The organism is Xinfangfangia pollutisoli, from assembly GCF_020179405.1.
In the GTDB taxonomy this organism is placed as follows: domain Bacteria; phylum Pseudomonadota; class Alphaproteobacteria; order Rhodobacterales; family Rhodobacteraceae; genus Pseudogemmobacter; species Pseudogemmobacter pollutisoli.
This window is the reverse complement of sequence record NZ_JAICBZ010000002.1, coordinates 1-55,082: the sequence shown is the minus strand read 5'-3', so window position 1 is coordinate 55,082 and position 55,082 is coordinate 1. Positions and strand designations below refer to the sequence as shown.

General features: G+C 66.8%; 55 protein-coding genes and 1 pseudogene (1 of these 56 running past the window's edge). 23 read left to right on the top strand and 33 right to left on the bottom strand.

Annotated features, from left to right (window positions below):
* On the top strand, positions 1-12 hold the 3' end of the coding sequence (gene speB, locus K1Y73_RS01270; protein ID WP_225026100.1) for an agmatinase. 951 nt of this gene lie to the left of the window's left edge; the window shows 12 of its 963 coding nt (coding positions 952-963); the start codon falls outside the window, past its left edge; its stop codon occupies positions 10-12.
* A 42-nt stretch (positions 13-54) separates the two neighbouring features.
* On the opposite strand, the gene K1Y73_RS01265 is transcribed toward speB, so the two are convergent.
* The 5 genes from K1Y73_RS01265 to K1Y73_RS01245 all read right to left on the bottom strand — a co-directional run bounded on the left by K1Y73_RS01265 (position 55) and on the right by K1Y73_RS01245 (position 6,599).
* On the bottom strand, positions 55-1,140 hold the full coding sequence (locus K1Y73_RS01265) for an ABC transporter ATP-binding protein (protein ID WP_225026099.1): 1,086 nt from the start codon (positions 1,138-1,140) through the stop codon (positions 55-57).
* Between the two features lie 16 nt (positions 1,141-1,156).
* The gene (locus K1Y73_RS01260; RefSeq protein ID WP_225026098.1) at positions 1,157-2,773 is read right to left on the bottom strand and encodes an alpha-amylase family glycosyl hydrolase; all 1,617 of its coding nucleotides are present in this window, start codon (positions 2,771-2,773) and stop codon (positions 1,157-1,159) included.
* Positions 2,774-2,780: 7 nt separating this feature from the next.
* Positions 2,781-3,920, bottom strand: a complete 1,140-nt coding sequence (locus tag K1Y73_RS01255) for a carbohydrate ABC transporter permease (protein ID WP_225026097.1) — start codon at positions 3,918-3,920, stop codon at positions 2,781-2,783.
* Between the two features lie 15 nt (positions 3,921-3,935).
* Positions 3,936-5,159 carry a carbohydrate ABC transporter permease gene (locus K1Y73_RS01250; protein ID WP_225026096.1) on the bottom strand — a complete coding sequence of 408 codons (1,224 nt, stop codon included), beginning with the start codon at positions 5,157-5,159 and terminating at the stop codon, positions 3,936-3,938.
* Positions 5,160-5,252: 93 nt separating this feature from the next.
* Complete coding sequence (locus K1Y73_RS01245; protein WP_225026095.1) at positions 5,253-6,599, bottom strand: ABC transporter substrate-binding protein; 1,347 nt, start codon at positions 6,597-6,599, stop codon at positions 5,253-5,255.
* A 270-nt stretch (positions 6,600-6,869) separates the two neighbouring features.
* Here K1Y73_RS01245 and K1Y73_RS01240 point away from each other — a divergent pair, with 270 nt between their 5' ends.
* The 3 genes from K1Y73_RS01240 to K1Y73_RS01230 are packed head-to-tail and all read left to right on the top strand — an operon-like array spanning position 6,870 to position 10,298.
* A complete protein-coding gene (locus K1Y73_RS01240; protein WP_225026205.1) occupies positions 6,870-7,898 on the top strand; it encodes a LacI family DNA-binding transcriptional regulator in 1,029 nt (342 codons plus the stop codon).
* Between the two features lie 59 nt (positions 7,899-7,957).
* A complete protein-coding gene (locus tag K1Y73_RS01235) occupies positions 7,958-9,289 on the top strand; it encodes a GH1 family beta-glucosidase (RefSeq protein WP_225026094.1) in 1,332 nt (443 codons plus the stop codon).
* Between the two features lie 7 nt (positions 9,290-9,296).
* Positions 9,297-10,298, top strand: a complete 1,002-nt coding sequence (locus tag K1Y73_RS01230; protein ID WP_225026093.1) for a glucokinase — start codon at positions 9,297-9,299, stop codon at positions 10,296-10,298.
* Between the two features lie 85 nt (positions 10,299-10,383).
* On the opposite strand, the gene K1Y73_RS01225 is transcribed toward K1Y73_RS01230, so the two are convergent.
* From K1Y73_RS01225 to K1Y73_RS01195, 8 genes and pseudogenes are all read right to left on the bottom strand, one after another.
* On the bottom strand, positions 10,384-11,037 hold the full coding sequence (locus tag K1Y73_RS01225; RefSeq protein ID WP_225026092.1) for an alpha/beta hydrolase: 654 nt from the start codon (positions 11,035-11,037) through the stop codon (positions 10,384-10,386).
* A complete protein-coding gene (locus K1Y73_RS22155; RefSeq protein WP_404819047.1) occupies positions 11,034-11,597 on the bottom strand; it encodes a DNA-3-methyladenine glycosylase family protein in 564 nt (187 codons plus the stop codon). Before K1Y73_RS22155 ends, K1Y73_RS01225 begins: the two co-directional genes overlap by 4 nt.
* A gap of 321 nt (positions 11,598-11,918) precedes the next feature.
* Positions 11,919-12,080: pseudogene (locus K1Y73_RS22085) on the bottom strand (helix-turn-helix domain-containing protein); the annotation flags it as partial.
* A 130-nt stretch (positions 12,081-12,210) separates the two neighbouring features.
* Positions 12,211-13,200 carry an ABC transporter substrate-binding protein gene (locus K1Y73_RS01215; protein ID WP_225026090.1) on the bottom strand — a complete coding sequence of 330 codons (990 nt, stop codon included), beginning with the start codon at positions 13,198-13,200 and terminating at the stop codon, positions 12,211-12,213.
* Between the two features lie 52 nt (positions 13,201-13,252).
* A complete protein-coding gene (locus tag K1Y73_RS01210) occupies positions 13,253-14,107 on the bottom strand; it encodes an ABC transporter permease (protein ID WP_225026089.1) in 855 nt (284 codons plus the stop codon).
* Positions 14,104-14,970 carry an ABC transporter permease gene (locus tag K1Y73_RS01205; RefSeq protein WP_225026088.1) on the bottom strand — a complete coding sequence of 289 codons (867 nt, stop codon included), beginning with the start codon at positions 14,968-14,970 and terminating at the stop codon, positions 14,104-14,106. Before K1Y73_RS01205 ends, K1Y73_RS01210 begins: the two co-directional genes overlap by 4 nt.
* Positions 14,967-15,242 (bottom strand): hypothetical protein, encoded by a 276-nt coding sequence (locus tag K1Y73_RS01200; RefSeq protein WP_225026087.1) that lies wholly within the window; start codon positions 15,240-15,242, stop codon positions 14,967-14,969. The genes K1Y73_RS01205 and K1Y73_RS01200 overlap by 4 nt, the downstream gene beginning before the upstream one ends.
* The gene (locus K1Y73_RS01195) at positions 15,226-16,026 is read right to left on the bottom strand and encodes an ABC transporter ATP-binding protein (protein WP_225026086.1); all 801 of its coding nucleotides are present in this window, start codon (positions 16,024-16,026) and stop codon (positions 15,226-15,228) included. The genes K1Y73_RS01200 and K1Y73_RS01195 overlap by 17 nt, the downstream gene beginning before the upstream one ends.
* Before the next feature lie 132 nt (positions 16,027-16,158).
* On the opposite strand from K1Y73_RS01195, the gene K1Y73_RS01190 reads away from it, so the two are divergent.
* Entirely contained in the window at positions 16,159-16,401 is a 243-nt protein-coding gene (locus K1Y73_RS01190; RefSeq protein ID WP_225026085.1) for a hypothetical protein, read from the top strand.
* 104 nt (positions 16,402-16,505) lie between these two features.
* Here K1Y73_RS01190 and hydA read toward each other — a convergent pair whose 3' ends face one another.
* Positions 16,506-17,957 carry a dihydropyrimidinase gene (gene hydA, locus K1Y73_RS01185; protein WP_225026084.1) on the bottom strand — a complete coding sequence of 484 codons (1,452 nt, stop codon included), beginning with the start codon at positions 17,955-17,957 and terminating at the stop codon, positions 16,506-16,508.
* Positions 17,958-18,041: 84 nt separating this feature from the next.
* Positions 18,042-19,295 (bottom strand): Zn-dependent hydrolase, encoded by a 1,254-nt coding sequence (locus tag K1Y73_RS01180; protein WP_225026083.1) that lies wholly within the window; start codon positions 19,293-19,295, stop codon positions 18,042-18,044.
* Between the two features lie 130 nt (positions 19,296-19,425).
* On the opposite strand from K1Y73_RS01180, the gene K1Y73_RS01175 reads away from it, so the two are divergent.
* From K1Y73_RS01175 to K1Y73_RS01160, 4 genes are all read left to right on the top strand, one after another.
* Positions 19,426-20,073 (top strand): TetR/AcrR family transcriptional regulator, encoded by a 648-nt coding sequence (locus K1Y73_RS01175; RefSeq protein WP_225026082.1) that lies wholly within the window; start codon positions 19,426-19,428, stop codon positions 20,071-20,073.
* Between the two features lie 381 nt (positions 20,074-20,454).
* Positions 20,455-20,910, top strand: coding sequence for a heme-degrading domain-containing protein (locus K1Y73_RS01170; RefSeq protein ID WP_225026081.1), 456 nt, complete (start codon positions 20,455-20,457; stop codon positions 20,908-20,910).
* 82 nt (positions 20,911-20,992) lie between these two features.
* Positions 20,993-21,601, top strand: coding sequence for a TetR family transcriptional regulator C-terminal domain-containing protein (locus K1Y73_RS01165; RefSeq protein WP_225026080.1), 609 nt, complete (start codon positions 20,993-20,995; stop codon positions 21,599-21,601).
* A 168-nt stretch (positions 21,602-21,769) separates the two neighbouring features.
* Positions 21,770-22,036 (top strand): hypothetical protein, encoded by a 267-nt coding sequence (locus K1Y73_RS01160; RefSeq protein ID WP_225026079.1) that lies wholly within the window; start codon positions 21,770-21,772, stop codon positions 22,034-22,036.
* Between the two features lie 353 nt (positions 22,037-22,389).
* Here K1Y73_RS01160 and preA read toward each other — a convergent pair whose 3' ends face one another.
* The 3 genes from preA to K1Y73_RS01145 form a co-directional block, all read right to left on the bottom strand.
* Positions 22,390-23,691, bottom strand: coding sequence for an NAD-dependent dihydropyrimidine dehydrogenase subunit PreA (gene preA, locus K1Y73_RS01155; protein WP_225026078.1), 1,302 nt, complete (start codon positions 23,689-23,691; stop codon positions 22,390-22,392).
* A 111-nt stretch (positions 23,692-23,802) separates the two neighbouring features.
* On the bottom strand, positions 23,803-24,339 hold the full coding sequence (locus K1Y73_RS01150; protein WP_225026077.1) for a DedA family protein: 537 nt from the start codon (positions 24,337-24,339) through the stop codon (positions 23,803-23,805).
* A 66-nt stretch (positions 24,340-24,405) separates the two neighbouring features.
* A complete protein-coding gene (locus K1Y73_RS01145) occupies positions 24,406-25,722 on the bottom strand; it encodes an NAD(P)-dependent oxidoreductase (RefSeq protein WP_225026076.1) in 1,317 nt (438 codons plus the stop codon).
* A gap of 237 nt (positions 25,723-25,959) precedes the next feature.
* Between K1Y73_RS01145 and accB the strand changes: the two genes are divergently transcribed.
* The 3 genes from accB to aat are packed head-to-tail and all read left to right on the top strand — an operon-like array spanning position 25,960 to position 28,502.
* A complete protein-coding gene (accB, locus tag K1Y73_RS01140) occupies positions 25,960-26,451 on the top strand; it encodes an acetyl-CoA carboxylase biotin carboxyl carrier protein (RefSeq protein ID WP_225026075.1) in 492 nt (163 codons plus the stop codon).
* A 10-nt stretch (positions 26,452-26,461) separates the two neighbouring features.
* Positions 26,462-27,808: an acetyl-CoA carboxylase biotin carboxylase subunit gene (gene accC, locus K1Y73_RS01135; RefSeq protein WP_225026074.1), complete on the top strand. Its 1,347-nt coding sequence runs from the start codon at positions 26,462-26,464 to the stop codon at positions 27,806-27,808.
* A gap of 22 nt (positions 27,809-27,830) precedes the next feature.
* On the top strand, positions 27,831-28,502 hold the full coding sequence (aat, locus tag K1Y73_RS01130; RefSeq protein ID WP_225026073.1) for a leucyl/phenylalanyl-tRNA--protein transferase: 672 nt from the start codon (positions 27,831-27,833) through the stop codon (positions 28,500-28,502).
* Here the strand turns inward: aat and K1Y73_RS01125 are convergent.
* The 4 genes from K1Y73_RS01125 to mnmA form a co-directional block, all read right to left on the bottom strand.
* On the bottom strand, positions 28,433-28,864 hold the full coding sequence (locus tag K1Y73_RS01125) for a DUF2155 domain-containing protein (protein ID WP_225026072.1): 432 nt from the start codon (positions 28,862-28,864) through the stop codon (positions 28,433-28,435). The genes aat and K1Y73_RS01125 overlap by 70 nt on opposite strands.
* A complete protein-coding gene (mlaD, locus tag K1Y73_RS01120; RefSeq protein ID WP_225026071.1) occupies positions 28,861-29,349 on the bottom strand; it encodes an outer membrane lipid asymmetry maintenance protein MlaD in 489 nt (162 codons plus the stop codon). Before mlaD ends, K1Y73_RS01125 begins: the two co-directional genes overlap by 4 nt.
* Positions 29,346-29,720 (bottom strand): NADH:ubiquinone oxidoreductase subunit NDUFA12, encoded by a 375-nt coding sequence (locus tag K1Y73_RS01115; protein WP_225026070.1) that lies wholly within the window; start codon positions 29,718-29,720, stop codon positions 29,346-29,348. The genes mlaD and K1Y73_RS01115 overlap by 4 nt, the downstream gene beginning before the upstream one ends.
* A gap of 92 nt (positions 29,721-29,812) precedes the next feature.
* Positions 29,813-30,964 carry a tRNA 2-thiouridine(34) synthase MnmA gene (gene mnmA, locus K1Y73_RS01110; protein WP_225026069.1) on the bottom strand — a complete coding sequence of 384 codons (1,152 nt, stop codon included), beginning with the start codon at positions 30,962-30,964 and terminating at the stop codon, positions 29,813-29,815.
* Between the two features lie 187 nt (positions 30,965-31,151).
* On the opposite strand from mnmA, the gene sciP reads away from it, so the two are divergent.
* The 4 genes from sciP (at position 31,152) to recG (ending at position 36,856) form a co-directional block, all read left to right on the top strand.
* The gene (gene sciP / locus K1Y73_RS01105) at positions 31,152-31,430 is read left to right on the top strand and encodes a CtrA inhibitor SciP (RefSeq protein WP_225026068.1); all 279 of its coding nucleotides are present in this window, start codon (positions 31,152-31,154) and stop codon (positions 31,428-31,430) included.
* Positions 31,431-31,527: 97 nt separating this feature from the next.
* Complete coding sequence (ctrA, locus tag K1Y73_RS01100) at positions 31,528-32,256, top strand: response regulator transcription factor CtrA (RefSeq protein WP_225026067.1); 729 nt, start codon at positions 31,528-31,530, stop codon at positions 32,254-32,256.
* A gap of 116 nt (positions 32,257-32,372) precedes the next feature.
* On the top strand, positions 32,373-34,778 hold the full coding sequence (ligA, locus tag K1Y73_RS01095) for an NAD-dependent DNA ligase LigA (RefSeq protein ID WP_225026066.1): 2,406 nt from the start codon (positions 32,373-32,375) through the stop codon (positions 34,776-34,778).
* Positions 34,775-36,856, top strand: coding sequence for an ATP-dependent DNA helicase RecG (recG, locus tag K1Y73_RS01090; RefSeq protein WP_225026065.1), 2,082 nt, complete (start codon positions 34,775-34,777; stop codon positions 36,854-36,856). Before ligA ends, recG begins: the two co-directional genes overlap by 4 nt.
* Positions 36,857-37,255: 399 nt before the next feature.
* Here recG and K1Y73_RS01085 read toward each other — a convergent pair whose 3' ends face one another.
* Positions 37,256-37,705: an iron-sulfur cluster assembly scaffold protein gene (locus tag K1Y73_RS01085; RefSeq protein WP_225026064.1), complete on the bottom strand. Its 450-nt coding sequence runs from the start codon at positions 37,703-37,705 to the stop codon at positions 37,256-37,258.
* Between the two features lie 61 nt (positions 37,706-37,766).
* Here K1Y73_RS01085 and hisI point away from each other — a divergent pair, with 61 nt between their 5' ends.
* Positions 37,767-38,126 carry a phosphoribosyl-AMP cyclohydrolase gene (gene hisI / locus K1Y73_RS01080; protein WP_225026063.1) on the top strand — a complete coding sequence of 120 codons (360 nt, stop codon included), beginning with the start codon at positions 37,767-37,769 and terminating at the stop codon, positions 38,124-38,126.
* Positions 38,127-38,154: 28 nt separating this feature from the next.
* On the opposite strand, the gene gluQRS is transcribed toward hisI, so the two are convergent.
* From gluQRS to gyrA, 5 genes are all read right to left on the bottom strand, one after another.
* The gene (gene gluQRS, locus K1Y73_RS01075; RefSeq protein WP_225026062.1) at positions 38,155-38,973 is read right to left on the bottom strand and encodes a tRNA glutamyl-Q(34) synthetase GluQRS; all 819 of its coding nucleotides are present in this window, start codon (positions 38,971-38,973) and stop codon (positions 38,155-38,157) included.
* Positions 38,961-40,286 (bottom strand): methylenetetrahydrofolate--tRNA-(uracil(54)-C(5))-methyltransferase (FADH(2)-oxidizing) TrmFO, encoded by a 1,326-nt coding sequence (trmFO, locus tag K1Y73_RS01070; RefSeq protein ID WP_225026061.1) that lies wholly within the window; start codon positions 40,284-40,286, stop codon positions 38,961-38,963. The genes gluQRS and trmFO overlap by 13 nt, the downstream gene beginning before the upstream one ends.
* Before the next feature lie 109 nt (positions 40,287-40,395).
* Entirely contained in the window at positions 40,396-40,746 is a 351-nt protein-coding gene (locus tag K1Y73_RS01065; protein ID WP_225026060.1) for a DUF6614 family protein, read from the bottom strand.
* 38 nt (positions 40,747-40,784) lie between these two features.
* Positions 40,785-41,081 (bottom strand): hypothetical protein, encoded by a 297-nt coding sequence (locus K1Y73_RS01060; protein ID WP_225026059.1) that lies wholly within the window; start codon positions 41,079-41,081, stop codon positions 40,785-40,787.
* Entirely contained in the window at positions 41,068-43,788 is a 2,721-nt protein-coding gene (gene gyrA / locus K1Y73_RS01055) for a DNA gyrase subunit A (RefSeq protein ID WP_225026058.1), read from the bottom strand. The genes K1Y73_RS01060 and gyrA overlap by 14 nt, the downstream gene beginning before the upstream one ends.
* Before the next feature lie 203 nt (positions 43,789-43,991).
* Between gyrA and K1Y73_RS01050 the strand changes: the two genes are divergently transcribed.
* Together K1Y73_RS01050 and K1Y73_RS01045 are read left to right on the top strand one after the other, a co-directional pair.
* Complete coding sequence (locus K1Y73_RS01050) at positions 43,992-44,261, top strand: usg protein (RefSeq protein ID WP_225026057.1); 270 nt, start codon at positions 43,992-43,994, stop codon at positions 44,259-44,261.
* Positions 44,262-44,309: 48 nt separating this feature from the next.
* Complete coding sequence (locus tag K1Y73_RS01045) at positions 44,310-45,353, top strand: lysine-2,3-aminomutase-like protein (protein WP_225026056.1); 1,044 nt, start codon at positions 44,310-44,312, stop codon at positions 45,351-45,353.
* A 68-nt stretch (positions 45,354-45,421) separates the two neighbouring features.
* Here the strand turns inward: K1Y73_RS01045 and rocF are convergent, their stop codons facing one another.
* Positions 45,422-46,345, bottom strand: a complete 924-nt coding sequence (gene rocF, locus K1Y73_RS01040; protein WP_225026055.1) for an arginase — start codon at positions 46,343-46,345, stop codon at positions 45,422-45,424.
* Between the two features lie 111 nt (positions 46,346-46,456).
* Here rocF and K1Y73_RS01035 point away from each other — a divergent pair, with 111 nt between their 5' ends.
* The 4 genes from K1Y73_RS01035 to K1Y73_RS01020 are packed head-to-tail and all read left to right on the top strand — an operon-like array spanning position 46,457 to position 50,173.
* On the top strand, positions 46,457-47,605 hold the full coding sequence (locus tag K1Y73_RS01035; protein WP_225026054.1) for a DNA polymerase III subunit delta': 1,149 nt from the start codon (positions 46,457-46,459) through the stop codon (positions 47,603-47,605).
* Complete coding sequence (locus K1Y73_RS01030; RefSeq protein WP_225026053.1) at positions 47,605-48,435, top strand: TatD family hydrolase; 831 nt, start codon at positions 47,605-47,607, stop codon at positions 48,433-48,435. Before K1Y73_RS01035 ends, K1Y73_RS01030 begins: the two co-directional genes overlap by 1 nt.
* Positions 48,435-49,238, top strand: a complete 804-nt coding sequence (locus K1Y73_RS01025) for an MBL fold metallo-hydrolase (protein WP_225026052.1) — start codon at positions 48,435-48,437, stop codon at positions 49,236-49,238. Before K1Y73_RS01030 ends, K1Y73_RS01025 begins: the two co-directional genes overlap by 1 nt.
* Positions 49,235-50,173, top strand: a complete 939-nt coding sequence (locus tag K1Y73_RS01020; protein WP_225026051.1) for an AEC family transporter — start codon at positions 49,235-49,237, stop codon at positions 50,171-50,173. The genes K1Y73_RS01025 and K1Y73_RS01020 overlap by 4 nt, the downstream gene beginning before the upstream one ends.
* Before the next feature lie 76 nt (positions 50,174-50,249).
* On the opposite strand, the gene K1Y73_RS01015 is transcribed toward K1Y73_RS01020, so the two are convergent.
* The 4 genes from K1Y73_RS01015 to K1Y73_RS01000 all read right to left on the bottom strand — a co-directional run bounded on the left by K1Y73_RS01015 (position 50,250) and on the right by K1Y73_RS01000 (position 54,768).
* Entirely contained in the window at positions 50,250-51,182 is a 933-nt protein-coding gene (locus K1Y73_RS01015) for an ABC transporter permease (protein WP_225026050.1), read from the bottom strand.
* A gap of 6 nt (positions 51,183-51,188) precedes the next feature.
* Positions 51,189-52,442 carry an ABC transporter permease gene (locus K1Y73_RS01010; protein WP_225026049.1) on the bottom strand — a complete coding sequence of 418 codons (1,254 nt, stop codon included), beginning with the start codon at positions 52,440-52,442 and terminating at the stop codon, positions 51,189-51,191.
* A 67-nt stretch (positions 52,443-52,509) separates the two neighbouring features.
* Positions 52,510-53,586 carry an ABC transporter substrate-binding protein gene (locus tag K1Y73_RS01005; protein WP_225026048.1) on the bottom strand — a complete coding sequence of 359 codons (1,077 nt, stop codon included), beginning with the start codon at positions 53,584-53,586 and terminating at the stop codon, positions 52,510-52,512.
* Between the two features lie 81 nt (positions 53,587-53,667).
* Positions 53,668-54,768, bottom strand: a complete 1,101-nt coding sequence (locus K1Y73_RS01000) for an ABC transporter ATP-binding protein (protein ID WP_225026047.1) — start codon at positions 54,766-54,768, stop codon at positions 53,668-53,670.
* Positions 54,769-55,082: the final 314 nt, after the last annotated feature.

Genomic DNA, 55,082 nt, shown 5'->3' with positions numbered 1-55,082 from the left:
GCGGGCGGCTAGGCCCGCAGCAGTGCTGTGGCGCCGGGGGGTCCGCCCCCGGCCCTAGCGATACAGAAGCGACCGGCCTTCGGCGAAGAGATGCACCTTTGCCGGATCGGCGCCCAGCCGCACCTCTTGCCGGCGCAATTCGGGCCGGATGCCGGGCAGTTTGGCGATCACCGGATGGGCGGTGCCGTCGGGCTTCAGATACAGAAGCGTGACTTCGCCCAGGGCTTCGGTGATCTCGACCGGGCCGTGGAAGATCGGAGTACCTTCGGTTTCGTGCAGGTCTTCGGGCCGAACCCCCACATTCACCGTCCGCCCCAGATCGCCGGGTTGCGTCGGCACATGCGACCGCGCCATGCCGCCATTCGCCAGCTTGACCACCGTCTCGGCCCCGGTTTCCACCACCTCGCCCGGGGTCAGGTTCATCGCCGGGCTGCCGATGAACTGCGCCACGAATTCATTCTCGGGCCGCTCGTACAGATCCAGCGGCGTGCCGACCTGGGCGATGCCGCCGCCGGCCAGGACAACGATGCGCGAGGCCAGCGTCATCGCCTCGACCTGATCATGGGTCACATAGATCATCGTCGAGTCGGGCATCTGTTCCTTCAGCTGCGCGATCTCGATCCGCGTCGCCACCCGCAAGGCGGCATCCAGATTCGACAGCGGCTCGTCGAAGAGATAGACCTTCGGCGCCCGCACGATGGCCCGGCCGATGGCAACGCGCTGGCGCTGCCCGCCCGACAGCGCCTTCGGCAGCCGGTCGAGATAGGGCGTCAGCTGCAGCATCTTCGCTGCCTTGTCGACCGCCGCCGCGATCTCGGCCTGGCTTTTGCCGGCCAGTTTCAGCGCGAAGGCCATGTTGTCGCGCACGGTCATATGCGGGTAAAGCGCATAGCTTTGGAACACCATGGCGATGCCGCGCTGGGCCGGCGGCACGTCGTTCATCCGCTGGCCGTCGATGTGGAAATCGCCGCCGGTGATCTGTTCCAGCCCGGCGATCATCCGCAGAAGCGTGGATTTCCCGCACCCCGAGGGGCCGACGAAAACGATCAGCTCGCCCTTCTGGATCTCAAGGTCGATGCCCGACAGAACCTTGACCTCGCCATAGGCCTTCTCGACCCCTTTCAGCACCAGATCCGCCATCGTCCCCTCCCCCTTCTCAGACCTGCCGCGCCAGGACAAAGCCCCAGCCCGGCAGATCGACCGTTCCCGTCGCAGCATCGACCCCGCCCAGGTCTTGCGCAAGGGCCTGCCAGCGGCCCTCGGGCAGGGTCACCCGCGCCGCGGCTTCGCCCAGGTTGAAGGCGCAAAACAGCGTCTCGTCGCCCAGGCGCTGAAACTGCACCACATCGCCCTGCGCGGCGATGCCCGTCATGCCGCCGGTGCGCAGCGCCTGATGGGCGCGGCGGAAGGCCAGAAGACGGCGGTAATGCGCCAGCATCGACCCCGCGCCCCCCTGCGCCGCCACCGCCCGCGGCAGATGCGCCGGGCTGACCGGCAGCCAGGACCTTTCGGCCGTGGTGAACCCACCCTGCCGGTTGTCCTGCTGCCAGACCATCGGCGTGCGGCAACCGTCGCGGCCCTTGAATTCGGGCCAGAATTCGATCCCGTAAGGGTCCTGCAGGTCTTCGAAGGCGATCTCGGCCTCGGGCAGGCCCAGTTCCTCGCCCTGATACAGGCACAAAGAGCCGCGCAAGGTCGCCAGCAGCACCGCATAGCAGCGCGCGCCCTGGTCGCTCAGCCCCCAGCGGGTGATGTGGCGCACCACGTCATGGTTCGAGGCCGACCAGCAGGGCCAGGCATCGGGCGCCTCGGCGGCCAGCTGGTCGAAGACCGAAACCAGATCGGCCGCAGTGACCCGGGCCGGCTGCAACAGCTCGAACGGATAGCACATCTGCACCTTGTCGCCACCACTGGTATATTCGGCCATGATCTGCAGGCCCCGCTCGGCATCGCCGACCTCGCCCACCGCGGCCGCGCCGTAAGGCGCCAGCCGCGCCCTGAATTTTCGCAGAAAATTCAAATTCTCCGGCCGAGATTTGTCGAAGAGATGCATCTGGTGATTGTAGGGGTTCACCTTCGGCGCAGTGCGGTCGTTGCGGTCCTCGACCGGCAGGCCGGGATTGTCGCGCAGATACTTGTCGTGGAAGTAGAAGTTGATCGTGTCCAGCCGGAACCCGTCGACCCCGCGCTTCAGCCAGAATTCGGTCGCATCCAGCACCGCGGCCTGCACCTCGGGGTTGTGGAAGTTCAGGTCGGGCTGCGAGGTCAGGAAATTGTGCAGGTAATACTGCTCGCGCCGCGCATCCCAGGCCCAGGCCGAACCGCCGAAGATCGACAGCCAGTTCGTGGGCGGGGTGCCGTCCAGCTTCGGGTCGGCCCAGACATACCAGTCGGATTTCGGATTGGTGCGGTCGCGGCGGCTTTCGGCGAACCAGGGATGCCGGTCTGAGGTGTGCGAGATCACCAGGTCGATCATCACCCGCACGCCCAGATCATGCGCCCGCGTCACCAGCGCGTCGAAATCCGAAAGCGTGCCGAACATCGGATCGACGTCGCAGTAATCGCTGACATCGTAGCCGAAATCCTTCATCGGGCTTTTGAAGAAGGGCGAAATCCAGATCGCATCGGCCCCCAGGGCCGCGACATGATCCAGCCGCGCGGTGATGCCCGGCAGGTCGCCGATCCCGTCGCCATTCGAATCCTGAAAGCTGCGGGGATAGATCTGGTAGATGACGGCGCCGCGCCACCAGTCGGGGTCTTTTTGCAGTGTCATGTCTTTCTCACTTGACGGAACCGGCCAGAAGCCCGCGCACCAGGAACCGCTGCATCGAGAAGAACACGAGCAGCGGAACCGCGATGGACACGAAGGCCGAGGCCGAAAGGATCTCCCAGTCGCCTCCCCGCGACCCCATGAGGTTGACCAGGTTCCCGGTCAGCACCAGCTTGTCATTGTCGGTGCCCAGAAAGACCATCGCGACCAAAAGGTCGTTCCAGGTCCACAGGAACTGGAAGATGGCGAATGAGGCCAGCGCCGGGAAGGACAGGGGCAGGATGATGCGGATGAAGATCTGGAATTCGGTCGCGCCATCCACCCTGGCATTCTCGATGATGTCCTTGGGCAGGCCGACCATGTAATTGCGCAGCAGATAGATCGCCAAAGGCAGGCCGAAGCCGGTATGGGCCATCCAGATCGACAGATAGCCTTTGCCGATGCCGATCCAGTTGTGGAACTGCAGCAAGGGGATCAGCGCCAGCTGCAGCGGTACGACCAGCAGCCCGACGATGAAGGCAACCAAGAGCGCGCGGCCCGGAAACTCCATCCAGGCCAGCGCATAGGCCGCGAAGGCGGCCACCAGGATCGGGATCACCGTTGCCGGGATCGCCACGGTCAGCGTGTTCAGGAAGGCCTGGCCGATCGACTGGCCGGCCAGGGGCGAGAACAGCACGTTGCGGTAGTTCTGCAGGGTGAATTCCGGCGGGGTCGAGGCGGTGGTGAAGACCCGCGGCAGGCGCTGATCCGCCAGGCTGGCGGGTGAGGTCAGGCTGAAATCGCCGTTCTCCTGCACGGTCAGGCGCAGCCCGTCCGCCAACTCGGCCGTGTCGCCGGGCGCATGGGCCTCGGGCTCGCGCGAGGAGGTGCCCCAGGCGCTGATCGCCCCGCCCTTTCCACCGTAAAGATTGCCCGAGATCGCAAAGACCCCGTCCTGCGCGACTTCGGTTCCCGCAATGCGGATCGCGGGCTGCTGCGCCTCTTGCGCCGACAGCGCCTGCCACCAGCCCGAGGACACGATCTGATCTCCGGTGCGGAAGCTTGACACCAAAAGCCCCACGACCGGCAGAACCCAAAGCAGCACCAAGGCCAGAACCGACAGATGCACGGCCCAAAGCAGCGCGGGTTTCTTGCCGACGATATTGTCCATCTGCCCCGTGCCCCCTCAGCGCATCTCGCGGCGCGCGTTCCAGACGTTCCACACCAGGATCGGCGTCACCAAGGCCATGATCACCATGGCGGCGGCGGCGCCCATGCCCCAGTCGAAGGCGCGGAACAGCTTGTCATACATGTAATTGGCCAGAACCTGCGTCTCCCACTGGCCATTGGTCATCGCATAGACGATGTCGAAGACCTTCAGCACGGTGATGGTGATCGTGGTCCAGACCACGACGATCGTGCCCACGATCTGCGGTACCTTGATGCGGAAGAAGATCTGGAACGGGTTCGCCCCGTCCAGCACCGCCGCCTCGATCGTATCCTCGGGCACGCCGCGCAGCGCGGCCGACAGGATCACCATGGCAAAGCCGGTCTGGATCCAGATCAGCACCGCCATCAGGAAGAAGTTGTTCCAATAGGGGATCTGCAGCCAGGCCTGCGGCTGGCCATAGGGAAGATCGGCCGTGGCGATCCCATAGGCCCAGCTGGCCAGTTCGATGACCAGAAACACCGCCACCGCCGCGCCGATCACCCGACCGACCCGGATCCACGCCGTCTCGTCCCGCCGGCGCCACAGCGGACGCAGCACCAGCCATCCCAGATAGGCGAAACCCGCGATCAGCGAGACCACCAGCGCGAAGGGCAGCAGCTGCAAGATCAGGACCGAGCCGATCCCGCCTTCCGCCTTCAGCCAAAGCGCGTTCAGGATGCCGATCTGCGGCAGGTTCGCCTCGCGCGTGTCATAGATCAGCTTGAAGATCACGCTGGCGCCGACGAAGGAAATCGCCATCGGCATGAAGATCAGCGACTTGGCCAGATTGCCCCAGCGGATGCGATCGGTCAGCTGGGCCGCGAGAAGGCCAAAGCCGGTGGCCGCGGCCGGCACCACGATCAGCCACAGAAGGTTGTTGCCCAGGGCTTCGGTGAATTTCGGCTCATGCGCCATCTTGGCGTAATTCGCCAAGCCCACGAATTGGCCGGCCTGGTTCAGCAGCGACCGCCAGAAGGTCGCGAAGACCGGATAGGCCAGATACAGGGTCAGCGCCGCCAGGGCCGGGGCCAGGAACAGCCAGGGCCGCACCAGATTGGCGCGGTTGATGTTGCGCCCGGCCTGTGGCCCGCGCGCCGGAAACAGGACTTTGTCCAGGATCAGATTCGAGGCGTAGAAATATCCGACGCAGCCGCCGACGCCGCCAAGGATCACCAGGATCGCCTGCAAGGCAGGATGCATTTCGCCCTCCGCATGCGCTGTTTCGCGACGGCCGCGGCCCGGGGGGCATCCTGCACGCCCCGGGCCGCGTCCCGCATCACACCCTGAAAGGGCTTATTTCGGCCAGCTGGCCTGGATCGCGTCGGCCACCTCTTGCGCCGACTTGCCGCCGACGAAATCGACCATGCCGGTCCAGAACGACCCCGCGCCCACCGCGCCCGGCATCAGATCCGAGGCGTCGAAACGGAAAGTCGTGGCATTCAGCAGGATCTCGCCCATCTTCTTCATCGTCGGATCGCCGTAAAGATCGGCATTCACCGTCTTCATCGGGGTCAGGAAGGATTTCTGCGCCATCCAGACCTCATGCGCGATCGGCGTCTTCAGGAATTCGATGAAGGCGCGGCTCGCATCCGAATCCTTGGTGATGAAGGCCAGCGTGCCCGCGCCCAGCACCGGCTTGCCCAGATCCTTGCCGGCATAGGCGGGCATGTAGAAGAAATCCGCATCCGTGCCGACCTGCGTGCCCTCGGGGAAGAACGAGGGGATGAACGAGGCCTGATGGTGCAGGTAGCATTGCGGCGGCGAGGTGAACAGGCCCTTGGGGCTGTCGCGGAAATCGGTCGAGGTCACGGCCGAGGCGCCGCCCGCCACATTGGCATCGGTCTTGGCGAACCAGCCGAATTCCTCGATCGCGCCCACGACTTCGGGGCTGTTGAACGGCAATTCGTTCGACACCCATTGGTCATACAGATCGGCCGGCTGGGTGCGCAGCATCAGGTCTTCGACCCAGTCGGTCGCGGGCCAGCCCGTGGCCCCGCCCGAGCCCAGGCCGATGCACCAGGGCGTGCCGCCATCGGCCACGATCTGCTCGGTCAGCGCCTTCAGATCCTCCATCGTCTCGGGGATCTCGTAGCCCGCATCCTCGAAATTCTCGGGCACGTACCAGACCAGCGATTTCACGTCGATCTTATAGGGAAATGCATACAGCGCCTTGGTCCCGTCGGGGCCGGCAAAAGACCCCAGCCCGACCCAGCTGTCGCCGGCGGCATAGTTCTGCGCCAGCCAGTCCTGGGTTTCCTGGCCAAGCGCCGTGACCTTGCCCTTCTTCACCAGATCGGCGATCAGCCCCGGCTGCGGCAGGATGGCGATGTTCGGCGGGCTGCCGGCTTCGGTGTCGATGACGATCTGCTGCTCGTAGCTTTCGGACGAGGAATAGTTGACCTTCACCCCGGTCGCCGCGGCGAAATAGGCGAAAACCGATTCCGCCAGGACCTGATCCTCGCCGCGCCAGGGCCCGAAGATGGTCAGGGTCTGGCCGTCCAGATTGTTCGCCGCGTCAAACGCCTTGTAGCTGTCCCAGTTGAAGGCGCCCTCGCCCACCGGGAACACCAGATCCTGCGCAAGCGCGGCGCCCGACAGAAGCGCCAGCGTGGCGGCACTGGCGGTCAGCATCCGTTTCATCATCCATCCTCCCCTGCGCCGGACTGTCCGGCGACCTGTCCTGAAATCCGGCGGCGTCACGGTTCTACGGCCCGCCAGGCGGGATTCGAACTCAAACCGCTTTGGGACAAAACCCTTGCTGATCCGCCCCCCCAAGTCAAACCGAAACCGCCTTTGCACCTGCAGAAACACGCCATTCCGCAGCCGCATCGCCGCGGCGCTTTGGCTTTGACTTGCCGACCCAGCCGGGTAATGTCGGACGGATTGAAACCGTTTTGGATGCCGCCCGCGATGAATCTGAAGGAACTCGCCACCAAACTGGGCCTGTCGCCCACCACGGTGTCGCGCGCCCTGAACGGCTACCCCGAGGTGAACGAGGCCACGCGCGAACGCGTCATGGCCGCGGCGAAGCGGCACAATTACCGCCCGAACACCCGCGCGATCCGCCTGGCCACCGGCCGTGCCATGGCGGTGGGCCATGTCATCCCGATCGCCAGCCGGCACGAGATCGTCAACCCGGTCTTCGCCGATTTCATCGCCGGCGCGGGCGAGGTCTACAGCCGCAACGATTATGACATGGTGCTGTCCGTCGTGCCCGACGCGCAAGAGGAACCCACCTATCGGCTGCTGCGCGCCAAGGGCAATGTCGATGGCGTCATCGTGCATGCGCCGAAGATGGACGATCCGCGCATCGCGCTTCTGCATGAAATCGGCCTGCCCTTCGTGGTGCATGGCCGCGCCTCGGGCTGCAGCCTGCCCTACCCTTGGGTCGATGTGAACAACCGCCGCGCCTTCCAGCGCGCGACCGAGTTTCTGCTGGATCTGGGCCATCGCCGCATCGCCCTGCTGAACGGGCTGGAATTCATGGATTTCGCCATGCGCCGCCGCGGCGGCTATGCCGATGCGCTGGCCGCCCGCGGCCTGGCCGAGGACCCTGCGCTGATGGTCTCGGAAGAGATGACCGAGGTTGCGGGCCACCGGGCCGGGCTGCGCATGCTGGCCCTGCCCGATCCGCCCACCGCCTTCCTGGCCTCGTCGATGATCCTTGGCATGGGGCTGCGCCGCGCCTGCGAAGACCGGGGGCTGCGCCTGGGCCGCGATGTCAGCGTGATCATCCATGACGACGATCTGTCCTACATGAAGAACGGCGAGGATGTGCCGATCTACACCGCCACGCGATCCTCGGTGCGCGAGGCCGGGCGGATCGCGGCCGAGATGCTGCTGTCGCTGATCTCGGGCAACCTGACCGAAGTGCCGACCCGGCTTCTGGAGGCCGATTTGATCATCGGCCAGTCCACCGGGCCCGCGCCCGCCCGCTGATCGCCCCTGCCGCCGCCCCTGCCGCCTGCCCTGCCCCTGCTGCCCCGAAAGGTCCACCCATGCTGCCCGCCCGTTCCCAGTTTCCCGAGGGTTTCCTGTTCGGCACCGCCACCTCGGCCTATCAGATCGAGGGCCACGGCTTTGGCGGCGCGGGGCGCACCCATTGGGACGATTTCGCAGCCACCCCGGGCAATGTGGTTCGGGCCGAAACCGGCGCGCGGGCCTGCGACCATTACCACCGCTGGCCCCAGGATCTGGACCTGATCCGCGACGCCAATCTGGACGCCTATCGCTTTTCGGCCTCTTGGGCGCGGGTCCTGCCCGAGGGGCGCGGCACGCCCAATCCCGAGGGCCTGGATTTCTACGACCGGCTGGTCGATGGCATGCTGGAGCGCGGGCTGAAGCCGGCGCTGACGCTGTATCACTGGGAACTGCCCTCGGCGCTGGCCGATCTGGGCGGCTGGCGCAACCGCGACATTGCCGGCTGGTTCGCCGATTATACCGACGTGCTGATGCGCCGGCTGGGCGACCGGACCTGGTCGGTCGCGCCGATCAACGAGCCGTGGTGCGTGGCCTGGCTGTCGCATTTCATGGGCGTGCATGCGCCGGGGGTGCGCGACATCCGCGCCGCCGCGCGGGCGATGCACCATGTCCTTCTGGCGCATGGCCGCGCGATCCAGACCATGCGCGGGCTGGGCGTGCAGAACCTGGGCGCGGTCTGCAATCTGGAATGGGCCGATCCGGTCGATGACACGCCCGAAGCCGCCGCCGCCGCCGCGCGCTATGATGCGATCTACAACCGCTGGTTCCTGGGCGGCATCTTCAACGGAGCCTATCCCGATCTGGCGCTGGAGGGCCTCGCGCCGCATCTGCCCCAGGGCTGGCAGGACGACATGGAAACGATCTCGACCCCGGTCGACTGGTGCGGGTTGAATTATTACACCCGCAAGCTGATCGGGCCCGATCCCGGCCCCTGGCCGCATTTCGCCGAAATCGACGGCCCGCTGCCCAAGACCCAGATGGGCTGGGAGATCTACCCACAGGGGCTGGAGAAGTTCCTGCTGCGCTGCGAGGCCGAATATTCCCGCGGCCTGCCGGTCTATATCACCGAAAACGGCATGGCCTCGGCCGAAGTGCCGGTGGTCGAGGGCACGGTCGACGACCCGGAACGGGTCGATTACCTGGCGCTGCATCTGGCGGCGGCGCAACGCGCGCTGGCGCAGGGGGTGAACCTGAAAGGCTATTTCATCTGGTCGATGCTGGACAATTACGAATGGTCCTTGGGCTATGAAAAGCGCTTCGGCCTGGTGCATGTCGATTTCGACAGCTTGCAGCGCAGCCCCAAGGCCTCGTATCACGCTCTGGCCCGGGCGCTGGCCCGCAACCGCTGAGGGGATGATGGCGCTGAACCTTCTGGCCGATCTTGGCGGCACCAATACCCGCGTGGCGCTGGCCGAGGGCGCCCAGGTGCGCCCCGACACGATCCGCCGCTATCCCAATGCCGAATACAAGGCCCGCGGCCAGGACATCGCGCAGATCCTGCGCGATTACCTGGCGGTGACCGGAGCCGAGGTCGAGGGCGTCTGCGTCGCCGCCGCGGGCCCGGTGGAAGACGGCGTGGCGCGGATGACCAATCTGGATTGGGTGATGGATGGCGACAAGCTGCGCGCGGCCTCGGGCGCGCAGCGGGTGGCGATCCTGAACGATCTGCAGGCGCAGGGCCATGCGCTGGGCCATGTCGCGGCGGCCAATCTGCGGGTGGTGATCGAGGGGCCGCAGAAGCCGGGCGGGTCGATGCTGGTCGTGGGTCTGGGCACCGGGGTCAATGCCGCGCCCGTGCATGGGCATGGCGCGATGCGGATCGTGCCGGCCTCGGAGTGCGGGCATGTGAACCTGCCGGTGCGCTGCGAGGAAGACCTGCGGCTGATGCGCTTTGTCGAGGATCTGCTGCGCGCGCGCGGCGAGGCCCCGCATTGCGGCGCCGAAGAGGTGCTGGCGGGCCGGGGTCTGGGCCATCTCTATGCCTTTGCCGCCGCCGAGGCGGGGGCGGCCGGAGGGCCGCAATCGGCGGGCGCGCCCGGCGGGCCGCAATCGGCCGAGGTGCTGGCGCTGTTGCAGGCGGGCGATCCGATCGCCACCCATGCCGCACAGCTTTATGTGCGGATCCTGGCGCAATATCTGGCCGATCTGGCGCTGGTGCATCTGCCCTGGGGCGGGCTTTATCTGATCGGCGGCATGTCGCGCGCCCTGACGCCCTGGTTCGCGCCCTTCGGCCTGACCGAGGGGTTCCGCGAAAAGCGCCGGGTCGATCTGCTGACCCGCGATTTCGCGGTCAGCGTGGTCGAGGACGATTACGCCGCGCTGACCGGCTGCGCGGCCTGGCTGGAGGCTTTGGCCTAAGGTCCTGGCCTTCGGTGCCTGTGGCCGAGGCCGGGGGTTTTGCACCCCCGGACCCCCGCAGGATATTTTTGCAGAGAGGAAGGCGTCAGGCCGGAAGGCGATCCTTCAGGAAGCTCATCGCGACGCCCAGCCCGTCGGGTGCGATGCCATGGCCGGTGCCCTTCATCACATGGGCATAGGTTTCGAAGCCCGCATTGACCAGCGCATTGCCGGCCAGGCCCATTTCCTGGAACGGCACCACCGGATCCTGATCGCCATGCACCAGCAGCACCGGCGGCTTCACCCGCGATTCGCCGATCAGCAATTCGGGCGCCAGCAGCCGGCCCGAGATCGCCACCACCGCCGCGACGGGATCGGGGCGGCGCGGGGCGATCTGCAGGCTCATCATCGCGCCCTGCGAGAAGCCCACCAGCGCCAGGGCCGAGGCCGGCAGGCCGGTTTCGGCCAGACGCGCGTCCAGAAAGGCATTCAGGTCTTCGGCTGCGGCCAGCAGCCCGGCCCGCGCCTCGGCCTCGGTCGAGCCGTCCATGCGCGGGATCGGAAACCATTGCCGGCCGAACGGATTGCCGCGGCAGGGTTCGGGCGCATCGGGGGCAAGGAATTGCGTGCCGGGCAGATGCGGCGCCAGGGGTTCCGCCAAGCCCAGAAGATCGGCGCCATCGGCACCATAGCCATGCAGGAAGACCACCAGCGAGGTCGGGGTCTCGGCGCCTTGCCGACCGAATTGCAGCTCTCTCATGTCCTGATCCCTTCCCGGTTCTTCGCCTGACGGTAGTAGGCCCAGAGCGCCCGGGCCGCAACCGCGCGCCAGGGGCTCCAGTCTTCGGCCATCGCCCTGAGCGCCCGTTCCGAGGGCCGTTCGGGCAGATCGAAGACCAGCCGCGCGGCCTCCTGCAGCGCCAGATCGCCCGGCGCGAAGACATCGGCGCGGCCAAGGGCGAACATCGCATAGATCTCGGCCGTCCAGCGCCCGATCCCCGGCAGCGCCACCAACCCCGCCACCACCGCGCCATCGGGCGTGGTGCGCAAGGCGGCGTAATCCAGCCGCGCCCGCGCCAGCGCCCGCGCCGCATCCGAGGCAAGCCCCTCGATCTCGGCCGCGATCGCGGCCGCGCCGGGCGCGGTCTCGGCCTCGTCCAGATGCCAGCCGCGCGCCGAAAGCCAGGCCTCGGCCTCGTCCTGCGGCGTGGCCAGCCCCTCTTCGGGCCGGGTTTCCGACCGGTCCAGATAGGCCACCAGCGCCTCGGCCCCCTGGGCCAGCCTTTCGCTGTCGGCGTAGAGATTGCCGTGAAAGCGCAGGCGCCAGTCAGGGTCGATGTCTTCGGTCTCGGCCAGGATCGCCGCGGTCGCCCGCACCCCGGACAGGGCCGACAGCAGTTCATGCAGCGCCGCCGACAGATGCGGATCATGGCTGAGCCGGTCGTTCAGCGCCGAGACCGCGCGCTCCAGCGCCGCGACCCGGCCCTGCAAGCCGCCCGCCAGCGCCGCCCAGCCCGGGAAGCGCGCGATCAGCTCGTCAATCCGGTCAAGTTCCGCCCCCGCCCCCGGCAAGGCCGCCGCCGCCGCCCGCAGGTCCTCGGCCAGCGCCCCCGCCGTCGCATCGCCCAGCGCGGCCGGGTCGGTCCCCAACGCCGCCGCCAGCCGCGCCAGAACGGGCGGCGTCACATTGCGCCGGTTATGCTCGATCAGGTTCAGATAGCTGGGCGAGACGCCCGCCGCCTCGGCCAGATCGGCCTGCTTGATCCCCGCCGCCAGCCGCCTTTCGCGCAGCCTTGTGCCCACCAATGCCGAAAGCGCCACGATCCCCTCCGCGTTGCAAAGGAATTTACAAGGACACCCCCGGGTTTACAAAGGAAAAGGGGGCCCATCGGCCCCCTTAACCGCAGCGTGAAAGGCGCTGTCCGTCAGGTGCTTACTCGGTCAAAGCCTTGTCCGAGATGTCATGCGTCCAGGCCATGCCTTCAGGCGCCTTGGTGATCGCCGGGTTCTCGGGCGAGACGGCGGCCAGAAGCGAGGCCACGGTCGCGTCGAAATCGGCCGGGTCCAGCGCACCATTGCCGCCCGCGGTCAGCTTGGCCACTTCGCTCATCATGTATTTCTGATGGTCCAGCGTCTGCGCGCCCGATTCATCATTGTCGATCACGATCTGCGCGGCTTCATCGGGGTTCGCCTCGGCATATTTCCAGCCCTTCATCGAGGCGCGGACGAATTTCACCATCGTCTCGGCAAAGGCCGGGTCCTTCAGCTTCTCTTCCATCACATAAAGCCCGTCTTCCAGCACGACGACGCCCTCTTCGCGATAGACGAAGGTGGTCAGTTCCTCGGGCTTGATCCCGGCATCCAGCACCTGGCCATATTCGTTATAGGTCATGACCGAGATGCAGGCCGCCTGCTTCTGCAGCAGGGCATCGACGTTGAAGGCCTGTTTCAGCACCGTCACGCCCCCGGCCGAGCCATCGGTGGCCAGGCCCAGCTTGGCCATCCAGGCATAGAACGGGTATTCGTTGCCATAGAACCAGACGCCCAGCGTCTTGTCCTTGAAGTCGTCGGTCTTCTCGACGCCCATGTCCTTGCGGCAGGTCAGCTCCAGCCCGCCGGTCTTGAACGGCTGGGCGATGTTGACCAGCGGCACGCCGCGTTCGCGCGCGGCCAGCGCCGCCGGCATCCAGGTGGTGATCACATCGGCCCCGCCCGAGGCGATGACCTGTTCCGGCGCGATGTCGGGCCCGCCCGGCTTGATGGTGACGTTCAGACCCTCTTCCTCGTAGAAGCCCTTGTCCTTGGCGACGTAATAGCCGGCGAACTGGGCCTGGGTGACCCATTTCAGCTGCAGCGTCACATCTTCGGCCTGGGCCGCGCCCGCCATCAGGGCCAGAAGACCCGCGGTCAGCAGTTTCTTCATCGTCTCACCTCCATGTTGCCGCCCGGCCGGTTCAAGCCGCCGGGTCAGGGTTTCAGTTCCGCTGCGAGGGATGCCAGAAGGTCACCCCCGCCTCGATCAAGGCAATCAGCCCGTAAAAGGCCGAGCCGGCCAGCGCCGCCACCGCGATTTCGGCCCAGACCAGTTCCAGATTCATCACCCCCGCCGCGGTCGAGATCCGGAACCCCATGCCGAAGACCGGGCTGCCGAAATATTCGGCCACAATGGCCCCGATCAGCGCCAGCGAGGCCGCGATCTTCAGGCCGTTGAAGACGAAGGGCATGGCGGCGGGCAGGCGCAGCTTCCACAGGCTTTGGCCATAGCTTGCCCCCCAGGTCGCCATCAGGTCGCGCTGCATCCGCTCGGCCGAGGCCAGGCCCGCGACCACATTGACCAGCATGGGAAAGAACACCATGGCCACGACCACCGCCGCCTTCGACTGCCAGCCGAAGCCGAACCAGGTCACCAGGATCGGCGCCAGGCCGATGATCGGCAGGGCGGCCACGAAATTGCCCACCGGCAGCAGGCCCGCGCGCAGGAAGGGCACCCGGTCGCAGATCACCGCCACGACCATCGCCGCCCCCGTGCCGATCAGGAAGCCGCTCAGCGCGCCCTTCAGCACGGTCTGCACGAAATCGGCCCACAGGATCTCGGGCGAGGCTGCAATCTTCGCCGCAATGGCCGAGGGCGCGGGCAGGACGACGGGTTCCACCAGACCGGCGCGGCAGATCGCCTCCCACATCACCAGAAGCGTGGCGCCGAACAGCACCGGCACCATCACCCGCACCGCGCGGCTGCGCCGCATCGGGCCATTGGCGGCCGCCACATTCAGCCCCCAGGCCAACGCCCAGAAACCGAAGGCCAGGATCAGGATCATCGCGCCGCTCATGCCCTGACCCCCATCCGGCTATTGGCCAGCCGCTCGACCGTTCCGACGGCGACGATCAGCAGCCCCGCCAGGATGGCGCTGGCGAACAGTGCGGCCCAGGTGATCAGCGGCTCGCCGAACTGGCTGCCGATCAGCATCCGCGCGCCCAGGCCCTCGACCGCGCCGGTCGGCAATTCGCCGACGATCGTGCCCACCAGCGCCGCCGCGACCGAAACCTTCAACGAGGCGAAGAAATAGGGCATCGAGGCGGGAAGCCGCAGCCGGAAGAAGGTTTGCGCCTCGGTCGCGCCCCAGGTCTTCAGCAGGTCCAGCTGCATCTGGTCGGGCGCGCGCAGCCCCTTCACCATCGAGACCAGCACCGGAAAGAACGACAGATAGGCCGCAATCACCGCCTTGGGCACTTCGCGCCCCTCGATCCCCAGCTTGTTCGACATGGCCAGGATCATCGGCGCGATGGCCACGATCGGCACGGTCTGGCTGATGATCGCCCAGGGCATCAGCGACAGGTCCATCACCCGGAAGCGCACGATCGCCATGGCCAGGCCCACCCCCAGCACGATGCCCAGCGCAAAGCCCCACATCGTGCCGCGGAAGGTGACATAGCCATGATAGACAAGGCTTTTCTTCGAGGTCACCGCCTGGGCCGTCAGCCCCTCCCACAGTTTCGCCGCCACCTGATGCGGCGGCGGCAGCACCGGCCGGGCCTGCGCCATCGTGTCTGACACCAGCGCGCCGAAGCCTAGGCTGCGCCCCTCGCGCGCGGCCTGGTCATAGGCCCAGGGCGCGTTCATCCAGACGGTGGCAAGATACCAGATCGCCAGGATCCCCAGGATCACCGAAAGAACAGGCAGGGCGCGGGTCATTTCGGCTTCTTCCTGTAATCCTTGCCGCGGTTCAGCCCCCATTCGTTGACCCGGTGGTGATTGCGCCTCAGCCAGACCCAGTCTGCCCACAGCGCAAGCGGCGTGACGATCAGGAAGATCAGCGGCACCAGCGGCACCAGCGGGCTGCCGCCGGTGAAGACCAGCCTGGAATGGAAGGCGATGGCGATCACCCCCAGCAGCGCGGTCATCAGCGTCGCCCGGATGCGCCAGGCCTTGCCGATCCAGGGCGGCAGGTCAGACTTCATCGCCATGCCCCGCCCGCAGCCCTTCGCGCACGCGATGGGCGATTTCGATGAACTGGCTGGAATCGCGGATGTCCAGCGGCCGCTCACGCGGCAGCGGGCTGTCGATCACATCGGTGATCCGGCCCGGACGCGGGCTCATCACCACGATCTTGGTCGACAGATAGACCGCCTCGGGGATCGAATGGGTCACGAAACCGATGGTCTTGCCGGTGCGCGCCCAAAGCTTCAGCAGCTCTTCATTCAGCCGGTCGCGGACGATTTCATCCAGCGCGCCGAAGGGTTCGTCCATCAGCAGGATATCCGCATCGAAGGCCAGCGCCCGCGCGATCGAGGCGCGCTGCTGCATGCCGCCCGACAATTGCCAGGGAAATTTCTTGCCGAAGCCCGACAGGTCGACCAGGTCAAGCACCCGCTCGACCCGCTGGGTCTGCTCGGCCTTGGAAAAGCCCATGATCTCCAGCGGCAGGCGGATATTGCCGGCAATCGTGCGCCAGGGATAAAGCCCCGCGGCCTGGAAGACATAGCCATAGGCCCGCTTCCGCCGCGCCTCGTCCGGGGTCATGCCGTTCACGGTCAGGCGGCCCGCGGTCGGATGTTCCAGGGCGGCGATGCAGCGCAGGAAGGTGGTCTTGCCGCAGCCCGAGGGCCCGATGAAGGAAACGAAATCCCCCTTTCCAATGGAAAGATTAACGTCCTTCAGCGCCTGCACCGGCCCGTCGGCGGTCTGGAACACCAGATCCAGCGCCTCGGCCTCGATCACCGGCGGGGCGATATTCAACGTGTCCTTCATCTGCGCTCCAAACCCTGTCGTCCCGCCGTCATGCCCATGCCGTCACCCCTTCACGCGCCCGTCGCGCAACCCTGCCATCGTGCCGTCCGTGCCGCTCTGCCACCGCACCCCATCCCGCCTTGGAGCCCCGCCATGCTGATGACCACCGCCTTCGCCCCCAACGCCGAAGACTTTGCCGATCCCTGGTTCGACCTGTCCGGCCGCCTTGCCGCCCTTGCCGGCCCCGAAGACGACGAGACCCCGGAAGACCTTGACGAGGACGAAGCGGAAGAGGTCGAGGACGGCGAAGACGAAGACCCCGAAGAAGACGAAGACGAAACCGAAGACGACGATTTCGAAGACCAGGACGAAGACGACGCGGTCGAGCAGGCCTGAGCCGCGCCTGTCCGCAACGCCCCCTGTGCCGGGCCGGGCGACCGCCGGCACAACCCCGTCTGCCCTTGACCTTGCCGCCCCCCGCGCATCTGCCCGGCGTCCCGTCAGACGCCCGAGGCCGGAATGCCCTCACGGGCAATGGGCCGGGGGTTCGTCAGCGCCTTCCAGGTCGACAGCGCCTGCCCGACCGGCATCCCCGGCGGGCGGGCCACGAATTTGCCATGGCCCTCGGCACTGGTCAGCGCCCCATCGGTCACCGCCACATGGCCGCGGCTCATCACATAGCGCGGCAGACCCTTCACGACCTTGCCCTCGAAGACGTTGTAATCAATCGCCGATTGCTGGCTGCCGGCCGAGATCACCTTCTCCTTCTCGGGATCCCAGACCACCAGATCGGCATCGGCGCCGACCAGAACCGCGCCCTTCTTCGGATAGCAGTTCATGATCTTGGCGATATTGGTCGAGGTCACGGCGACGAATTCGTTCATCGTGATCCGCCCGGTATTCACCCCATAGGTCCAAAGCATCGGCATCCGATCCTCAAGCCCGCCGGTCCCGTTCGGAATCCGGGTGAAATTGCCCAGCCCGAAGCGTTTCTGTTCGGTGGTGAAGGCGCAATGGTCGGTGGCCACGCAAGACAGCGTGCCCGAGGCCAGCCCGGCCCAAAGACTGTCCTGATGCTTCTGATTGCGGAAGGGCGGCGACATGACGCGCCGCGCGGCATGATCCCAGTCGGGGTTGAAATATTCGCTTTCATCCAGCGTCAGATGCTGGATCAGCGGCTCGCCCCAGACCCGCTTGCCGTTCATCTTGGCGCGCCGGATCGCCTCATGCGCCTCTTCGCAAGAGACATGCACCACATAAAGCGGCACCCCCGCCATATCGGCGATCATGATGGCGCGGTTCGTGGCCTCGCCTTCCACCTGGCTGGGCCGCGAATAGGCATGCGCCTCGGGCCCCACATTGCCTTCGGCCAGAAGCTTGGCCGACATCTCGGCCACGATATCGCCATTCTCGGCATGGACCAGCGGAATGGCCCCCAATTCGGCGCAGCGCTTGAACGAGGCGAACATCTCGTCATCGTTCACCATCAGGCTGCCCTTGTAGGCCATGAAATGCTTGAACGTGTTGATGCCGCGTTCCGTGACGGCTTTCATCTCGTCAAAGACCTGCTCGCCCCACCAGGTCACGGCCATGTGGAATGAGTAATCGCAATGCGCGCGGGCGGATTTGTTGTCCCACATCTTCAGCGCATCCAGCATCGACTGGCCGGGGTTCGGCAGGGCGAAATCCACCACCATCGTGGTCCCGCCCGCCAGCGCCGCCCGCGTGCCAGAATCGAAATCGTCGCTGGAATAGGTGCCCATGAAGGGCATCTCCAAGTGCGTATGCGGGTCGATGCCGCCGGGCATGACATAGCAGCCCGCCGCATCCAGCACCCGGTCGCCCTTCAGCCCCGGCCCGATGGCGATGATCTGCCCGGCCTCGACCAGCACATCCGCCTTGTAGGTCAGATCGGCGGTAACCACCGTGCCGCCCTTGATGACTGTGCTCATCTTTCCCTCCCTGCGGACCGGGCCCGCTTTTCATCTGTCGATAAATATCCCGGGGGTCCGGGGGCTGGCCCCCGGCCCTCTCGGTCACGCGACCAGTTCGGCCGTCTCCAGCACCGCATGCAGCAGCACATCCGTGCCCGCCGCCGCCCAGGCCAAAGAAATCTCCTCGGCCTCGTTATGCGAAAGCCCGCCGACACAGGGGCAGAAGATCATCGTCGTCGGCGCCACGCGGGCCGCCCAGCAGGCGTCATGGCCCGCGCCCGAGACGATATCCATATGCGAATAGCCCAGCTTTTCCGCCGCGGCGCGCACATTGGCCACCAGATCGGGGGCGAAGGTCACAGGGTCGAAATGCCCCACCGGCTCGACCGCGCAGCCGACGCCCAGCGCGTCGCAGATCTTCGCGGCCTCGGCCTCGATCTTCGCCCGCATCCGGTCCAGCTTGGCCTGATCCACGGTGCGGATATCGACGGTGAACACCACCTGCCCCGGCAGCACGTTGCGCGAATTGGGGCTGAAGGTCACCTGCCCCACGCCACCCACCGCATTGGGCTGGTTCTCCAGCGCCACGGCCTGCACCATCTCGAAGATCCGCGCCATGGCCAGACCGGCATTCACGCGCATGTCCATCGGCGTCGATCCGGTATGCGCCGCCCGCCCCGTCAGAGTGAATTCCAGCCACCACAGGCCCTGGCAATGGGTGACGACGCCGATATCGCGGCCCTGCGCCTCAAGGATCGGGCCCTGTTCGATATGCAGCTCGTAATAGGCATGCATCTTGCGCGCGCCGACGGCTTCATCGCCGACCCAGCCGATCCGTGCCAGTTCCTCGCCAAAGGCCTTGCCGTCAAGATCGCGCCGGGCCTTGGCGTAATCTTCGGTATGGACGCCCGCGAAAACGCCCGAGGCCAGCATGGCCGGCGCGAAACGCGCGCCTTCCTCATTCGTCCAATTGGTGATGACGATCGGATGCCGGGTCTTCACCCCCAGATCGTTCAGGCTGCGCACCACCTCCAGTCCCGCCAGCACCCCCAGCACGCCATCGTATTTGCCGCCGGTGGGCTGGGTGTCCAGATGGCTGCCGATATAGACCGGCAGCGCGTCGGGGTCTTCGCCGGCCCGGGTCATGAACATGTTGCCCATCGTGTCGACGCCCATGCTCAGCCCCTCGGCCTCGCACCAGCGCCGGAACAGATGGCGGCCCTCGCTGTCGGCATCGGTCAGGGTCTGGCGGTTGTTGCCACCCGCCACGCCGGGGCCGATCTTGGCCATCTCCATCAGGCTGTCCCACAGCCTTTCGCCATTGATGCGCAGATTCTCGCCAGCCGCAGCCGTCATCGCTTCCGTCTCCCTGTCGCTGTGGGGCGTCGTTTGTCCGCACCCCTTGCCGCGACTCATTTCCTGACCGTATGGTCAGGGAACACGCGACCACACCCTGACCAAGGGGTCAACGGAAATCCCGCCGCCCATGGACGCTTCCCCCCCCGTTCCCCCGCTTCCCCAGGGCCGCCGCAGCGCGATCCGGCGCGAGAATGAGCGGCTGATCCTGATCGCGGCCGAGAAGGTCTTCGCCGAGGCGGGCTTCGGCGGCGCGACGATGCAGCTGATCGCCGACCGTGCCGGCCTGCCCAAGGCGAACCTGCATTACTATTTCGCCACCAAAGAGGATCTGTACCGCCGGGTGGTCGAGACGATCTTCACCATCTGGCTGCGCGCGGCCGAGGCCTTCGACCAGGCCCCCGATCCCGCCACCGGCATTGGCGCCTATATCGCGGCGAAGATGCGCATCTCGCGCGATCATCCCTATGGGTCCAAGGTCTGGGCGTCCGAGGTGATGCATGGCGCGCCGGTGATCCAGGATTACCTGGAAACCACGCTGCGCAGCTGGACCGAGGGCCGGATCGCCGCGATCCGGCGCTGGATCGACGAGGGCCGGATGGCGCCGATCGACCCGCGGCATCTTCTGTACATGATCTGGGCCACGACCCAGCATTACGCCGATTTCACCCATCAGATCGAAACGCTGAACGGCGGCAAGCCCCTGTCCGACCGGCAATGGAAGGCCGCAACCGACAGCGTGACCGCGATCATCCTGCGCGGGATCGGCGCGGCCTGACCATACGGGCGTATGGCGCATACGGGCGTATGGAGCGTTCGTGCGTATGGCGCATACGGGCGTATGGGGAATGCGGGCGTATGGGCCGGCGGGGCGTCGGGCGCATAGGGCAGGTTTGCGCTGCCAGATCTTGCGTCGCCAGATCACGTCGCTCTGCGCAGGCGCCCCCCGCGTCGTCACCGATGCTTTCACCAAAGCGGTCCGGGCGACCCACTCCTGCACCTGGCGATCCGCGCCTTGCACAGCGCCGCCCAGCTTGGCCCCGCGCCGCCATGCCTGTACCTTCCCCGCAGCTGCGCTAACCTGCGCGCGACGTGGCGCAAGGCCGGCGTCGACCGCCTGCCCGCCGCCTTGCCGCAAGACTGATCTTTAGGAGCCCAAATGGACGCCGCCGCACTGGAAGCCGAATTCGCCAGCCTGACCCTGCCCCGCTTCGCCGAGGCCGAAGCGCTTGCCCTGGGCGGGATCGCCTGCGAGCGCGCGCTGGCGGCCGGCGCGCCGGTGGTGATCGACATCCGCACCGGCACGCGCATCCTGTTTCACGCCGCCCTGCCCGGATCGACACCGCTGAACGATCTGTGGATCGCGCGCAAATCGGCCACGGCGCTGCTGTTCCAGCTGCCCTCGCTGCTGGTCGGCCAGCGCAATCGCGACAAGGGGGAAACGCTGGCCCGGCACGGGCTTGCGCCCGAAACCCATGCCGATCATGGCGGCGCGCTGCCGATCCGCGTGGCGGGCTGCGGCATGGTCGCCTGCCTGACCGTCTCGGGCCTGCCGCAGGCCGAGGATCACGCCCTGGCCGTGGCCGCGCTGCGCGCCCTGGCCGCGACACTTTAACCCGGCGCGGCGGCGCAGCATTTGACCCTGCCGGGCAGGATTGCTTAACTGGGCGGCAGAAAACGAACGATCCCGAGGCCCGATGACCGTGCAGCGCAGCCGAATCCAGCGCAAGAATCGCGAGGCGATTCTCGAAGCCGCGCTGGATGTCTTCTCGTCCCAGGGCTTCCGCGGCGCGACGCTGGACCAGATCGCCGAAACGGCGGGCCTGTCGAAGCCCAATCTTCTGTATTATTTCCCCTCGAAAGAGGCGGTGCATGCCACGCTGCTGACCGGGCTTCTGACCACCTGGCTGGATCCGCTGCGCGCGATGCGGCCCGAGGGCGAGCCGGTCGAGGAAGTTCTGGCCTATGTGCGGCGCAAACTGGCGCTGTCGCGCGATTTTCCTCGCGAAAGCCGGCTTTTCGCCAATGAGATCCTGCAAGGCGCACCGCGGATCATGGCGGCGATCGAGGGCGATCTGAAGGCGCTGGTCGAGACGCGGGCGGCGCTGCTGGCGCGCTGGATGGACGAGGGGCGGCTGGCCCGCGTCGATCCGGTGCATCTGATCTTCTCGGTCTGGGCGCTGACCCAGCATTACGCCGATTTCGACGTGCAGGTCCGCGCCGTGCTGGGCCCGGGCCATGATCCCTATGCCGAGGCGGGCGGGTTTCTGGACACGCTGTTCCGCCGCTTGCTGACGCCGGGTTAGGCGCCGCGCCCCTGGGGCGGCGGCTTGCCGGGGGGACCGTTCGAATTCTAACGGTAATTCTGTGGGCAAGACTGTGGCACTTGCGTAAGATCATTCCTCGTGGGGGCACCCTTGTGTTTGGTGACGGTCATGGGAGTCTTCTCATCCGTCCTGCCAACGGTGCAGACGTTGGGAACATCGCCGCAACTGTCGGCAGGGCAGAATTTCGGGGGCGCTACCGCGCTTCACAATGGCGGGCGGACGGAATCAGTCGCCACGCCTTACACCTCGCGGCCGGTCCAACCGGCCTCGGGCCTGGCCGAAGCGGTCGGGTATATCGCCGAGGAAAGCTATCAGATCGAAGCCGCGCGTGCGCGGGCCGAGGCGGCGCAGCGCGCCTATCTGATGGCCAGTCTGATGGAAGGCCGTAACCCGCTGTTCGACCCGGTGGCCTGAGGCGCAATCCGCAGGCCCAAGGCGCATGGCCAGCGGCCTGAGGCGCGCCCACAATGGGCCGGCCGGGCGGCTGGCCAGCTGCCGGAATGGGCGCCGGTCTGGTGCGGCAATGCGCGGTCAGGGCTGCACGACGGGCCAAATTGGTGCCCGGGTGCGCGGTAGGTCATCGGCCTGCCCGGCCCACGCGCGCCCCGGCGGCTTCTCCACCTGTCCGGCCCACATGCCTCGCCCACATGCCTGGCCGCAGATCAGCCCCGGGGCCGCCGCGGCCAGACCCGCGCGAAGCATCATATACACCCGGCAAGGGACCGAATTTTCGAAGAAAATTCGCCCCCCCCGCGCGCGCCCTTCGCCTATTCGGCCGCCTTCGCCGCCATCGGGTTGTTCGGATGGGTGGTCCAGTCGGCGAAACCGCCCACCCTGCGGCCGGTGCGCGGATCAATGCTGCCCGCCGCCATCGGCACCATGGTGATGCAGTCATCGACCGGGCAGACATTGACGCACAGGTTGCAGGCCACGCATTCCTCGTCCTTGACCGTGAACACCCGTCCCGGCCCCATGGCGATGGCCTGATGGCTGGTATCCTCGCAGGCCGCATAGCAGCGCCCGCATTTGATGCAGGCCTCCTGGTCGATATGGGCCTTGGTCACGTAATTCAGGTTCAGATGCTGCCATTCGACGAAATTCGGCACCGCGCGACCGACCAGCTGCGGCATCGTCATCTGCTTTTCGTCCAGATATTGCGACAGGCCCGAGATCATCTCTTGCACGACCTTGAATCCATAGGTCATCGCCGCGGTGCAGACCTGCACATTGCCGCAGCCCATGGCCATGAACTCCGCCGCATCGCGCCAGGTCGTGACCCCGCCAATGCCGGAAATCGGCAGGCCGCGGGTCTCGTCATGCCGGGCGATCTCACCCACCATGTTCAGCGCGATCGGCTTCACCGCCGGGCCGCAATAGCCGCCATGGCTGCCCTTGCCGTCGATCATCGGGAAGGGCGAGAAATTGTCCAGATCGACATTGGTGATCGACTTGATCGTGTTGATCAGACTGACCGCATCCGCCCCGCCGCGTTTCGCGGCCATGGCCGGCGGCAGGATCGAGGTCACATTCGGCGTCAGCTTCACGATGCAGGGCATCTTCGAATAGTGCTTTACCCAATGGGTGACCATCTCGATATATTCCGGCACCTGGCCCACGGCCGATCCCATGCCGCGCTCGGCCATGCCATGCGGGCAACCGAAATTCAGCTCGACCCCGTCGGCGCCGGTATCTTCGATCCGCATCAGGATGTCCTTCCACGACTCCTCGTCGCAGGGCACCATCAGGCTGATCACCAAGGCCCGGTCCGGCCAGTCGCGCTTGACCTGGCGGATTTCCTTCAGGTTCACCTCCAGCGGCCGGTCGGTGATCAGTTCGATATTGTTCAGCCCCAGAAGCCGCCGGTCCGCCCCCCAGATCGCGCCATAGCGCGGGCCGTTCACGTTCACGATCGGCGGGCCTTCGGCGCCCAGCGTCTTCCAGACCACCCCGCCCCAGCCCGCCTCGAAGGCACGGATGACGTTATAGGCCTTGTCGGTCGGCGGGGCCGAGGCCAGCCAGAACGGATTGGGGGATTTGATGCCGATGAAATTGGCGGACAGGTCAGCCATGCCGGGCCTCCTTGCGATGGGCTGGGAGAGGGGATGTGCAAAAGCCACCCGGGCGGCGCCCGGGCGTAAGGCAGGGCTCAGCCTGCGGCGCGTTCAGGGAAAATCGGGCGATCAGGCCGCGAAAAGCGACCAGATCCAGCCGATCAGATAGCCGCCGACCTCGCCCACCTTGGGCACGACCCAGGCCCAGACCAGGCAGCCCAGCGTGTTCCACAGCGCGAAAGTGGCGAAGGGCATCCGGCTCATCCCGGCCATCAGAAAGACGACGGGCCGCAGGAAGGTGACGAAATGGCCCAGAAACACCGTGGCCGCGCCGTAGCGCTGGAAGAAATCGCGCGCCTTTTCCACCCATTCGGGGTGATTGCGGATCGGCCACATGCGCAGGATCGCCGCGCCATAGCGCAGACCCAGCCAGTAGGACCCGAACGAGCCGATCATCGCGCCGACCGCCGCGCCCAGAAACAGCGTGGTGAAGTTCAGCGCCCCGGCCGAGGCCAGCGCGCCCGTGGCCACCAAGACCGCCGTCGAGGGCAGCACGATCGACAGAAAGGCGGTGTTCTCGCCGATCGAGAAGACCAGGATGATCCAGGGCGCCCAGGCCTGGTTGGCTTCGATGAAGCCGATGATAGAGTCGATCCAGCCGCTCATGCCCACCTCTTGCCGGGACCGGCATAGGATGCAGCTGCAGCATATGGCAAGTGCAAAGCGTTGCCATCACGCGGCCGTCAGCGCGGCATGGATCGCCTCGGCCGCATCCCGCCCCTCGGCCACGGCGGTCACGGTCAGATCTTCGCCACCTGCCGCACAATCGCCGCCGGCAAAGATCCGGGCCGGGGTCGCGCCGATCTTGCCCTGCGCGGCCTCCAGCCCCTCGGGCAGGCCCGCCAGCTGCTGGCCAATGGCCTTGAACACCTGATCCGCCTTCAGCGTGAAGGTTTCGGGCAGAAGCGACAGCCCCTCGGGCCTGTCCTGCGTATAGGCGAATTCCACCGCCTCGACCCGGTCCTGACCCAGCACCCGCACCGGAGCGGCATGGCACAGCAGCCGCACACCCGCGGTCACCGCCAGATCCTGCTCCAGCTTCGAGGCCGACATCCGGTCTTGCCCGCGGCGATAGACGATCGTGACGGTCTCGGCGCCCAGCAGCTTGGCCTGCACCGCGGCATCGACCGCCGTCATGCCGCCGCCGATCACCACCACCTCGCGCCCGATCGGCAGTGCCGCAAGATCGGGCGCCTGGCGCAGCTCGGCGATGAAATCCACCGCATTGCGCACACCGGGCAGATCCTCGCCCGCCGCGCGCAACGCATTCACCCCCTGCAGCCCGATGCCCAGGAACACGGCGTCAAAGTCGGCCCGCAGCGCCGACAGCGTGACATCGCGGCCAAGTTCGACCCCACAGCGCAGCTCGATCCCGCCGATCGACAACAGCCAGTCGACCTCGCGCTGGGCGAATCCATCGACCGCCTTGTAGCTGGCGATGCCATATTCGTTCAGCCCCCCGGCCTTGGGCCGGCGCTCAAAGACCACCACGTCATGGCCCTTCATCGCCAGCCGATGCGCGCAGGACAGGCCCGCAGGCCCCGCCCCCACCACCGCAACCCGCTTGCCCGTTGCCGCGGCGCGCTGGAACGGATGGCCCTGCGCCATCGCCAGATCGGTGGCATAGCGCTGCAACCGCCCGATCTCGACCGGCTTGCCCTCGGCCGCCTCGCGCACGCAGGCCTCCTGGCACAGCGTTTCGGTCGGACAGACCCGGGCGCAGATGCCGCCCAGGATGTTCTGGCTCCAGATCGTCCTGGCCGCCGCTTCGGGCGTGCCGGTGGCGATCTGGCGGATGAACAGCGGAATGTCGATGCCGGTCGGGCAGGCCGTGATGCAGGGCGCGTCATGGCAGAAATAGCAGCGATCCGCCGCAACCTGCGCCTCGTGCGGATCAAGGATCGGCGCGTGATCGGCGAAATTTGCGGCAAGCGCGGTGGCGGGCAGACGTGCGGAAACGATTCCCGGCGTCAGCGGGCTGTTGGTCATCGGGGCTCGGGCCTCCCTGGCTCTGGCTTTCTTGGAATCAGCGTCTCACAGGGTCTGAATTTTATCAAACGGTAAATTTTGTGAGCGCTGCACAAAGCCAGGTCCGGCGCTGCAACGGCCGGATCGGCGCTGTCCGCTGCTGCAGGAATGGGCGCTTTTCACCCTCGGCGCCCTGCCCTATAAGCACGGAAACGCCGCCGGCCCTCCCGGGCCTGAAGAAGACCAATCGAGGATGGCATGAGCAAGAACTCTCCCGACGCCGACGTCGCCTTCATCTCGGCCCTGGCCGAGCTTCTGAACAAGAACGACCTGACCGAAATCGCGGTGAAACGCGAATATGGCGAGGATGACAGCCTGGATGTCCGGGTGGTGAAACAGGCGACGATCATCGCCGCCCCGGCCCCGGCCCCGGTCTATGCCGCAGCGCCCGCGGCCCCGGCCCCCGCCGCCCCGGTCGCCGCCGCCCCCGCCGCCGCGGAAGATCCCAGCCAGCACCCGGGCGCGGTCACCTCGCCCATGGTGGGCACCGCCTATCTCTCGCCCGAGCCGGGGGCTGCGCCCTTCGTCACGCTGGGCGCCACGGTGGCCGAGGGCCAGACCGTGCTGATCATCGAGGCGATGAAGACGATGAACCACATCCCCGCCCCGCGGGCGGGCACCGTGAAGCGCATCCTGATCGATGACGCAAGCCCGGTGGAATACGGCGCCCCCTTGATGATCATCGAATAAGGGCCCGGCCATGTTCGAGAAAATCCTGATCGCCAATCGCGGAGAAATCGCGCTGCGGGTGATCCGCGCCTGCCGTGAAATGGGGATCAAATCGGTCGCCGTGCATTCCACGGCCGATGCCGATGCGATGCATGTGCGCCTGGCCGACGAATCCGTCTGCATCGGGCCGGCGCCCTCGTCGGAAAGCTATCTGAAGAAATCCGCCATCATCTCGGCCTGCGAGATCTCGGGCGCCCAGGCGGTGCATCCGGGCTATGGCTTCCTGTCGGAAAACGCCAGCTTCGCGCAGGCGCTGGAAGATCACGGCATCACCTTCATCGGCCCCTCGGCGGAACATATCCGCATCATGGGCGACAAGATCACCGCCAAGGAAACCGCCAAGGCGCTGGGGATTCCCTGCGTGCCCGGCTCGGAAGGCGGGGTGGCCGATGTGGAAACCGCGCTGAAGACCGCGGGCGAGATCGGCTATCCGGTGATCATCAAGGCCACTGCCGGCGGCGGCGGGCGCGGAATGAAGGTGGCGAAATCGGCCAGCGAGCTGGAGGTCGCCTTCCGCACCGCGCGGTCGGAAGCCAAGGCCGCCTTCGGCAATGACGAAGTCTATATCGAGAAATACCTGCAAAAGCCGCGCCATATCGAGATCCAGGTCTTCGGCGACGGCAAGGGCCGCGCGGTCCATCTGGGCGAGCGCGACTGTTCCTTGCAGCGCCGTCACCAGAAGGTCTTCGAAGAGGCCCCGGGCCCCTGCATCACGCCCAAGATGCGGGCCGAGATCGGCAAGATCTGCGCCGATGCGGTGGCGAAGATCAACTACATCGGCGCCGGCACGGTCGAATTCCTGTATGAAGACGGCAAGTTCTACTTCATCGAGATGAACACCCGCCTGCAGGTCGAACACCCGGTCACCGAATATGTCTTCGGCGTCGATCTGGTGCGCGAACAGATCCGCGTCGCGGCCGGCCTGCCGCTGTCCTTCAAGCAGGAAGAGCTGGAAGTGCAGGGTCACGCGATCGAAGTGCGGATCAATGCCGAAAAGCTGCCGAACTTCACCCCCTGCCCCGGCCGGGTGCGCACCTTCCATGCGCCGGGCGGTCTGGGGGTGCGGATGGATTCGGCGCTTTATGGCGGCTATGCGATTCCGCCCTATTACGACAGCCTGATCGGCAAGCTGATCGTGCATGGCCGCGACCGGCCCGAGGCGCTGGCCCGGCTGAAGCGGGCGCTGTCGGAACTGGTGGTCGACGGAATCGACACGACCGTGCCGCTGTTCGCCGCCCTTCTGGCCGAGCCCGACATCCAGGCCGGCGAATACAATATCCACTGGCTGGAAAAATGGCTGGCGGCGCAATTCGGCTAGGGGCCGGCCTGCCCCTGACCAGATGACCGGCGGCAGCATGGTGCGGATCACGCCCGAGCTGCTGTTGCAGGGCTATGGCGCCGGGATCTTCCCGATGGCCGAAAGCCGCGAGGCCGCGGGGTTCCACTGGGTGGACCCGCGGCAGCGCGGCATCCTGCCGCTGGACGGGTTCCACATCTCGCGCAGCCTGTCGCGCCGGATCCGGCGCTGGGATTATATCCCGCGCATCGACAGCGATTTCACGGGCGTCGTGCGCGCCTGCGCCGATCGGGACGAAACCTGGATCAACCCCGCCCTGTTCGACCTTTATCAGGCGCTGCACGCGATGGGGGCGGCCCATTCGGTGGAAATCTGGGTGGGGGACCGCCTGGCCGGCGGGGTGTTCGGCATCGTGCTGGGCGGGGCGTTTTTCGGGGAATCGATGTTCTCGGCCGAGACGGGCGGATCGAAAGTCGCCCTGGCCTGGTGCATGCACCGGCTGCGGGCGGGCGGGTTCAGCCTGTTCGATACCCAGTTCCTGACCCCGCATCTGGCCAGCCTGGGCGGGATCGAGATTTCGCGCAGCGCCTATCGCAGCCGCCTGGCCAGCGCCCTGCTGCGCCCGGCCAGCTTCACGCCCAGCGGCTACTGCCCCTCGCCTTCCGAGGTCGCCTCATCCTCGGGCGCATCGGGGGCCACTTCCGGCGGCTTGTAGCCCGGCACGATGCAGGTCAGCACCCAGACATCGTAGCGCGGATGGTCCAGTGCCGACAGCGCGGGCGAGGAGGCCAGCATCCAGCCGGCAAAGACCGGCTCGCTGCGGCTGGAATCCAGGATGGTCAGATGCGCCTCGGCTTCCGAGGCCGGATTGTCGCTGGGATAGCGGCAGGAATCCAGCTGGATCGTCAGCCGGCCATTGGTCGCCGACTGGCCGCGCTGCAATTCCACATCGCCGGTCTGGCCGGTCAGCTTGTCCAGCCAGCGGATCACGCCCCCCGGCGCATCGGCATAGCCCTGCGCCAGCGCCGGGCCCGCGCCCAGAAGCAGCGCCAGAACGGGCGCCAGCCGCGCCGTCATCCGCCGCTCTCCGCGCCGGCTGGCGGGGCCGCGCCGGAATCGGCCTGCCCGCCCACGAATTTCATCAAAAGCGAGATCAGGCTGACCGCGCCCTGCGTATCCTCGATCTCGTCGCCCGGGGCCAGATTGTCGGGCATGCCGCCCGGCAGAAGTTCCACGTAATTGCCGCCCAGCAGCCCTTCCGAGGAAATCACGATGGCAGTGTCGGTGGGCAGCTGAATCTCTTTGCGGATCTGCACCGTGGCATCGGCCATGAAGGTCTGCGGGTTCAGCTTGATATCGGTCATCGTGCCGACCTTGACCCCGGCCAGCCGCACGTCAGAGCCGACGCCGATCCCTTCCAGCGACCGGAACGAGGCGGTCAGCGGATAGGTCTCGCCCGATCCCGCCGTCAGCCCCGCGCCCTTGGCGGCATAGAAGGCGAACCCGGCCGCCAGCACCAGCACCGCTGCGCCGGTCGCGACCTCTGCGGCATAGCGGCTCATTCCGGCTGCCAGGCCTCGTAGTCGCGCCGCGGCGCGGGATCGGCCCGGCGGATCGAGCCGGGCGGAGCATAGGCCAGCGCGCTGCCCGAGAGATTCTCGACATGCGGCTTTTCCCACGGCTTGTGAATCAGCGGCGCGTCGGTCGGCGGCGCGTCATAGGTGTGGTGCAGCCAGCCATGCCAATCCGGCGGCACGCGCGAGGCTTCCATCTCGCCATTGTAGATCACCCAGCGCCGCTTGCCGTCTTTCGAGCGGTAATAGAGATTGCCCTGATCGTCCTCGCCCACCTTCACGCCTTTGCGGGCGGTGAAGATCTGGGTGCTGATCGTCTGGCTGTTCCACCAGGTCAGCAGGCGCTTGAGGAAATACATCGCAGGCCTCCGTCTGTTCGCTTCTGATATGGCCGATTGCGCGGGGAAGGTCCAGCGCCGTTGCGGCGCCGGGCCCGCCTTCGCCGGCCGCCTTAACGGCCGCGCCAGATCCAGCCGCCGCCATAGACCCGGCCCGGATCGGCCGCTTCGGCGGGGGCATAGAAGACGCAGGCCTGACCGGCGCTGACGCCCTCTTCCGGCGCGATCAGTTCGACCTCGGCCTCGGTCGCCGACAGGGGCCGCAGGATCGCCTCGCGCGGGGCGCGGGTCGAGCGGACCTTGACCTGCAACTGCCATTCCGGGCGCGAGTCGAAGGGGGCGTCGCCCAGCCAGTTGATCTCGCGCAGGGGCACGATCCGCGTCGACAACGCCTCTTTCGGGCCGACGATGACGCGGCGGGTCTCGGGGTCCAGCCGGACCACATACAGGGGCTCGTCCAGCCCGCCGATCCCCAGGCCCCGGCGCTGGCCGATCGTGTAATGGATCACGCCATTGTGCTGGCCCAGCACCCGCCCCGCCAGATCGACGATCTCGCCCGGCTGGCCGGCACCGGGGCGCAGCTTCTCGATCACCGCGGCATAATTGCCGTCCGGCACGAAGCAGATATCCTGGCTGTCGGGCTTGTCGGCGACCGGCAATCCGTAGCGCGCCGCCAGCGCCCTTGTTTCCGCCTTGGATTGCAGATGGCCCAGCGGGAAGCGCAGGTAAGACAGTTGCTCGGCCGTGGTCGAGAACAGGAAATAGCTTTGATCGCGCACCGGATCGGCCGCCATGTGCAGCTCCGGCCCCGCCACGCCCAGCTTGCGCTGGATGTAATGCCCCGTGGCCATGCAATCGGCCTCAAGATCCTTGGCCGTGGCCAACAGGTCCTTGAACTTCACCCGTTCATTGCAGCGGATGCAGGGCACCGGCGTCGCGCCGGCCAGATAGGCCTCGGCGAATTCCTCGATCACCGCCTCGCGGAAGGTGTTCTCGTAATCCAGCACGTAATGCGGGAATCCCATGGTTTCGGCCACGCGCCGCGCATCGTGAATGTCGCGCCCCGCACAGCACGCCCCCTTCTTGGCCAGCGCCGCGCCGTGGTCGTACAGCTGTAGCGTCACGCCGACGACGTCATAGCCTTCCTCTTTCAGCATCGCCGCGACCACGCTGGAATCGACCCCGCCCGACATGGCGACGACGACCCGCGTCTCGGCGGGGGGCTTGGGAAGGCCCAGAGAGTTCAGCGGCAGATCGCGCGGCATGACAAGAGGTCCAAAGACAGGAACGGGGATCCGGCAAGGCAGCGGCACCGGCCGGCCGGGCCGGGCGCGGGGCCGGAGTTGTGGGGAATATAGGAAAATCCGCCGCATCCTCAAGCCATGGCTTCAGCATTGTTTAAGCCCGATGCCGCATGGTCGGCCCGATCCGAAGACGGAGTGAGGTTTTCGCATGTATCTGAAACGCGTTGACGGGCCGCGTCAGGTGACCTTGCCGGATGGCAGCATCCTGTGCCGGGCCGACCTGCCGCCACCGGATACCCGCCGCTGGGTGGCCAGCCGCAAGGCGATTGTGGTCAAGGCGGTGATTCACGGGCTGATTCCGCAATCCGAGGCGCTTTCTCGCTATGCCCTGTCGGAAGAGGAATTCGCGCTTTGGCGCCAGGCAGTGGAACTGCATGGCGAAAAGGCTTTGAAAGTAACGACAATCCAGAAATACAGACAGCTTTAAGTTGTTTTTCGACGCCGCTCTGCCACAGTAACCTCGCATTAACCATTGCCGGCCTATCCGATTAACGAAGAAGGCTTAGGAGCGGAGGTTCTTTAGGATGCGCATTCTCCTCGTCGAAGATGACCCGACCACCTCGCGCAGCATCGAACTGATGCTGACCCATGCGAATCTGAACGTCTATTGTACCGATATGGGCGAGGACGGGATCGACCTGGCGAAGCTCTATGATTACGACCTGATCCTGCTGGATCTGAACCTGCCCGACATGTCCGGGCATGAGGTGTTGCGTCAGATCCGCCTGGCCCGGGTGGAAACCCCGATCCTGATCCTGTCGGGCTCGGATGACACGGAAAACAAGCTGCGCGGCTTCGGCTTCGGCGCCGATGACTACTTGACCAAGCCCTTCCACCGCGAAGAACTGGTCGCGCGCATCCATGCGATCATCCGCCGCTCGAAAGGCCATAGCCAATCGGTGATCCGCACCGGCACGATCATCGTCAATCTCGATGCAAAGACGGTGGAAGTTGAAGGAAAGCCCGTGCATCTGACCGGCAAGGAATATCAGATGCTGGAACTGCTTTCGCTGCGCAAGGGCACGACGCTGACAAAAGAAATGTTCCTGAATCATCTTTACGGCGGCATGGATGAGCCGGAACTGAAAATCATCGACGTTTTTATCTGCAAATTGCGCAAGAAACTGGCCGAGGCGACGGGGGGCGAAAGCCATATCGAAACCGTCTGGGGCCGCGGCTATGTGCTGCGCGACCCGGCCCCCGGGACCGGCGCGGGCGACAAGCCGGTGCAGCGGCTGGCCGCCAGCGCCTGACCGGCGCGGCCCCTCGCGCCCAGCCCTTCGCCGTCGCGCCCAGCCTTTCCCCATCATCGCCCCGCCTTTACCTGCCGCGCCCCTCCGCCTAACCTCCGCGCCAAACCGGAGGGGCCATGGACCGCAAACCCGTCGAGCAGCTGACCAAGGCCGAAGCACAGGCCGAACTGGCCGATCTTGCCGCGCGAATCGCCGCCGCGAACGAGGCCTATCATCGCCGCGACGACCCGGATCTGTCGGATGCCGATTACGACGCCCTGAAGCGGCGCAATGCTGCGATCGAGGCGCAGTTTCCGGCCCTGAAACGCGCCGACAGCCCCTCGGACCAGGTCGGGGCCGCGGTGGCGGAAGGCTTTGGCAAGATCGCCCATGCCCGCCCGATGCTCAGCCTGGAAAACGCCTTCGAAGACGGCGATGTCGCCGATTTCGACGACCGGGTCCGCCGCTATCTGAACCTGACCGGCGCGCTGCGCTATACGGCCGAGCCGAAGATCGACGGCCTGTCGCTGTCCTTGCGCTATGAACAGGGCCGCCTGACCCAGGCCGCCACCCGCGGCGATGGCGAGGTGGGCGAGAATGTCACCGCCAACGCCTTGACGATCAAGGATATTCCCAAAACGGTGACCGGCGCGCCCGAGGTGATGGAGGTGCGGGGCGAGGTCTACATGAGCCATGCCGATTTCGCCGCGCTGAACGACCGCCAGATCGCGCGCGGCGAAAAGCCCTTCGCCAATCCGCGCAACGCCGCAGCGGGATCGCTGCGCCAGCTGGATTCCGCGATCACCGCCGCCCGGCCGCTGCACTTTTTCGCCTATGCCTGGGGAGAACTCTCCGCGCCGCTGGCCGAAACCCAATTCGGCGCGATCCGCCGGCTGGCCGAGATGGGCTTCCAGACCAATCCGCTGACCGTTCTCTGTGACGGGCCCGAAGCGATGCTGGCGCAATATCGCGCCATCGAGGCGCAGCGCGCCACGCTGGGCTTTGACATCGACGGCGTGGTCTACAAGGTCGACGATCTGGCGCTGCAGCAGCGGCTCGGCTTTCGCTCGACCACGCCGCGCTGGGCGATTGCCCATAAATTCCCCGCGCAACTGGCCTGGACCCGGCTTGAGGCGATCGACATTCAGGTCGGCCGCACCGGCGCCCTGTCGCCCGTGGCCCGGCTGACGCCGGTCACCGTGGGCGGCGTGGTCGTCTCGAACGCCACGCTGCACAATGAAGATTACATCGCCGGCCGCTCGGCCACCGGCGAGGAAATCCGCGGCGGCAAGGATATCCGCAAGGGCGACTGGGTGCAGGTCTATCGCGCGGGCGACGTGATCCCGAAGATCGCCGATGTCGATCTGGCGCAACGGCCCGAAGACGCCGCCCCCTATGCCTTCCCGCAGACCTGCCCCGAATGCGGCAGCCCCGCCATCCGCGACGAGGGCGATTCGGTGCGCCGCTGCACCGGCGGGCTGATCTGCCCGGCCCAGGCCGTTGAAAAGCTGCGCCATTTCGTCAGCCGCGCCGCCTTCGACATTGAAGGTCTGGGCGCGAAACAGGTGGAATTCTTCTACGATCTCTGCCGGATTTCCGAACCCGCCGACATCTTCACCCTGGCCGCGCGCGATGGCGGGCCCGAGGCGCTGGTCGCGCGCCCCCGCGACCGGCTGGCCCGCCAGCTGGCCTTGCCCGACCGCGGCACCGAACTTCTGGACCGCCTGGCCGAGATGCTGCGCGGCGCGGGCGTGCCGGTCACCGATGGCGATGCCGATCACATCCTGGCGGGCCTGGAATATCTGGCGACCCGGCCCTTGGCGCAGGTCAAGGGCTGGGGAGAGAAATCGGCGCAGAACCTGTTCGCCGCCATCGAATCGCGTCGGCGGATCGAGCTGCACCGGCTGATCTTCGCCCTGGGCATCCGCCATGCCGGCGAAGCCGCGGCGCAGGATCTGGCCCGCCATTACGGCAGCTGGCCCGCGCTGACCGCGGCGCTGGATCTGTCGCGCCCGGCGGCCCTGGCCCATCGCGCCGCCGATGCCGCCGCCGATGCCGAACGGCAGGCCGCCAAGGCGCAGGCGCGCCGCGCCCGGATCGCCGAGGCGCGCAAGGCCGCGATCGACGTGGCCGGTCTTGCCCCCGAAGCCCAGGCCGCCTGGACCGATCTGGTCGCGACCGACGGGATCGGCCCGGTTCTGGCCCTGTCGCTGTCGGATGCCTTCGCCAATGACCATGAGCGCGCCGCCATCGACCGGCTGGCGGGCTTCCTGACCATCGAGGCCCCCACCGCGCGCCAGACCGAAGGCAGCCCGGTCGCCGGCAAGACCCTGGTCTTCACCGGCACGCTGGAAAAGATGACCCGGGCCGAGGCCAAGGCGCGGGCCGAGGCTTTGGGCGCCAAGGTTGCGGGCTCGGTCAGCGCCAAGACCGATCTGCTGATCGCCGGGCCCGGCGCCGGCTCGAAGGCCAAGGCGGCGGCGCAGCTGGGCATCGAGGTGATCGACGAAGACGCCTGGCTTGCCCTGATCGGCGCCACATGAGCCGGCCGGAACCGCTTTTCCCGCTGTTCGCGGCGCTGGAAACGCTGGACGGCGTCGGCGCCAAGACCGCGCAGGCCTTTGCCGCGCTTGACGTCACGCGGCCGAAGGATCTGCTGTTCCTGCTGCCCTCGGGTGGGGTGGATCGCAGCCGCCGCGCCAGCTTGCGCGACGTGGTGCCGCCCGCCGTGCTGACGGTCGAGGTCGAGGTGGGCGCGCATCAGCCCGCGCGGCGCAAGGGCGGGCCCTATCGGGTGCAGGTGCGCGATGCGCAGGCCGACTGGATGCTGGTCTTCTTCCATGCCCGCGCCGACTATCTGCAGAAACTGCTGCCGACCGGGCAGCGCCGGCTGGTCTCGGGCCGGGTCGAGTTCTTCGATGGCATGGCGCAGATGGTGCATCCCGACCATGTGCTGCGCCCCGACGAGGCCGGCGATCTGCCGCAATGGGAGCCTGTCTATCCGCTGACCGCGGGCGTGACCCAGCGCGTGGTGCAGAAGGCCGTCGCCTCGGCCCTGGCGCGCACGCCCGATCTGCCCGACTGGATCGATCCGGCGCTGAAGACGCGCGAGGGCTGGCCCGACTGGCGCGCGGCTTTGGTGCAGGCGCATGCCCCGGGCACCGCGCCCTCGCCCGGCGATCCGGCACGGCAGCGGCTGGCCTATGACGAATTCTTCGCCCATCAGCTGACCCTGTCGCTGGCCCGCGCGCGGATGCGGCGCGGCAAGGGCCAGTCCAGCCGCGGCACCGGCGCCCTGCAGGACAAGGTGCTGAAAAGCCTGCCCTATCTGCCCACCGGCGCGCAAAGCCGGGCGGTCGCGGAAATCGCGGCCGATATGGGCTCGGGCCAACGGATGAACCGGCTCTTGCAGGGCGATGTCGGCGCGGGCAAGACGCTGGTCGCCTTCCTGGCGCTGCTGGTCGCGGTCGAGGCTGGCGGCCAGGGCGTGCTGATGGCGCCGACTGAAATCCTGGCGCGCCAGCATCTGGAAAGCCTGGCGCCGCTCGCAGCCGCGGCGGGCGTGCGGGTCGAGATCCTGACCGGGCGTGACAAGGGCGCCGAGCGGGCGGCGAAACTGGCCGATCTGGCCGCGGGGCGGATTCACATCCTGCTCGGCACCCATGCGGTCTTCCAGAAGGATGTGGATTTCGCCGATCTGCGTCTGGCGGTGATCGACGAACAGCACCGTTTCGGCGTGGCGCAGCGGATGGAGCTGGGCGCCAAGGGTCAGGCCGCCGATGTGCTGGTGATGACGGCAACGCCGATCCCGCGCAGCCTGGCATTGGCCAGTTACGGCGACATGGATGTCTCGGTGCTGGATGAAAAGCCCGCCGGGCGAAAGCCCATTCGCACCGCCGTTCTGCCCGTGGCGCGGCTTGACGAGGTGGTGGGCCATCTGCGCAAGGCGGTGGCCGAGGGGCGGCAGGCCTATTGGGTCTGCCCGCTGGTCGAGGAAAGCGAGGTGGTCGATCTGGCCTCGGCGGTCGAGCGGTTCCAGCATCTGCGCGCGGCCTTGGGCGAAGGCCGGGTCGGGCTGGTGCATGGCCAGATGCCGCCGGCCGAGAAGGACGCCGCCATGGCGGATTTCCAGGCCGGGCGGACGCAGGTTCTGGTGGCGACAACGGTGATCGAGGTGGGGGTGAATGTGCCCGCCGCCACGATCATGGTGATCGAGCGGGCCGAGACCTTCGGCCTGGCCCAGTTGCACCAGCTGCGCGGCCGGGTCGGGCGGGGCGAAGCGGAGTCGACCTGCCTGATGCTGTACCAGCCGCCTTTGACCGAGGGCGGCGAGCGGCGGCTGAAGGTGATCCGCGAAACCGAAGACGGGTTCCGCATCGCCGAAGAGGATCTGGCTTTGCGCGGCGCCGGCGATCTGATCGGCACGGCGCAATCCGGCCTGCCGCGCTTCCGCATCGCCGATATGGAACGGCAATCGGCGCTGATGGCCACCGCGCAGATGGATGCGCGTGCGCTTCTGACGCTGGACCCCGACCTGACCGGCCCGCGCGGCCGCGCGGCGCGGCTGTTGCTGTGGCTCTTGGATCAGGACCGCGCGATCCGGCTGCTTTCGGTGGGTTAACCGGGCGCCACAGCGCGCCCTGCCCCGGTGTTCCTTAATTTTTCACAAATGTTCCCACTAAGTTCTTTACAGCCGTTAAGGATTGTGAGAACAATCGGGCAACAAGGAACGGAGGACACCACGCCATGATGACCCGCCTGAAAGCCCTGATGCCCCGCCGCGAGCCCTCGGTCGCCGAAGACGCGCTGGGCGTGGTGCTGCTGTTTGCCGTCCTGATCCTGGCCCTGGCCCTGCCCGGCGCCGCCTGAATTTTCGGTTTCTGCCTGCGGTCTGTTCCCCGGGCGCGCGCATCCCCTGCCTGTCCCGGCCTTTCGGATGCATCCCCAGCGCGCCTCAGACACGCGCCTGCCGCCGCCACCGTCCCCCGGTGCGCGGCGGTTTTTTTTGGTCTGGACAGGATCAGACGGCCTGGGCCTTCTCGGCGGCCTCAAAAGCCTCGCAAGCGGCCTCCAGCGCCAGCAGGATCGAGGCATGGCGATTCTTGTAATCGCGCGCCGGCAGCAGCACTTCATAGCCGTCGAACGGCGCCGCCGGCACCGGCCCGCCCTCTTTCAGCATCGCCCGCAGCGCATCGCGCGCCGCTTCCAGCTCGGCCCGGCTGCGGCCCAGGACCACCTGCCCCAGCACCGCCGCCGAGGCCTGGCCAAGCGCGCAGGCCTTCACGTCCTGGGCGAATTCCGCCACCCGCCCGTCAGCCAGCACCAGATCGGCCGTGACGGTCGATCCGCACAGCGGTGACCGCCGCCGCGCCGTGCCCTGCGGGGAGGCCAGCCGCCCGGTCAGCGGAATATCCGCCGCCAGCGCCAGAATGCGCCCGGAATACAGTTTCACAAGATCGGCGTCGCTCATGGACATGCCCTCCGCGGCCCCCTATGTAATCGGCCCGCCCCGACCCGCCAAGGAGAGAGACATGGCTTTCGACCCGGCAAGCCTAAAGTACAATGCCGATGGGCTGATCCCCTGCATCGCGCAGGACCATGCCAGCGGCGAAGTGCTGATGATGGCCTGGATGAACGCGGTGTCGCTGGCCCATACGCTGCAGACCGGCCAGGTCACCTATTGGAGCCGCTCGCGCGGGGAACTCTGGGCCAAGGGCGCAACCTCGGGCCATGTGCAACAGCTGGTGGAGTTGCGGATCGACTGCGACCGCGACTGCCTGCTGGCGCTGGTGACCCAGGAAGGCCCGGCCTGCCATACCAACCGGCGATCCTGCTTCTACACCGCGCTGCGCGACGGGCAGGAAGTGGTGATCAGCGCGCCGATGGTTTAGGGGCGCAAATTCCTTCGAAGGAATTTGGCTACAGACCGACCATGCGGCAAATGTCTGCGGGCGTCGCCCCCTCGGCACGATATTTTGCCAGCGCGCGGGCATCGTCGCGCTTGGCCAGCCTCTTGCCCTGGCTGTCACGGATCAGCCGGTGGTGGTGGTAGATCGGTGTCGGCAGGCCCAGCAGCTGTTGCAGCAGCACATGCAGCGGCGTCGCGGGCGCCAGATCTGCGCCGCGGGTGACTTCGGTGATCCCCTGCGCGGCGTCATCCACCACGACGGCCAGATGGTAAGACGTGCCGATATCGCGCCGCGCCAGCACCACATCGCCGATCTCGTGGCTCATCCGCGCGGCATCGAAACGATGCGTCCCGGGATCGGTGCCGGTTTCCAGATAGGCGACCTCGCCCAGCCGCGCCATCGCGCGGGCCATGTTCAGCCGCACCGCGCCTTCGGTCAGGCCCTTGTCGCGGCACGTGCCGGGATAGATCGGCCCATCCGGCCCGATCATCGGCGCGCCTTCCTGCGGCGCCGACAGGGCGGCGCGGATATCGCCGCGCGAACAGGTGCAATGATAGGTCAGCCCCTGCGCCGCCAGCCGGTCAAGCGCTGCCTGATACAGCGGCAGCCGCGCCGACTGGTGCAGGACCGGCACCTCCCAGCGCAGGCCCAGCCAGCCCAGATCCTGATAGATCGCCACCTCATAGGCCCAGCGGCAACGCGCCTGGTCGATATCCTCGATCCTGAGGAGAAAGCGGTCGCCCCGTTCGGCCGCCACCAGTGCCGCATAGGCATGGCCCAGATGCAGGGGCCCGGTGGGTGACGGGGCGAAGCGGGTTACCCGAGCCATTCCGTAAAGGCCTGTTTGGCGCGGTCGGTATAGGCCTTGTAGCGGTCCTTGCGGCCCTTGCGGCCGCCCTTGGCGTCGATCGGGGGGAAGAGGCCGAAGTTCACGTTCATCGGCTGGAAGGTCTTCGCCTCGGCCCCGCCGGTGATATGGGTGATCAGCGCGCCCATCGCGGTTTCCGGCGGCGGTGGCGGCAGGACCTGGCCCTTGATCTCGGCCGCGGCCATGCGGCCCGCCAGAAGGCCCATGGCGGCGGATTCGACATAGCCCTCGACCCCGGTGATCTGGCCGGCGAAGCGGATGTTCGGGCGGCTGCGCAGGCGCATCTGATCGTCCAGCAGCGTGGGCGAGTTGATGAACGTGTTGCGGTGAATGCCGCCAAGCCGGGCGAAACTGGCATTCTCAAGCCCGGGAATCATCTTGAAAACAGCGGTTTGCGCGCCGTACTTCATCTTGGTCTGGAAGCCCACGATATTGTAGAGCGTGCCCAGCTTGTTGTCGCGGCGCAGCTGCACCACGGCGTAGGGCTTGACCGGGTTATGCGGATTGGTCAGGCCCACGGGCTTCATCGGGCCGAAGCGCAGGGTTTCGCGGCCGCGTTCGGCCATAACCTCGATCGGCAGGCAGCCATCGAAATAGCCCGCCGTTTCGCCGTCGTGGAACTCGGTCTTTTCCGCCGCCAGGATCGCGTCGATGAAGGCCTCGTACTGGGCTTTGTCCATCGGGCAGTTCATATAGGCGGTCTGTTCTTCCGCCGTCTCGCCCTTGTCATAGCGCGACTGCATCCAGGCCACCGACATGTCGACCGTATCGGCATAGACGATCGGCGCGATGGCATCGAAGAAGGCCAGCGCATCGGCCCCGGTCGCAGCGCGGATGCTTTCGGCCAGCGCGGGGCTGGTCAGGGGGCCGGTGGCGATGATCCAGTGCCCGGATGAAGGAAGTTCGGCAACCTCTTCATAAGACGTGGAAATCAGCGGATGCGATTTCAGCCGCTCGGTCACCGCCGCGGCGAAAGGATCGCGGTCCACCGCCAGGGCGCCGCCGGCGGGCAGGCGATGGCGGGTCGCCATTTCCATGATCAACCCCTGCGCCGCCCGCATTTCCCAATGCAGAAGACCCACGGCATTGCGTTCGTCATCATCCGAGCGGAAGGAATTCGAGCAGACCATTTCGGCGAAATCGCCGGTGCGATGGGCGAAGGTGGCGACCTGGGGCCGCATCTCGTGCAAAACGACCGGCACGCCGGCCCGGGCGGCCTGCCAGGCCGCCTCGGATCCGGCCATGCCGCCGCCGATGATGTGAAGGGGTTCCATGGCCCCGCGATGTAGCGGGCGGGGCGCGGGCTGGCAAGCGCTGCAAAGGGGCGCTGCCCCTCGCGGCTGCGCCGCTCACCCCGGGATATTTCGGGACAGATGAAACGGATCAGATCAGGGCGATGCGTTCGCGTTGCGACGGGTCGGGATAGGGCCGGTAAAGTCCGACTTCGGCGCTGGCGATCATGCCATGCATCTGGTCGTAGCGGCGTTGGGCATCGTCATCCGACATGGCGAGCGCCGAGAAGGCCGCGTCCAGCGTGGCAAGGCCCGGGATTTCGATTTCCAGAAGGAAATCGGAATGCGCGCCCGAGGCGAGGCCGAATTTGCGCCGCATCAGCCGCCAGCCGCTGATCAGGCCCTGGCCCTGCAGCGCGTCCAGCCAATGCTGCGCCGCCTGGGCAAAGGCCAGGGCGCGGGCTTCGGGCCGCAGTTCGATCAGGCAATGATAGAGGTTCATGCGCGGGGCTCCTTGCGGCACAGTCTGGCCGCAAAGGGTTACCGGCCGCTTAAGCGCCGCCGCTGGTCGGCAGTGAAGCCGGCGGGGTCGGAAATGTCATGGCCCAGATCCGCCGCCTTGTCGAAAAAGCCGCGCGCCGGCAGGCCGTCGCCCAGCCGGGCCCGCAAAAGGGCCGCGCGCAGCGGGCGGCCCTGGTCGGTATCCTGTTCCATCAGCATCTCAAGCGCCGCGGTCAGGGCGCCCAGGCGCAGGCCCAGATCGCGGGCCAGCGCGCCATAGGTTTCCGTCGCGCCCGCGGCGGCAAGCGCCGCGAGCCGGGCCTCAAGCGGGCTCATCGCCCTGTTCCGCCACCCGGGCGACCGAGACCACTTCCTCATCCGCCGCAACGTTGAAGACCCGGACCCCGCCGGCCGAACGCGAGCGGAAGCTTACCTGTTCCACCGGCGTGCGGATCGACTGGCCGGTCGAGGTGGCCAGCATGATCTGGTCGGACAGATCCACCGGGAAGGCCGCGACGATGCGGCCGCCGCGCGGACCGGGCGAGATCGCCTTCACGCCCATGCCGCCCCGGCCGCGCACCGGATAGTCATGCGAGGAAGACAGCTTGCCCGACCCGCCGGCGGTGATGGTCAGGATCAGATCCTCGGCCGCCGACATTTCGGCATAGCGTTCGGGCGACAGCTGGCCCGCCGCCACGGCCTCTTCGTCCTCATCCGCGGCCTCGTCCTCGGTCACACCGGCCATCAGGCGGCGCTGCTTCAGATAGGCGGCGCGTTCTTCGGGCGTCGCGTCGAAATGGCGGATGATCGCCATCGAGACCACGCTGTCCTCGGCGCCCAGACGGATCCCGCGCACCCCGGTCGAGCCGCGCGACTTGAAGACGCGGATCTCGGTCGTGGGGAAGCGGATGGCGCGGCCGCCGCGGGTGACCAGCATCACATCGTCGCGGTCATCGGCAATGGCGGCATTCACCAGCGTCACGCCCTCGGGCAGTTTCATCGCGATCTTGCCGTTGCGCATGACATTGGTGAAATCCGACAGGTCGTTCTGCCGCACATCGCCATCCGAGGTTGCGAAGACGATCTGCAGCTTGTCCCATTCGTCTTCCGGCACATCGACCGGCATCAGCGCGGCGATCGACACGCCCGGCTCGATCGGCAGGATATTGACCAGCGCCTTGCCCTTGGCGGTGCGGCCGGCCACCGGCAGGCGCCAGCATTTCAGCTTGTAGACCATGCCGGTGGTGGTGAAGAACAACAGCCAGGTATGGGTATTGGCAACGAAAAGCGTCGTCACCACGTCGTCTTCCTTGGTGGCCATGGAAGACAGGCCCTTGCCGCCGCGGTTCTGGCTGCGGAACTCGGCCAAAGGCGTGCGCTTGATATAGCCGCCCGAGGTGATGGTGACGACCATGTCCTCGCGCTCGATCAGATCCTCGTCATCCATATCGCCTTCCCAATCGGCGATTTCGGTGCGACGGGGCACGGCGAAGGCGGCTTTGACCTCGCGCAATTCATCCGAGATGATCCCCATGATCCGGTCGCGCGACGACAGGATGTCGAGGTAATCCTTGATCTTGGCGGCCAGCTCTTCCAGCTCGTCCGTCACTTCCTTGACGCCCAGGGCGGTCAGGCGCTGCAGGCGCAGTTCCAGAATGGCGCGGGCCTGCACTTCGGACAGGTTATAGGTGCCGTCCTCGTTGATCGTATGGGTCGGATCGTCGATCAGGCGGATGTAATCGGCGATGGAATGGGCGGGCCAGCGCCGGGTCATCAGCCGCTCGCGCGCTTCCGAGGGATCGGCGGAAGACCGGATCGTGGCGACGACTTCGTCGACATTGGTCACGGCCACGGCCAGACCGCACAGGATATGGCTGCGCTCGCGCGCCTTGCGCAGTTCGAACGCGGTGCGGCGGGCCACCACCTCCTCGCGGAAGGTGATGAAATGCGCCAGGAAATCGCGCAGCGTCAGGGTTTCGGGCCGGCCGCCATTCAGCGCCAGCATGTTGCAGCCGAAGGAAATCTGCATCGGCGTGAAACGCCAAAGCTGGTTCAGCACCACGTCGGGCGTGGCGTCGCGCTTCAGCTCGATCACCACCCGCACCCCGGCGCGGTCGGATTCGTCGGCGACATTCGAGATGCCGTCGATGCGCTTTTCGCGGATCGTCTCGGCGATGCGTTCCACCATCGAGGCCTTGTTCACCTGATAGGGAATCTCGTCGACGATGATCGCCCAGCGGTCCTTGCGGATTTCCTCGACATGGGTTTTCGCCCGCACGATGACCGAGCCGCGGCCTTCCAGATAGGCCTTGCGCGCGCCGGAGCGGCCCAGGATCATCCCGCCCGTGGGGAAATCGGGCGCGGGCACGATCTCCATCAGCGCTTCCATGGAAATGTCGGGCGTGTCGATCAGCGCCAGCGTGGCGTCGATCACCTCGCCCAGGTTATGCGGCGGGATGCGGGTCGCCATGCCGACGGCAATGCCCTCGGCGCCATTGACCAGCATATTGGGGAAGCGCGCCGGAAGAACCGTGGGCTCGCGGTCCTTGCCGTCGTAATTGTCCTGGAAATCGACCGTGTCCTTGTCGATATCGGCCAGAAGGAAGGTGGCGGGCTTGTCCATCCGCACTTCGGTATAGCGCATGGCGGCCGGCATATCGCCGTCCATCGAGCCGAAATTCCCTTGCCCGTCCAACAGCTTCAGCGACATCGAGAAGGGCTGCGCCATCCGCACCAGCGCGTCGTAGATCGCGCTGTCGCCATGCGGGTGATATTTCCCCATCGTGTCGCCCACCGGGCGGGCCGATTTGCGATAGGCCTTGTCGGGCGTGTTGCCGACTTCCTGCATTGCATAAAGAATACGCCGATGCACCGGCTTCAGCCCGTCGCGCAGATCGGGGATCGCGCGGCTGACGATGACCGACATCGCATAGTCCAGATAGGCCGTGCGCATTTCCTGCGCGATGTCGATCTGGGGGCCGTCATGCACGGGCCGCTCGGGCAAATCGCCAGTGATTCCAGTATCTTCGGGGGTATCGGCCACGGTCTGTCCTGCCTGGATCGCGGGCCCCTTCGCCGGGCCCAGATATTGTTGCGGCGACCTTACACCATCCCATTCCTTGGGTGCAAGGCAGAGGGGGCGGCGCTGGCAGCACTCAGGCCGCCCGAGTGATACAACGTTGAAATCGTTGAACGATTTGTAAACCCTGGCATGATTTCCTTGCGACAAGGAAAGGAGTTGCGCCCATGGGTCACAGCGAGACGGAACTGATGCTGAAGGGCTACGGGATGACCACGGCCGAAATCTTCTACCGGATGCCGGATTACCGCAATGTTATCAACACCTTCGTCTGGCAGCACATGGATCTGGCGCCCGATTACCCGGAACTGTTCCGGTTCATCGAATTCTGGCAGGGCAATATCGAGGGCCCGCTGCATTCGGTGCGCTTCACCCACCGCAAGCTGATCGGGCCCGGCGAATGGCGCCATGTGGTGGGCGAGTTCCCCATCCATTAAGCGCAGCAGGCTTGCGGCTTCGGCCACGCGGCTGTAGCTGCGCGGCCCATGACCGCGCATCGCCCCCCTGCCCGACCCGCCGCCGCCACCAGCATTCAGGCGCTGCAGGATCTGGGCCTGACCGCGCCCGCCGATCGCGCCGCGCTGGAGGCGGTGGAAACCGCCTTCCGCGTGCGCGTCAGCCCCGAGATGCTGGCCGTGGCAGCGCCCGGGGTGCAGGCGCAATTCCTGCCCGATCCGCGCGAATTGCAGCTGCGCCCCGAGGAACTGGCAGATCCGATCGGCGATGATGCGCATCGTCCCGTGCCGGGCCTGACCCATCGCTATCCCGACCGCGCCATCCTGCATGCGACCCAGACCTGCGAGGTCTATTGCCGCTTCTGCTTTCGCCGCGAAACCGTGGGCGAGACGGGCACTCTGGCCGAGGCCGAATTCGACCGGGTGATCGCCTATCTGCGCGAAACCCCGGCAGTGCGCGAGGTGATCTTCACCGGCGGCGACCCGCTCAGCCTGTCGCCGCGCCGGCTGGGGGCGATGCTTGACCGGCTGGAGACGGTTGAAACGGTCGAACTGGTGCGCTTCCATACCCGCGTGCCGGTCGTGGCGCCGGGGAAGGTGACCGAGGCGCTGGCCGAAGTGCTGGATCGCCGCCTGCCGGTCTGGCTGGTCCTGCATGTGAACCATGCCGAGGAACTGACACCCGCCGCCGGGGCGGCCCTGCGCCGCTTGAACCGCGCAGGCGTGCCCTTGCTGTCACAGACGGTGTTGCTGAAGGGGGTGAATGCCGAGGCGGGCGTCTTGGAAGACCTGTTCCGCGCCCTGCTGCGGCATCGGGTAAAACCCTATTACCTGCACCATCCCGATCTGGCCAAGGGCACCGGCCATTTCCGCCTGACCCTGGCCGAGGGCCAGGCGATCATGGCAGCGCTGCGCGGGCGGCTGACCGGGATAGGCCAGCCGCTTTACGTGCTGGATATCCCCGGCGGCCATGGCAAGGTGCCGGTGGGCCCCGGCTATCTGCAGCCCGATGGCGCAGGCGCCTGGCTGGTGACCGATCCGCAGGGGCGCCTGCATTCCTATCGGGATCTTTAGGGCGACGCACGCCCGGGGGCTCTGCCCCCGGACCCCCGGGATATTTTTGCAGAGAGGAAGGCAGCGGGCTATTTCGCGCGGGTGGGCCGGTCAAAGACCTTCTTGCCCATCAGGCTGCCGACCAGATCGACCATCAGCCGCGCCGTCATGCCGCGATCGTCGAGGAACGGGTTCAGCTCGACCAGATCCAGGCTGGTGACCAGGCCCGATTCATGCAGCAATTCCATCACCAGATGCGCCTCGCGGAAGGTGGTGCCGCCCGGCACCGTCGTGCCGACCGCAGGCGCGATGGAAGGGTCGAGGAAATCGACATCCAGCGAGACATGCAGCATGCCCCCCTCGCGCCGGCAGCGGTTCAGGAAGTCGCGCAAGGGCTTGACGATGCCGTGTTCGTCGATCACCCGCATGTCATTGGGCTGGATGCCGCGCTCGGCCATGCCCTGTTCCTCGGCCGGATCGACCGAGCGGATGCCGAACATGCAGATCCGCGCCGCCGGCACCGGGGCGGGAAAGGCCGGGAAAGCATCGAAGCCCGCGCGGCCGTTGATATAGGCCAGCGGCGTGCCGTGCAGATTGCCCGAGGTGGTGGTCAGGGGCGTGTGGAAATCGGAATGCGCATCCAGCCACAACAGAAACAGCGGCCGGTCCTGACCGGCGGCAAAGGCCGCGGCACCGGCCACCGATCCCAGCGCCAGCGAATGATCGCCGCCCAGGATCACCGGAAAGCCGCCCAGGGCCAGCGCCTCTTCCACCCTTTCGCGCAGAACTTCGGTCCAGCCCAGCGTCTCGGCCAGCGAATGCACCGCCGGATTGGGGCTGGTCACCTGTTGCAGAGCCGGCAGCTTCAGATCGCCCCAGTCTTCGACCGCATGGCCCTCGGCGGCGATTTCGCGCGCGATCCCCGCCACGCGATAGGCGGCCGGGCCCATCAGGCAGCCGGGGCGTTTCTGGCCAGTGTCGATCGGGGCGCCGATCAGGATGGTGCGGGTCATCGCGGTCTCCGTTGCATTTGCCGCCAGAATGGCACGGCGCGCGGCCGGCGGCCACTGCTGCGCGGCATCTGCCCCTTTCCCCGCGCCGCCGCCCGTGGCATGTCTGGCGCCATGGCCGCGACCGATCCCCTGCCCGAGCCCGACCGACTGGCCGGCGCCCCGCATCCGCGCGACACCGCCCGGGTCTTCGGACAGGCGGCGGCCGAGGCGGAGTTTCTGGATGCCTTCCGCCAGGGGCGACTGCACCATGCCTGGATGCTGACCGGCGCGCGCGGTCTGGGCAAAGCCACGCTGGCCTGGCGGATCGCGCTGTTCCTGCTGGCCACGCCCGAGGAGGACGGGGGCGGGGGGGGCGGGCTGTTCGGCGCACCCGTGCCGCCGCAGACGCTGGACATCGACCGCGACCATCCGGTCGCCCGCCGGCTGCGCGCCCTGGCCGAGCCGCGCGCCTTCCTGCTGCGCCGCGCCCCGAACGACAAGGCAAGCGCCCTGGCCCAGGTGATCACCATCGGCGAAGTGCGCCGGCTGCGCGACTTCCTGGGGCTCAGCGCCGCGGATGGCGGGCGGCGGGTCGTCATCGTCGACAGTCTGGACGAGATGAATGTCGCCGCGGCGAACGGGCTTCTGAAGATGCTGGAGGAGCCGCCGAAAGGCGTGACCTTCCTTCTGGTCTCGCATCAGCCGGCGCGGCTTTTGCCGACGATCCGCTCGCGCTGCCGGGAATTGCGCCTGGCCCCCCTGGCGCCCGAGGCGCTGGCCGCGGCCCTGGCCCAGGCGGGCGCCGATGTGGCGCCGGGGGCCGAGGTGGCGCTGGCGGAACTGGCCGGTGGCTCGGCCGGCGAGGCGTTCCGGATGACCGAGCTGGACGGGTTGCAGCTTTATGCCCGGCTGGTGGCCTTGCTGGCCGACCTGCCGGGGCTGGACCGGCCGCGGCTGGCCGCGCTGGCCGATGCGGCCGCGGCCCGTGGCGCGGCCGAGACCTTCGATCTGATCCTGGCGCTTCTGGATCTGTTCCTGTCGCGGCTGGCGCGCGCCGCCGCCAGCCGCCAATTGCCGCCCGAAGCCGCGCCGGGCGAGGCCGCGCTTTTCACCCGGCTCGCCCCCGATCTGCGCGCCGCCCGGCTTTGGGCCGAACAGGCGCAGGGCCTGACCCAGCGCGCCCGCCGCGGCAAGGCCGTGAACCTTGACCCTGCCGCCCTTCTGATGGATATCCTGTTCCGGATCGACGAGACGGCGGGACAGCTCGCCACCCCAGGATGATGTCCCCCGCAACGCCCCCCTCTCTGCCGCCGCTGCCCGATCTTGTGGACAGCCATTGCCATCTGGATTTCCCGGATTTCGACGCCGAACGCGACGCGGTGATCGCGCGCGCCCAGGCTGCGGGTGTCACGCGCATGGTGTCGATCTGCACCCGCAAAAGCGCGATCCCGAAGGTGCGCGGCATTGCCGAGGCACATGAGGGCATCTTCTGGGCCTATGGGCTGCATCCGATGAGCGTGGGGCAAGAAGCCCCTGTCACGCTGGACGAGCTGATTGAGGTCGCCCGCCACCCCAAGCTGGTGGCGATCGGCGAGACCGGGCTTGATTACCATTACACGCCCGACAGCGCCGAGGCGCAGAAGCAAAGCCTGCGAATCCATATCGAAGCGGCGCAGGAAACCGGCCTGCCGCTGGTGATCCATGCCCGCGCCGCCGATGCCGATATGGAGACGATCCTGGCCGAGGGCCATGCGCGCAAGCCCTATGCTTGCGTGATGCATTGCTTTTCTTCCGGGCCGCGTCTGGCCGAAGCCGCGCTTGAGATGGGCTTCTACCTGTCGATGTCGGGGATTGCCGCCTTCCCGAAAAGCCAGGATCTGCGCGACATCTTCGCGCGTGCCCCGCTTGACCGGATCCTGGTGGAAACCGACAGCCCCTATCTGGCGCCGCCTCCCTTCCGCGGCCGCCGCAACGAGCCGGCCTATGTCGCCCATACCGCCCGTGCCGGCGCCCAGGTCTTCGGCCTGACCGAGGCCGAGTTCCGCGCCGCGACCAGCGCCAATTTCGACCGGCTGTTCCGCAAGGCGGCCCGCGCCACGAAAGCGGCCTGATGGCGCGGCTTCGCTTCACCATTCTGGGCTGCGGATCCTCTGGCGGCGTGCCGCGGCTGGGCGGCGAATGGGGGGAATGCGACCCTGCCAATCCGAAGAACCGCCGCCGGCGCTGCTCGCTTCTGGTGCGGCGCGAGACGGAATCCGGCACGACCACCGTGCTGATCGACACCTCGCCCGACATGCGCGAGCAATTGCTTGATGCCGGGATCGGCCGGCTGGATGCCGTGGTCTATACCCATTCGCATGCCGACCACATGCACGGCATCGACGATCTGCGCCAGGTCACCTTCAACATCCGCCGCCGCCTGCCGGTCTGGGCCGACGGGCCGACGCAAGAGGCGCTGCTGGCGCGGTTCGGCTATGCTTTCGTGCAGCCCGAGGGCAGCCCCTATCCGCCGATCCTGGATCTGAACACCATCTCGGGGCCGATCCGCGTGACCGGCGCGGGGGGCGAAATCGTGCTGGTGCCCTTCTCGGCCAATCACGGCACGATGGATGCGCTGGGCTTCCGCATCGGCGGGCTGGCCTATCTTCCCGATGCGGTGGCGATCCCCGAGGAAAGCTGGCCGCTTCTGCAGGGCTTGGACTGCTGGATCGTCGACGCGCTGCGCCGCAAGCCGCATCCGACCCATGCCCATCTGGCGCTGACGCTGGACTGGATCGCCCGCGCCCAGCCGCGCCAGGCGGTGCTGACCAATATGCATGTCGACCTTGATTATCTTGCGGTCGATGCCGAAACCCCCGATCACGTCATCCCCGCCTATGACGGGCTTGAGATCAGCTTCGAGACCCCGGCGTGAGCGCCCTGATCGACGTCATCCTGCCGGTCTTCCTGGTGATCGGTTTCGGCTATGTCGCGGCGCGCTGGCTGGGTTTTTCCGAAGCGGCGGTCGACGGGCTGATGCGTTTCGCGCAAAGCTTCGCGATCCCCTGCCTGCTGTTCAAGTCGATCGCGACGCTGGACCTGAACGCCTCGGCCGAGATCGGCCTGTTCCTGTCCTTCTATATCGGCGCCTTCACCTGCTTCTTCCTGGGGTTTTTCGGCGCAAGGCTGATCTTCGGCCGCCCGCTGGAAGATTGTGTGGCGATCGGCTTTGCCTGCCTGTTCTCGAATTCGCTGCTTCTGGGCGTGCCGATCACCGAACGCGCCTATGGGCCCGAGGCGCTGGCGGGCAATTTCACCATCATCTCGCTGCATTCGCCGATCTTCTACGCCTTCGGCATCGTGATGATGGAACTGGCGCGGTCGCGCGGCCGGCTGTCGGCGCCGGGCGCGCTGGTGCGGCAGATCCTGCGCGGCATCTTCTCGCAGCCGCTGGTGATCGGGGTTCTGTCGGGCATCGCTTTCAACCTGTCGGGGCTTGAGATCCCCGGGGTGATGGGCGGCGCGCTGGATCTGGTGTCGCGCGCGGCGGTGCCGGCGGCACTGTTCGGGTTGGGAGGCGTGCTGCTGCGCTACAAGCCCGAGGGTGACATGGCGACCATCGCCATGGTCTGCGCCCTGTCGGTGGTGATCCATCCGGCGATCACCTATGCGCTGGGCCGCTGGGCCTTTGCGCTGGACCGCGACCAGCTGCGCTCGGCGGTGATGACCGCCTCGATGGCGCCGGGGGTGAATGCCTATCTGTTTGCGCATTTCTACGGCGTGGCAAAGCGGGTCAACGCTTCGGCGGTGCTGATCGGCACCTCGACCTCGATCCTGACGATCTGGGTCTGGCTGCACATCCTGCCCTGAGACCCGCGCCAGCTTGCCGGGCGCGCCCCGATTTTCGGCGAAAATCGGACGCCCGCCCCGGCGGGCGCGGCCAGCCTCAGCGGCCAGTCACCCCGCGCAGCCGGTCCGACCGGCGCCGCAGCAGTTCCACCGTGGCCAGAAGCCCGATCGAGATCACCACAAGGATCGTCGCCACCGCCAGGATCGCCGGGCTGATCTGCTCGCGGATGCCGTTCCACATCTGCCGCGGGATGGTCTGCTGGTCGGGCCCGGCCAGGAACAGCACCGCCACCACCTCGTCGAACGAGGTGACAAAGGCGAACAGCGCACCCGAGATCACGCCGGGCAGGATCAGGGGCATGATCACCTTGAAGAAGGTGGTGCGCGGATTGGCCCCCAGGCTGGCCGCGGCGCGGATCAGCGACTGGTCGAAGCCCGACAGCGTGGCCGTGACGGTGATGATCACGAAGGGAATGCCCAGCGCGGTATGGGCCAGGATCACCCCCAGATAGGTGCTGGTCAGCCGCCCGCAGCTAAGCCCCACCACCCCGCAGGGGTTCGAGTAGAAGAAGAACAGCCCCGTCGCGATGATGATGATCGGCACGATCATCGGCGAGATCAGCACCGCCATGATCACCCGCCGATAGGGCATTTCCGGCCGCGACAGGCCCAGGGCCGCCAAAGTGCCCAGCACGGTCGCAAAGACCGTCGCCCAAAGCCCGATCCAGACCGAATTCTTCGCCGCCTTCACCCAGGCCGCATTGCGCCACATGTCGCCAAACCAGCTGCCATCGCGCGGCGCCTCGGGCGCCTGCATGCCATAGGTCAGCAATTCGTCATACCAGCGCCCGCCCAGGCCCCCCGGCTCCAGCATCTTCCAGGAAAAGCTGAAATAGGGCTCGGTGTTGAAGGACAGCGGGATGACGATCAGGATCGGCGAGATCAGGAAGATGAAGATCGCGACGCAGATCACCAGATAGGCGTAATGCCAGGCGCGCTCCAGCGGGCTTGCATAGGTGGGAAGGGCCATGTCGCGTTACCCGAGCTTGAGTTTGTCGATGCCGACCAGACGGTCGTACAGCCAGTACAACAGCAGAACCCCCAGAAGCAGCATCGCCGAAAGCGCCGCCGCCATCGACCAGTTGGACTTGGTCATGTGGAACTGGATCAGGTTCGAAAACAGCTGCCCATCGGCGCCGCCGACCAGGGCAGGCGTGATGTAATAGCCGACCGCCAGGATGAACACCAAAAGCGCCCCCGCCCCGATCCCCGGCAGGGTCTGCGGCAGGTAGATGCGGCGGAAGGTCGTCCAGCTGGTGGCCCCCAGGCTGCGCGCAGCGCGGGCATAGCTGGGCGGGATCACCCGCATCACCGAATAAAGCGGCAGGATCATGAAGGGCAGCAGGATATGCACCATGACGATGATCGTGCCGGTCTGGTTGTACATCATCGACAGGCGGCTTTCGTCCTTGATCAGGCCCAGCGCCACCAGCGTGTTGTTCACCACACCCTGCCCCTGCAACAGCACCATCCAGCTGGTGGTGCGCACCAGAAGCGAGGTCCAGAACGGCAGCAGCACCAGGATCATCAAGAGATTGGCCTTGGCCATCGGCAGCGTCGCCAGCAGATGCGCCACCGGAAAGGCCAAGAGCAGGCAGATGAAGGTGATCAGCGCCGACAGCGCGAAGGTCTTGAGATAGAGATAGACATAAATCCGCTCTTTCGGCGGCACCCGCTCGATCCCGCCATCGGCGGTGCGCTCCATGTCCAGACCGCTGAGATAGAAGTCGCTCGTATAGGCCGACGAGGCGGACCGCATCGCCTCCCAGACCAGCGGATCGCCCCATTTCGCATCGACCGCCAGCAGCGCCTCGCGATAGGGCGGCGCCAGATCATCGGCGACCCGCGCGGTCTTGGTGAACAGGGACCGCGATTCCGGCAGGGTGTAATTCACCCGCGTTCCGGCCTCGCCCGCGGTCTTGGCGGCCTTCATCGCCTTGAAATCCTCGGCCAGGGCGGCATAGGCCGCCTCGTCCGGCGCGGTGCCCGCAGGATGCGCGGCCAGCCAGGCCGACACCGCGGGCGCATTGGCCGAAAACCCGTCATGATAGACGGATCGGTGCAGCATCTGCCCGATCGGCACCACGAAGGTCAAAAGCACGAACAGCAGCAGCGGCAGCACCAGAAGAAAGGCGCGTCGCTTGGCGCGGACCTGCGCCGCGGCCAGCGCCGATTTCAGCGGGCGCCCGTCGGCGGTGGTCAGAAGGGCGTTGGCGGCGAGGTCGGTCATTCTGGGCTCTGTCCGGCGGAAGCAGAAGGAAAGGTCGGGGCCGGCGGATGCGCCGGCCCCTGCCGTCTCAGTTGGAGGCAAGCCAGGCGTTGAACCGCTCGTTCAGCTCGGCATCCTTGTCGACCCAGAATTCGAAGTTCGATTCCAGGGCATTGGTCATGTTCTCGGGCGCGGTCGGCAGATGCGGCCCCATGACGGTCTTGCCGTCATTGAACAAAAGCTCGTCCTTCAGCGCCGATTTCCGCGCCGGACCATACGAGATGTATTGCGCCTGCGCGCGCAGCCCTTCGGTCGAAGTGGCGTATTTCACGAATTCCAGCGCATCCTCCATATGGGGGGCGCCCTTCGGGATCACATACATTTCGTTTTCGTAGATCTGGCCATCCCAGATGATCGAGAACGGCTTGCCCTCGGTGATCACCGCATTGAAGATCCGGCCGTTATAGGCGGTGGTCATCGCCACTTCGCCATCGGCCAGCAGCTGCGGCGGCTGGGCGCCAGCTTCCCACCAGACCACGTCCTTCTTGATCGTGTCCAGCTTGGCAAAGGCGCGGTCCACCCCCTCGGGCGTCGACAGCGTCGCATAGACTTCCGAGGCCGGAACCCCGTCGCCCAGCAGCGCGAATTCCAGCACCGCCTTGGCGCCCTTCTTCAGGCCGCGCTTGCCGGGGAATTTCTCGAGATCGAAGAAATCGGCCACGGTCTTCGGCGCGGCATCGCCCGAGAATTTCGTCGAATCATAGGCAAAGATATTGGCCCAGATGTCGGTCGACACGCCGCAATCGGTGACGGCGCCGGCCAGGAAATCCTCGGCCGCGGGCGTGCCATCGGCCCCGGCGGGCAGGCTGTTGATGTCGATCGGCTCCAGCAGGCCCTCGTCGCACAGCCGGATCGCATCGGCATATTCCACCGAGGCCACGTCGACCGTCACATTGCCGGCCTCGACCTGCGCCTTGATCGGGGTGGCGGGGTTGTCGCTGTCGGTCATCGTGGTCGGGATGCCGGTCTTGGCGGTGAAGGGCTTCAGATGCGCCTCGGTCTGGGCCCCGCCATAGGACCCGCCCCAGGACAGCACCACGACCTCGGCATTGGCCGCATAGGCCATGCCGCACAGCGCGGTGGACAGGATCAGGATTTTCTTCATCTGGTCACTCCCATGTTGAACCGGATTTTTCTGGTCTTGGCCGCGCCGCGGCGAACGGAGCGGCGGTCGTTTCCGCAAGGATCAGGGATCCAGCGCGCGGGCATCCTGCGGATGCCAGCCCACCTTGATCGCCTCGCCGGGCGCCAGACGGGTCTGGCCCTGGGTGTTGCGCATCTTCATGACAAAGCCGTCCTGCCCCGCGACCCGCAGCACCGCGCGCAGGATGTCGCCCATATAGATGACCTCGGTCACCACCGCGTCCAGCGTATGGGCGCCCTCGGGCATCATCGAGGGCTTGAACTCCACCCGTTCGGGCCGGATCGAGACCAGGGTCTTCTGGCCCTTTTCCCTGACATTCACAGGGGTTGCGTCGATCAGCTCACCCGTGGGCAGCCGCACCAGCGCCCGGTCGCCCGACAGATCCTCGATCGTGCCCAGAAGCTTGTTGTTCTCGCCGATGAAGCCCGCGACAAAGCTGTTGTCGGGCCGTTCATACAGATCGGCCGGCGGCGCCAGCTGCTGGATGCGCCCGTCATTGAAAACGGCGATCCGGTCCGACATGGTCAGCGCCTCGCCCTGGTCATGGGTCACATAGACGACCGTGATGCCCAGGCTTTCATGCAGGTGCTTGATTTCAAACTGCATATGTTCGCGCAGCTGCTTGTCCAGCGCGCCCAAGGGCTCGTCCATCAAGACCAGCTGCGGGTCGAAGACCAGCGCGCGGGCCAGCGCGATGCGCTGCTGCTGGCCGCCCGACAATTGCGCCGGCCGGCGGTTGGCGAAGGCGCCCATCTGCACCATGTCCAGCGCGCGCTTGATCTTTTCGTCGCGCTGCGACTTGCCCATGCCGCGCACTTCCAGCGGGAAGGACAGGTTCTCGCCCACCGTCATATGCGGAAACAGCGCATAGTTCTGGAACACCATCCCGATGCCGCGCTTGTGCGGCGGCACCTGGTTGATCGGGCGCCCGTCCAGCGTGATCTCGCCATGGGTCGCGGTCTCGAAGCCTGCCAGCATCATCAGGCAGGTCGTCTTGCCCGATCCCGAGGGCCCCAGCATGGTCAGGAATTCGCCCTTCGAGATCGTGAGGTTCAGATCCTTCACAACCAGCGAAACGCCGTCATAGCTTTTCTGCACATGTTCGAATGCGACGAATGCGTCGCTTTGGGCTGCTGCCGCCACCCTTGTCTCCCTGTGTCATGGCGGGTGTTCCCGCACTTGTTGTCTAGGACGTAAGCAAATGCCGCCGGGGTTTGCAACGCCCAAGTGGACGCAGCCGCACAAGCGCGGGGAATGCAGGAAAACGGCGCAAATCCTGAGGATTCTGCGGGAAATTTGTTCAAATGCCGAAGCCGAGGGCAGCACGCGGCCGCGGATCCGGGCTGTCGGGCAGATTCGCGCGCGGATCGGCGGGGCGGATTGCGGCCAGTCCGCGCAGGGCACGGCCCGACAGATGCGGCGCGGCGCGCGGGCCGTACAGCCGCGGCAGCAGCGCC

Bases quoted from the DNA above. Each gene is read 5' to 3' on its own strand.
- K1Y73_RS01085 (WP_225026064.1), bottom strand. From the start codon at position 37,705: ATGAGCGACGCCGATCTTGTGAAACTGTATTCCGGGCGCATTCTGGCG.
- hisI (WP_225026063.1), top strand. From the start codon at position 37,767: ATGGCTTTCGACCCGGCAAGCCTAAAGTACAATGCCGATGGGCTGATC.
- K1Y73_RS01050 (WP_225026057.1), top strand. From the start codon at position 43,992: ATGGGTCACAGCGAGACGGAACTGATGCTGAAGGGCTACGGGATGACC.
- K1Y73_RS01195 (WP_225026086.1), bottom strand. From the start codon at position 16,026: ATGAAGGACACGTTGAATATCGCCCCGCCGGTGATCGAGGCCGAGGCG.
- K1Y73_RS01245 (WP_225026095.1), bottom strand. From the start codon at position 6,599: ATGAAACGGATGCTGACCGCCAGTGCCGCCACGCTGGCGCTTCTGTCG.
- ligA (WP_225026066.1), top strand. From the start codon at position 32,373: ATGGACCGCAAACCCGTCGAGCAGCTGACCAAGGCCGAAGCACAGGCC.
- K1Y73_RS01175 (WP_225026082.1), top strand. From the start codon at position 19,426: ATGGACGCTTCCCCCCCCGTTCCCCCGCTTCCCCAGGGCCGCCGCAGC.
- K1Y73_RS01230 (WP_225026093.1), top strand. From the start codon at position 9,297: ATGGCGCTGAACCTTCTGGCCGATCTTGGCGGCACCAATACCCGCGTG.
- K1Y73_RS01145 (WP_225026076.1), bottom strand. From the start codon at position 25,722: ATGACCAACAGCCCGCTGACGCCGGGAATCGTTTCCGCACGTCTGCCC.
- K1Y73_RS01215 (WP_225026090.1), bottom strand. From the start codon at position 13,200: ATGAAGAAACTGCTGACCGCGGGTCTTCTGGCCCTGATGGCGGGCGCG.
- K1Y73_RS01260 (WP_225026098.1), bottom strand. From the start codon at position 2,773: ATGACACTGCAAAAAGACCCCGACTGGTGGCGCGGCGCCGTCATCTAC.
- trmFO (WP_225026061.1), bottom strand. From the start codon at position 40,286: ATGGAACCCCTTCACATCATCGGCGGCGGCATGGCCGGATCCGAGGCG.
- K1Y73_RS01045 (WP_225026056.1), top strand. From the start codon at position 44,310: ATGACCGCGCATCGCCCCCCTGCCCGACCCGCCGCCGCCACCAGCATT.
- K1Y73_RS01170 (WP_225026081.1), top strand. From the start codon at position 20,455: ATGGACGCCGCCGCACTGGAAGCCGAATTCGCCAGCCTGACCCTGCCC.
- K1Y73_RS01035 (WP_225026054.1), top strand. From the start codon at position 46,457: ATGGCCGCGACCGATCCCCTGCCCGAGCCCGACCGACTGGCCGGCGCC.
- K1Y73_RS01060 (WP_225026059.1), bottom strand. From the start codon at position 41,081: ATGAGCCCGCTTGAGGCCCGGCTCGCGGCGCTTGCCGCCGCGGGCGCG.
- K1Y73_RS01030 (WP_225026053.1), top strand. From the start codon at position 47,605: ATGTCCCCCGCAACGCCCCCCTCTCTGCCGCCGCTGCCCGATCTTGTG.
- mnmA (WP_225026069.1), bottom strand. From the start codon at position 30,964: ATGCCGCGCGATCTGCCGCTGAACTCTCTGGGCCTTCCCAAGCCCCCC.
- sciP (WP_225026068.1), top strand. From the start codon at position 31,152: ATGTATCTGAAACGCGTTGACGGGCCGCGTCAGGTGACCTTGCCGGAT.
- aat (WP_225026073.1), top strand. From the start codon at position 27,831: ATGACCGGCGGCAGCATGGTGCGGATCACGCCCGAGCTGCTGTTGCAG.
- ctrA (WP_225026067.1), top strand. From the start codon at position 31,528: ATGCGCATTCTCCTCGTCGAAGATGACCCGACCACCTCGCGCAGCATC.
- K1Y73_RS01255 (WP_225026097.1), bottom strand. From the start codon at position 3,920: ATGGACAATATCGTCGGCAAGAAACCCGCGCTGCTTTGGGCCGTGCAT.
- hydA (WP_225026084.1), bottom strand. From the start codon at position 17,957: ATGAGCACAGTCATCAAGGGCGGCACGGTGGTTACCGCCGATCTGACC.
- K1Y73_RS01190 (WP_225026085.1), top strand. From the start codon at position 16,159: ATGCTGATGACCACCGCCTTCGCCCCCAACGCCGAAGACTTTGCCGAT.
- K1Y73_RS01210 (WP_225026089.1), bottom strand. From the start codon at position 14,107: ATGAGCGGCGCGATGATCCTGATCCTGGCCTTCGGTTTCTGGGCGTTG.
- mlaD (WP_225026071.1), bottom strand. From the start codon at position 29,349: ATGAGCCGCTATGCCGCAGAGGTCGCGACCGGCGCAGCGGTGCTGGTG.
- K1Y73_RS01150 (WP_225026077.1), bottom strand. From the start codon at position 24,339: ATGAGCGGCTGGATCGACTCTATCATCGGCTTCATCGAAGCCAACCAG.
- accB (WP_225026075.1), top strand. From the start codon at position 25,960: ATGAGCAAGAACTCTCCCGACGCCGACGTCGCCTTCATCTCGGCCCTG.
- K1Y73_RS01125 (WP_225026072.1), bottom strand. From the start codon at position 28,864: ATGACGGCGCGGCTGGCGCCCGTTCTGGCGCTGCTTCTGGGCGCGGGC.
- preA (WP_225026078.1), bottom strand. From the start codon at position 23,691: ATGGCTGACCTGTCCGCCAATTTCATCGGCATCAAATCCCCCAATCCG.
- recG (WP_225026065.1), top strand. From the start codon at position 34,775: ATGAGCCGGCCGGAACCGCTTTTCCCGCTGTTCGCGGCGCTGGAAACG.
- K1Y73_RS01180 (WP_225026083.1), bottom strand. From the start codon at position 19,295: ATGACGGCTGCGGCTGGCGAGAATCTGCGCATCAATGGCGAAAGGCTG.
- K1Y73_RS01235 (WP_225026094.1), top strand. From the start codon at position 7,958: ATGCTGCCCGCCCGTTCCCAGTTTCCCGAGGGTTTCCTGTTCGGCACC.
- K1Y73_RS01015 (WP_225026050.1), bottom strand. From the start codon at position 51,182: ATGGCCCTTCCCACCTATGCAAGCCCGCTGGAGCGCGCCTGGCATTAC.
- K1Y73_RS01065 (WP_225026060.1), bottom strand. From the start codon at position 40,746: ATGAACCTCTATCATTGCCTGATCGAACTGCGGCCCGAAGCCCGCGCC.
- K1Y73_RS01205 (WP_225026088.1), bottom strand. From the start codon at position 14,970: ATGACCCGCGCCCTGCCTGTTCTTTCGGTGATCCTGGGGATCCTGGCG.
- K1Y73_RS01005 (WP_225026048.1), bottom strand. From the start codon at position 53,586: ATGAAGAAAATCCTGATCCTGTCCACCGCGCTGTGCGGCATGGCCTAT.
- K1Y73_RS01240 (WP_225026205.1), top strand. From the start codon at position 6,870: ATGAATCTGAAGGAACTCGCCACCAAACTGGGCCTGTCGCCCACCACG.
- accC (WP_225026074.1), top strand. From the start codon at position 26,462: ATGTTCGAGAAAATCCTGATCGCCAATCGCGGAGAAATCGCGCTGCGG.
- K1Y73_RS01025 (WP_225026052.1), top strand. From the start codon at position 48,435: ATGGCGCGGCTTCGCTTCACCATTCTGGGCTGCGGATCCTCTGGCGGC.
- K1Y73_RS01115 (WP_225026070.1), bottom strand. From the start codon at position 29,720: ATGTATTTCCTCAAGCGCCTGCTGACCTGGTGGAACAGCCAGACGATC.
- K1Y73_RS01225 (WP_225026092.1), bottom strand. From the start codon at position 11,037: ATGAGAGAGCTGCAATTCGGTCGGCAAGGCGCCGAGACCCCGACCTCG.
- gluQRS (WP_225026062.1), bottom strand. From the start codon at position 38,973: ATGGCTCGGGTAACCCGCTTCGCCCCGTCACCCACCGGGCCCCTGCAT.
- rocF (WP_225026055.1), bottom strand. From the start codon at position 46,345: ATGACCCGCACCATCCTGATCGGCGCCCCGATCGACACTGGCCAGAAA.
- K1Y73_RS01010 (WP_225026049.1), bottom strand. From the start codon at position 52,442: ATGACCGACCTCGCCGCCAACGCCCTTCTGACCACCGCCGACGGGCGC.
- K1Y73_RS01165 (WP_225026080.1), top strand. From the start codon at position 20,993: ATGACCGTGCAGCGCAGCCGAATCCAGCGCAAGAATCGCGAGGCGATT.
- K1Y73_RS01200 (WP_225026087.1), bottom strand. From the start codon at position 15,242: ATGGCGATGAAGTCTGACCTGCCGCCCTGGATCGGCAAGGCCTGGCGC.
- K1Y73_RS01250 (WP_225026096.1), bottom strand. From the start codon at position 5,159: ATGCATCCTGCCTTGCAGGCGATCCTGGTGATCCTTGGCGGCGTCGGC.
- K1Y73_RS01265 (WP_225026099.1), bottom strand. From the start codon at position 1,140: ATGGCGGATCTGGTGCTGAAAGGGGTCGAGAAGGCCTATGGCGAGGTC.